This window comes from Methylorubrum sp. GM97 (assembly GCF_024347855.1).
Lineage (GTDB): Bacteria > Pseudomonadota > Alphaproteobacteria > Rhizobiales > Beijerinckiaceae > Methylobacterium > Methylobacterium extorquens.
Map to the genome: position 1 here is coordinate 4,994,551 of NZ_AP025942.1, position 56,392 is coordinate 5,050,942.

A 56,392-nucleotide genomic window follows, 5' to 3' on the forward strand; every position below is an offset into this window, starting at 1 on the left:
GGCGGATAAGGGGACGCGCGCCGCCAGCGCTTCGTCGGTGGGGCTCGTGGCCGTCATCGTCGCGGCGACGGACGGCGAGCCGCGCGCGCTTACCGTGCAGGTCGAGGGACAAGCCGAGGGTCGCGAGAGTGCCCTGCCCGCCGGGCCGTTGGTGCCGGAGCACGCCACCCTGGAGCGGGGCCTTCGCGCCTGGGTCGAGCAGCAGACGCATCAGCGCCTCGGCTATGTCGAGCAGCTCTACACCTTCGGCGACCGTGACCGGGAGGGCGGCCAGCACGACGTGCACCTGCTCTCGGTGGCCTATCTCGCCCTGGTGCGCGAGCTGCGCCCGGCGGGCCTTGCGGAAGCCGCATGGCGCAACTGGTACCGCTACCTGCCGTGGGAGGATTTCCGCGAGGGACGACCCCCGGCGCTCGCCGAGATCGAGCCGCGCCTGATGGCCTGGGTCGCCGCTGCCTCCGACCCGAAGCTCCGGCGCATGCGCGAGGACCGGGTCGGGCTGAGTTTCGGGATCGGCGGCGCCTGGAACGAGGAGCGGGTTCTGGAGCGCTACGAATTGCTGTTTGAGGCCGGGTTGATCCCGGAGGCCAATGGCCAGAACGGCGCCGCCGTGCCCGACGACCTCGCGATCACCGGCCAGCCGATGGCCCATGACCATCGACGGGTGCTCGCCACGGCGATTGGCCGCCTGCGCGGCAAGATCAAGTATCGCCCGGTGGTGTTCGAGTTGATGCCGCCGGCCTTCACCCTGCTTCAGCTTCAACGCACGGTCGAGGCGCTCTCGGGCATCCGGCTGCACAAGCAGAACTTCCGCCGCCTCGTGGCGCAACAGGGCCTCGTCGAGGAGACCGAGACGCTCACCAGCGGCAATGCCGGGCGCCCGGCCCGGCTGGTGCGCTTCCGCCGGGAAGTTCTCCTGGAGCGCCCCGCCCCCGGCGTTCGGCTCACCCCGACGCGGCGAACGGTGTGACGCTCACGACAGCGGACTCCCTCCTCCCGGAATGAAGGCCGGAATTCATCGGGGGCGGATGCGCTATCCCTGGAAGATGCGACCGAACTGTTCGGGGCAGCCGGCAACGAGGGTCGGTGCCAGGGGCAGGTCGGCCCGGGTGCACAGGCTGAATCCGTAATAGGACGTCAGCATCTCGATCTCCGGAACGCAGACCCAGAGACGAACAATCGACCCGTCCTCGACCACGCTGATGAGAAGCATCTGCCGCGTATGGTCGAAGGAGACGGCCTGTTCGCGAAACAGGAGTTCGACCGAACGGATCTTATCAGTCGTGATCCGTGTATGTGCCCAAATCATCGGCAAATGCCCTCCAGTGGAGCGTTTGCCGGCTCGGCAGCGGTCGATCAATCGATATGGATGCAGGGCAGTCGCCAGTGCTGCCTGCGGATTAAGCGCTTAGCGAGATCGTTCGACGGCCCTGAGGTCTCTTCAGGCCAGTTCAAGGCCGGCTCTGGACGTGCAGGCGCGGCGCTGACGGAGCCGAACGCCAACGCGCGTCCCCTCTGAGATCGGCAAGCCGTCGAAGCGCTGGGCGCAATCGGACGGCACGCGGGCCCGGCACCGCCGAGCCCGCGTTGACCAAGTGGATCTGCGCTCAAGCGAAGCTGCGCTTGGGCTCAAGCGTCCTTCTTGCGGCGCGGAGCGCGGCGCTTCTTCTCCGCAGCGGGTTCCGGCTCGGCGGCCGCCGGCTCGGGCGCCGCCTCGACTTCCGCTTCCGGCTCGGCGATCCGGCGGCGCTGCTGACCCAGGCCCAGCGCACGCGCCAGTTCGGAGCGCTGCTCCGAGTAGCTCGCCGAGGTCATGGGGTAATCGTTGGGGAGGCCCCATTTCGCCCGATACTGTTCCGGCGAGAGGCCGCGCAGGGTGAGATGGCGGCGCAGCGTCTTGTAGGGCTTGCCGTCCTCGAAGCTGACCAGAAAGTCGTGGCTGATCGACTTGCGGATTTCCTGCGGCGTCGCCTTGGGCGGCCCGGTTTCGGCGGTGGGACGGCCGCTCAAGCTGACCGAGCGAATCGCCTCATGCACTTCCCCGAGAAGCTTCGGCAACTCGGCGCTCTGTACGTGATTGTTGCTGACATAAGCAGACACGACATCGGCCGTGAGGGTAACGAGGCGGGCTGTCTCCGCGTCCTGTTCACTGGTGTCCATGGCGCAATCTTCTATGAGGGGGCTTTAGCTGGAATACGGTAAGCTCAGGACCGTGCTAGAGCAAGACATCGCGTATAAATTCGAGCGCAGTCAGGTCGAAGAGAACTGAGCGTAGCGTGTGTTTCTATCCAAATCGAATGGAAAAAACGCCGATCGCGGCCTTCGGAAAAAAAGGATTAGGCCCACCTTAAGGGTGACGCTGACGATCTCAAAGAAATATTTCAAATGATAGAAAGCTCTTGAACACACGTCGGAAAATGTCGACGTTTCAAAGAGTTGAGATCCCAGATGGTTGCCGGATTTCCCCGTCGGCATGCCAGAGTTGCCGGCCTGATGTCATCGCGCCGGTCGTGGAGCGGAAGACACGCCTTGGTTGCGACGTCCTGCCGCAGAATTACGTATTTTCTGTGGATTGCCGGGTGTTGGATCGGTCCGCCCCGAAATATCCGGCGCGCGAGAGCGTCTTGCGCCAGTTCTCGACCGACGCAGCACTGCCTTCACTGTCCAGTCCCGGAGAGCCGATTGTCAAAAGACGGATGACAGCCGAAGGCCCGCCATGTCGATTGGCGGATGATGTGCGCTCGATTCGGCGGGCGCGTGGCTCTACGTCCACCGGACAATATTTGCGAGGTGAAGCGTCTGGCTCATCGCGGATGACGGGCGCGAGACCCTGCCGATCCATTTGGAGAACGGCTGTCTCCTCATGTGCGGCACGGACGCGTTGCTCGTTCCGGCCAAGCTCTTACGCGATGAACCACGCGGGTGATGGATGTCGTCCCGGCTCCGAGGGGCGGCAGCCGGCTTTCGCGGGGCGTTCGTCGGCCATTCGGTCGGGGATCGCTTCGCAGGCACCGTCCCGGCACGCGCGGACCGCGCGTGCCGGGTTTTCATTGAGCAAATGTCGAGAGCGTATCCGGGCCGAAGCGGCTCTGTAATCAGTCGAGCCCGAGCATGAGCCCGAGATTCTGCGCCGCCGCGCCCGATGCGCCCTTGCCGAGATTATCGAGACGACCGACCAGTACGGCTTGGCCGTGGCTGTCGGAGCCGAACACCCGCAATTCGAGCCGGTCGGTGTCGTTGAGAGCCTCCGGTTCGAGGCGTTCGCGGTGGGCGCCCTCCTCCGCGCCGCGCACGACGGTCACCAGCGGGGTGCCCGCGTACCAATCGGCCAGCGCATCCTCCAGGTCGCCCGGCTTCGGGCTGCCGGGCAGGGCGCCGAGATGCAGCGGGATACTGACCAGCATGCCTTGCCGGAAGTTGCCAACGGAGGGGATGAAGATCGGCCGCCGGGTGAGCCGGCTATAGGCTTCGATTTCCGGCAAGTGCTTGTGTCCGAAGCCGAGCCCGTAGAGCTGGAACGGGGCGCCCTCCCCGCGCTCGTAGCTCTCGATCATGCTGCGGCCGCCGCCGCTATAGCCGCTCACCGCATTGATGCTGACGGGATGATCCGACGGGATCAGGCCGCGTTCCACCAGCGGGCGCAGCAGCGCGATCGCCCCGGTCGGGTAGCAGCCGGGATTGGCGACCCGGCGCGCGGCGCGGATCACCTCGGCCTGATCCGGCGTCATCTCGGCAAATCCGTATGCCCAGCCCGGCGCGATACGGTGGGCGGTGCTGGCATCGAGCAGCTTCGGGCCGCCTCCGGGCAAGCTGTCGGCGAGCGCCGCGGTCTCGCGGGAGGCGTCGTCGGGCAGGCACAGCACGGCGAGGTCGACCTCTTCGAGGATCGCCCGCTTCACCGCCGCATCCTTGCGGCTCTCCAGCGGAATACTGACGAGGCGCACCCGGCCCTCGCGCTCCAGGCGCTCGCGGATGCCGAGGCCGGTGGTGCCGACTTCTCCGTCGATGAACACCTTCGGGGCGCTGAGGCCGTCGGACATCGCAGATTCCTTAAGCTCGGCCCCGATCCGGGCCGGTCTGACACAGGGTGTACCGAGCCGTCCCGGTCGCGTCGGGCACGCTCGATAAGATGCGTCTTCGGTGGCGCGGAGGTGGAAGCTTCGTCTTCCCCTGTCAACGCCCCTCGGTCGCCGCGCGCGGCCGCGCCCATCCTCCCGTGGATGGGAACGGTGCGGCCGGAACTCACGATGACGCCTCCTGTTGACAGCCGAATGTCGCTCAGGAGGCGAAACCGATGTCAGGCACGGCGAAGAAGACCGATCCGAAGCTTTGGGAGAAGGTGAAAGAGGAGATCACCGAATCCTCCAAGGGCGGCAAGCCCGGCCAGTGGTCCGCCCGCAAGGCGCAGATGGCCACCAGCGAATACAAGAAGGAGGGCGGTGGCTACGCCGGCAAGAAGTCCGACGACAACCACCTGAAGCAATGGACCGACGAGGAGTGGGACACCAAGTCGGGCAAGGAAAGCGGCAAGACCGGCGAGCGCTACCTGCCCAAGAAGGCGCGGGAAAAACTGTCCGATAAGGAATACAGCCGCTCGACCGCGAAGAAGCGGGCCGATTCCGCCAAGGGCAAGCAGCACTCGAAGCAGCCCACGGACGTGGCTGAGAAGGCGGCCACCGCCCGCAAGACCGGCGGCAAGGCCGGCAAGACCTCGGACAAGGGCGGCACCGCCGGCGCGACGAAGTCCGAACTGATGCAGCGGGCGCGCAAGCAGGACATTCCCGGCCGCTCGAAGATGACCAAGGGCGAACTGGAGCGCGCCCTGACCCCTTGATCGTCTTCGAACGGTGATGGGCGCGGGAGGGGCGTGATCCTCCCCGCCCTGTTCAGGAGCGCTTCTCGGCGCCGACCACGACGAAGCCCTGGCGCTCGAAGTGCGGGCGGGCCGCGGGGCTTCGCAGAAAGCTGAGCAAAGAAGCGGTGCGATCCGCGCGGACCGAATCCTTGGTCAGTGCGGCCGGGTAGACGATCGGCGGGTGGCTGTCGGCGGGGAAGGTTGCCACGACCTCGACGCCCGGATCGCTCGCCGCATCCGTCGCGTAGACGATGCCGAGGGGAGCCTCGCCGCGGGAGACGAGCAGCAAGGCCGCGCGCACGTTCTCGGTCTGCGCGAGCTGGCCCTTCACCCGGTCCCAGGCGCCGAGCTTTTCGAGGGCGGCCCTGCCGTACTTGCCCGCGGGCACCGCCTCGACATTGCCTAGGGCGAGCCGTCCACCGGCCAGCGGGGCGGAGAGATCGGTGCCGGGCTCGAGCGTGACCCGCAGGCCCGACCCCTTGGCCGCCACGAGGACGATGGCGTTGCGCAGGAGGTTGACGCGGCTGTCCGCGCGGATCGTGCCGTTCGTCTCGGCATAGTCCATCCAGGCGAGGTCGGCGGAGATGAAGAGGTCGGCCGGCGCGCCCGCCTCGATCTGCTTGGCCAGCGCGTTGGAGCCGGCATAGGAGATCCGCGTCGTGCCGCCGGTCTCCTTCGTCCAGGCTGCGGCGGCTTCGTCCAGCGCGTTCTTGAGGCTGGCGGCGGCAAACACCACGACAGGTTCGTCCGCAGCGCGTGCGGCGAGGGGTGCGGCGGTGAATGCGAGCAGCAGGCCGGCCATCACGGCGCGGCGGGTCCGGACGAGACGGGACGATATCATGACGGCTCCAAAGGTCGTGCCGGGCCGCCATCGATGCGGCGGGCCCGGCGCCGGCTCGGTCGAGCCGTCACGGTGCCGGACGAGCGCCCGGCACACACACCATCCGCGTTTAGCGCGTCGGGAATACCCCTGTCATTGGCCGGGGATCGCGGAGGTCCCCCTCTCCGGATTCAGTCGTCGGACGGGCCGGCCGCCGAGGATTCGGGCTCGTCGGCGGTGAAGCCTTCGAGCCAATCCAGGCTCTCCTGCGAGCCCGCCTCGTAGGGGTTGGCCGAATCGGGCCTGCCCATCGCCTTGGCGGCTTTGCCCTCTTCGAAGATCTTGCTCGATACCACGGCCATCGACCGATCCTTTCTCGATGTGGGCCCGGACGGGTCCGAGCCGGGAGATGCGGGACAGGAAATGGTCGGGCCCGGCCGGAGTTCCCCTCGCCTCACGCGGTGGGCTCGGTCCCCTGCGCCGGCTTGGTCTCGGCGCGATGGAGCCGGCTCAGCAGCACGAGCAGCGAGCCCGGCAGCGGGGAGTCGAGCGTGTCCGATGCGAGGATGTCGGCGTTCGTGGCGCGGCGGCGGTCGGGGCGCGGCTCGCGCCTGACGACGACGGGGGAGCGAAAGCGGACGGATCTAGGTGTCATGACGCGATGAGAACTCGACAAGCGCCTGATGAACGAGACGGAAAGACGCCTCGCGCAACGCCCGGCCACCGGGCATGGCCCCGCCGGCCATCGGGGCCGACAAGGCGCATGCGCGAGACGCTTCGGACGGTGAGAACGCCGCCTCGCCGATCCGGTTCCGGCGCTTTCGGCTAAGAATTAAACATCATGCCTGTGGATTAAGCATCTTTTGTCTTGCTTGTGCTGTTGTGGGTACGTGCTCCCGCTCGATTGCTCATGAACAGCGCGTCGAAGGGGTCGTGAAGCCCGTGGCCCTTGGCGCGCGCGGATGGTAGAGGGCGCCCCATGCTCGAAGGTCTGCCGCCGCACCGACCCACGCACGTCCTGCGCCTGATCACGGACGAGCCCTCCGCTCGCGCCATGACCGAACTGCTGGGCGAGATGTTCGACCCCATGGAGACGGCGGTGGCCGCCTTCGAGGTCGAAGAGACCGGCGCGTGGCGGTTGGAAGCCTATTTCTCCGAGGAGCCCGACGCGGAGATGATCCGCGACCTGATCCGCCCGATGGTCGGCGAGCAGGCCGACGCGGCGGTTTTCGAGACCATCGACCAGCAGGATTGGGTGCGCGCCTCGCTCGAGGGGCTGAAGCCGGTGCGGGCGGGCCGCTTCCTCGTCCATGGCGGTCATGACCGTCATCAGGTGCGGGGGAACGACCTCGCCATCGAGATCGAGGCGGCGCTTGCCTTCGGCACCGGCCATCACGGCACCACGCTCGGTTGCCTGCGGGCGCTGGTGGACGAACTGAAGCGGCGGCGCCCGGCCCATGTCCTCGATGTCGGCACCGGCACCGGCATCCTGGGGTTTGCCGCCGCCAAGGTGCTGCGCACGCCCGTCGTGGCCGGCGACCTCGACCCGGAGGCGGTGTCGACCGCTCGCGGGAATGCCCGCCTCAACGGCCTCGGGCCATTCATGCGCTTCTACCATGCGCCGGGCGTGCGCCACGCCCTGGCGAACCGTCCGCGCGGCTTCGACGTGGTGTTCGCCAACATCCTCGCCCGCCCGCTCAAGCGGCTCGCGCCCTCGCTCACCGCCGTGGTGGCCGATGACGGCGTGCTGATCCTCTCCGGCCTGATCGAGCGCGACGTGCCGGGCGTGCTCTCGACCTACCGCCACCGCGGCTTCCATCTCGCCCGCTCCGGCGTGATCGAGGGCTGGGCGACCCTGGTGCTGCGCCGCGGCGGGGCGGCGGCGCGTCCGCGCTGAGGAGGTGCGGCGATTGCTCGAAGCCGCGTGAGCGGCTTGCCGGCGCGAAGAGCGCCGCGCTGAGCGAGAGCCCAAGGAACCGAGACTGCCCGCGGAGGCGGGCGTCGGCGACTGAGGCCGGCAAAGAACCAGGGCGATCGCTTTCGAGCGATGGCCCTGGAGGGTGTCGCGCGGGCATCCGACGCGGTAGGTTTCCGCCATGACGACGCCCCTGCCCCGCTTCCAGACCTTCGACGATCCCAGCCACGCCAAGGGGCCTGAACGGATCGAAGCCCTGCGCGCGGCGCTCCGCGAGATCCGCGCCGACGGCTTCGTCGTGCCACGGGCCGACGAGCATCAGTCGGAATACGTGCCGGCCAACGCCGAGCGGCTCGCTTGGCTCACCGGCTTCACCGGGTCGGCCGGCCTCGCGGTGGTCCTGGCCGACGAGGCGGCCCTGTTCGTCGATGGCCGCTACACCCTCCAGGCCCCGGAACAGGTCGATACCGGGATCATCACCGTCGTGCCCCTTGTCGAGACGACGCCGGAGGCTTGGCTCGGCGCCCACCTGAAGCCCGGCCAAACCCTCGCCTACGATCCCTGGCTTCATACGCCTGACGGCGTGGCCCGCCTGGAGCGTGCCGCCATCAAGGCCGGGGCATCCCTGCGCGCCGTGCCGGACAATCTCGTGGACGCGGTCTGGGCCGGGCGGCCCCGGCCGCCGGCGGGCCGTGTCGCCGCCCATCCCGATGATCTTGCGGGCGAGACCCGTAGCGACAAGCTCGACCGCATCCGCGCCGCGCTGGCGGAAGGCGGGATCGACACCCTGGTGATCTCCGATCCCCACAACCTCGCCTGGACCTTCAACCTGCGTGGGTCCGACATCGCGCACACGCCCCTGGCGCTCGGCTACGCGCTGGTGCCCCGCGAGGGGCGGGCCGCGCTCTACCTCACCTCGCCGCAGATCGACGCCGATCTACGCGCCGCCCTCGAACCGCTGGCCGACCTTCGCCCGCGCAGCGCCTTCGACGCGGATCTCGCCGGCCTGTGCACCGGCGCCGCCCGCGTCCGGATCGATGCGGCGACGGCGGCGGCGGCCCTCAAGGATCGCATCGAGGCCGCCGACGGCGTCGCCGATGTCGGCGCCGATCCCGTCACCGCGATGAAGGCGGTCAAGAACCCGGCCGAGATCGCCGGCACCCGCGCCGCCCACCACCGCGACGGCCTTGCCGTGACGCGCTTCCTCGCCTGGCTCGACCGGGCCGCGCCCGAGGGGGTGAGCGAGATCGCCGCCGTCGAGGCACTGGAGGATTTCCGGAAGGAGGGCGGCCTGCTGCGCGATGTCTCCTTCCCGACCATTTCCGGCTCGGGCCCGAACGGTGCCATCGTCCATTACCGCGTCACCCGCGCCACCGACCGCACGGCGCAGCCCGGCGAACTCTTCCTGATCGATTCCGGCGCGCAATACGCCGACGGCACCACCGACATCACCCGCACCGTCGCCATCGGTACGCCGACGGACGCGATGCGCGACCGCTTCACCCGCGTGCTGAAGGGCCACATCGCCATCGCCCGCGCCGTTTTTCCCGAGGGGACGACGGGCGCGCAGATCGATGCCTTCGCCCGGATGAGCCTGTGGGAGGCCGGGCTCGATTACGACCACGGCACTGGCCACGGCGTCGGTGCCTTCCTCTCGGTCCACGAGGGTCCGCAGCGCATCGCCAAGACCGGTACGGTGGCGTTGAAGCCCGGCATGATCCTCTCGAACGAGCCGGGCTATTACCGGAGCCATGCCTACGGCATCCGCATCGAGAACCTGATCCTCGTCGAGGCGCGGACGATCCCCGGCGGCGACCGGACGATGCTCGGCTTCGAGACTCTGACGCTGGCCCCGATCGACCGGCGGCTGATCGATCCGGCCGTGCTCGGTGCGCGCGACGCGGCCTGGCTCGACGCCTACCACGCGCGGGTGCGTGAGGCTCTGTCGCCGGATCTCGACGGGCCGACGCGGGACTGGCTGGAGGCGGCGACGCGGCCCCTCGGGGCCGTTTAGCCCGGCGTTTTCCGGGTTCGATCGATGAAGGTCGTCTACGGTGCGCACGCCCTCGACACGCTCGCGGAGCGTGCGATCGAACGGGCATGGGTGGAGCGCACCCTGTTGTCGCCGGAGAGCGTCGAGCCTGATCCCATCCATCCGGACCGGATGCGGGCCTTTCGGGCGTTGCCCGAACGCGACGGGCGCGTGCTGCGTGTGGTATACGTCCCGATCCCCGGTGGCGCACGCGTCGTGACGATGTTCCTCGATCGCGGCAGGAGGAGGAAAGCGTGAAGAGCCGCTACGATGCCGAGACCGATGCGCTCTACGTCCGCTTCACCGAGACCCCCATCGTCGAGAGCGAGGAGGTGCGGCCTGGTATCGTCCTCGACTTCGATGCCGAGGGCCGGATCGTCGCGCTCGAAATCCTGGATGCCACCGCCCATCTGGCGCGCGGTGCCGACCTCGCAGCCCTGACGGCCGCTTAAGAGACAACTCCCGACGATGGCCCGGCATCCCGCAATTCTGTTCGTGTGCCTGGGCAACATCTGCCGTTCGCCGCTGGCCGAGGCCGCCTTCCGGCAGGAGGCCGAGCGGATCGGGCTCGACGTCACGGTCGATTCCGCCGGCACCGGCGACTGGCACGTCGGCGAACCGCCGGACCCGCGCGCGATCGCGGTGGCGCGGGCGAACGGCGTCGATATCGCGGGCTATCGCGGACGTCAGGTCGCGCCGGCCGATTTCGAGCGCTTCGATCACGTCGTTGCCCTGGATCTCGCCAACCTCGCGCGGCTGCGGGCCCTGCGGCCGGAGGGGTCGCGGGCCGCGCTGAGCCTGCTCCTCGATCACGTGCCGGGCCGGGCGGGCGAGCCCGTGGCCGACCCCTATTACGGCGCGCAGGAGGGCTTCGACACGACCTGGGCCGATGTGACCGCAGGCGCCCGAGCCCTCGCCCGCCGGGTCGCGGAAGCCGAATGAGAGACCTCGCCCGGCACGCGGCGGACCTGCTCGGCGTCCCCCTTGCCGAAGCCCGGCCGATGGCGGGCGGCGACCTGTCCCAATGCGTTCGCCTGAGGCTGGGGGATGGGCGCGAAGCCGTGGCGAAGACCGGGCCGGCGCCGCAGGAAGAGGCCCGGATGCTCGCGGCCATCGCCGCGACCGGCGCCCCGGCCCCCGCCGTGCTGGCCGTGGACGAGATGGTGCTCGTCCTCGAATGCCTACCCGATACCGGTTCGGGGCCGGGCACCGACGCCGATCTCGGCCGGGTCGTCGCCCGCCTGCACGCCGCCGAGGGCGAGCGCTACGGCTGGCATGCCGATTACGCGTTCGGCCCCGTCGCCATCGAGAATGCCTGGGGCGACGATTGGCCGGCCTTCTGGGGCAGTCGGCGCCTGCTCTGCCATGCCGGGCACCTTCCTATCCCGCTCGTCCGGCGGATCGAGCGGCTGGCGGACGACCTTGGCAATCGCCTTCCGAAGCGGCCCCGCCCGGCCCTGCTCCACGGCGACCTTTGGAGCGGCAACGTGCTCTATGGAGGCGACCGGGTGTCGGGGCTGATCGATCCGGCCTGCTATCACGGCCATGCTGAGGTCGATCTGGCGATGCTGAGCCTGTTCGGCCGCCCCGGTCCCGGCTTCCGTGCGGCCTACGGAGCCCCCGAGCCCGGCGCGGCGGAGCGCGCGCCGATCTACAAGCTCTGGCCGGCCCTGGTGCATTGGCGCCTGTTCGGCGACGGCTACCGGGGCATGGTCGAGGGTTTTTTGGAGACGGCCGGGGTCTGACGCATCTTTCGCCCGGCGGCTGCTGACGGCGCATGGCCAAGCCTCCGCTGTCGGAAGATCGCTCCTGCCCTCAACGCATCATCGCGCGCGGCACGGCCGTAATCAGGCGCCATGCCGTTCCGTCGTCCTCTCGCTGCCAGACGCTGCGGACCTGCGGGTTGCGGTCATCAGGCGACATCAGCGGCCCCTCGATCACCATGCGCTCAAGGGCGCCCTGTGTCGCCGGCACCAGGGTTCCCGGATTCAGGATGAAGTGGCCGAGCAGCGCATCGGCCATGATGCCGGGGCGATCGGGATCGAACCCGAAACTGAGGAAGAAGCGTGCCTTGGGGCCGCCTTTCGGGTGATCCACGTTCAGAAGGTATTTGACGATCTTGTCGCTCGGCACCCGCAGCGGGCCGTACCCGCCGAAGGCGCTCAAGGAACGGGTCGTCCAGCAAAGGCCACGTTGCTCGCCCCGACCGTCGCGAGGGCCCCCATGGGCTCGGGAAACTCGACCTCGTAGGCCTCGCCGCCGCGCCAGACCGCGACCACGGTGCCTTCGGTCCCGGTCGGGATGGTATCTCCGTCCATCGTCACCACGTCGGTCAAGACGCGGACATCATCGAGCTCCCGGAGCGCAGCCCCGGGGCAATCTTCAGACCACTGATAAACAACCTCGACGGACATGAGCGGAAGATTGGGACGCCTGCGAGCATCCGTCAACGGAGACGGGTCGTATGCGTCCCGGTCGAGCCCGACGAAGCCCGCCCCTACTCCGCCGGAGCCGGCATCGCCGATAGACGCGGCTCGAAGCGGCCGCCCTCCGTCGGCTTCATCTCGACGCGGCGGTCGTGGTGCTTGTGCAGGGTCGAACGGTGGCCGATCGAGACGATGGTCGTGCCGGGCATCGTCGCGCGCAGCGTCCGGTAGATCTCGGCCTCGGTTTCCTCGTCGAGGGCGGCGGTCGATTCGTCGAGGAACAGCCAGTCGGGCTTGGCCAGGATCGCCCGCGCGATGGCGAGGCGCTGCTGCTCGCCGCCCGACAGGCGCCGGTCCCAGGTATCGACCTCGTCGAGCTTGTCCGCGAGTTGGGGAAGCTGAGCGGCCTTGAGCGCGTCGCGCATCTCTTCGTCGGAGAACCGGTCGATCGGGTTCGGATAGGCCACCGCGCCGCGTAAGGAGCCGAGCGGGAGATAGGGCCGCTGCGGCAGAACCAGCGCCGACTGTCCGGCCGGCACGTCGACCCGGCCCTTGCCGAACGGCCAGATCCCGGCGATCGCCCGGAACAGGGTCGACTTGCCCGAGCCCGAGGGGCCGGTGACTAGGGTCGCTCCGCCCTTCGGCAATTCGAGCGCGCCCGCATGCACGATCTCGCGGCCATCGGGCAGCGCCAGCGTCAGGTCGCGGGCAGTCACGCCGCCGGCGGTCTCGTTGCCGTTGGCGAGGCCGTAGCCGGCGCCGGCCAGAGCCTCGGCCTGGGTCATCGCCCGCTTGAACGAGCCGAGACGGATGGTGTTCGCCTTGTAGGCAGCGAGGATGGTGTAGGAATTGATGAAGAAGTTCAGCGAGTTCTGGACGTTGCTGAACGCGTTCGAGGTCTGCTGCAGGGCGCCGAGGGTGATCTTCTTGGCAAAGAAGGACGGCGCGGCGATGACGAGCGGGAAGATTGCGCTCATCTGGCGGTAGCTGAAGGTGAAGGCGATCAGCTTGATGCGCCGGAAGATGATGCCGACGTAGTTGTCGACGATAGCGTGGAACAGGGTGGCGAGGCGGGACGCCTCGGCCCGCTCGCCGCGCAGCAGGGCGATCTGCTCGGAATAGATCCGATTGCGCGCCAGGGCGAAGCGGAAATCCGCCTCGACCTGTTCCTGCCGGTAGTCGAGGCCGATGAGCGGCTTACCGATGAGGTGCGTGAGCCAGGTGCCGACCACGGCGTAGGCGATCACCAGCCACACGAGGAAGCCCGGGATCACGGCGTCGGTGAACGGCAGCACGAAGTCGCGCGAGAGCGTCCACAGGATGACGATGAAGGAGACGAGCTGCGCCGCCTGCGAGAGCAGCCGGGTCGAGAGCGTCGTGGTCTGGGCGATGAAGTTGTTGACGTCCGACTGGATGCGCTGGTCCGGGTTATCGGCGTGCTCGTCCACGAAGGGGATGCGGTAATGCGTGCCCTCCCTGAGCCAGCGCTCGTAGAGATTGTGGGTGAGCCAGGTGCGCCAGCGGAGCTGCAATCCGGCATCGACGTAGATGTCGAACATGCCGATCACGACGTTGAGGATCGCCAGCGGCACGAAGATCCAGCCGAGCTGATACCAGAAGCTCGGTGCGTCGAACTCCTGCAGCGCGTTGTACATGTCGCGGTAGAAGAAGTTGAACCGCAGCGTCAGCGCCACGTCGGCGAAGCTGACGAAGATCGACAGCGCCACGAGGTTGCGGCCGATCTGGCCCTCGGTGCGGCCGAACCGGCGGAACATGCCGATCTCCCGGCTCGGGGCGTCGTGGCTGGCGAAATAGGGGTCGGCGATCAGGGTGATGTCGCGGATCGGCTTCCAGTGCGAGACGGCGAGCACGATGGCGGCGAACACCACGGAGCCGGTCGCGGCGAAATCCGGCGGCAGCAGCGCCGCGACGACGCCCGGCAGGGCGCCCATCGCCGCCAGGGTCTTGGCGCCCGCCAGCAGCAGGTAGCCGACGCCGTAGACCGAGATGAAAATCTTCAGGTAGGCCGAGAGGCTGTTCGAGGCGATGAGGATGCCCGCCATCGCGAAGCCCGCGAGCGAGACGTAGAGCGGTGGGCTCGGAATCCCCGGCATGGCCAGCAGCAGGAGGGCGGCGAGCGCCGTCAGCACGGCCTGGATGCCGAGCCTGCTCTTCAATGCGGCCACGCGGGTCGTTCCTTCTCGCTGCACCGGCCCTGTCCATCCTTGGATCGGATGGCGCGCCGACGGACGGGTTCAATCGCCGAATGCGGCGGCCCTGGCTATCCGTCGTGGCGAGAACGTGGCGCGCAGCCGCGCCTGTCACGTGAAATTTCGGTCATGTCGCGGGATGGGGCTGCCGCCCGCCAGCGCCGAACGCCGCCGGGTGCGACACCGTAGACAAGTTTTCCGACGACTTTTGAGATGCTTGCCGGGACTGCGCCCTGCACCTCTCGGCCCTCAGTTCGCGTCCCAGTTCCAATCACCGTAATCCGGCTCGCGGCACCGGTAGCCGATCGGGCATTGCGGGTTGTCGCGGGTCGGGACGAAACGCAGCTCGGCAATTTCCGTGAGTTCGCAGAAGCTGCGGTCGCGCACGAAGCGCTCGGGCGGGCGCCCGCCGAAGCTGAGCGTCGCCGCGCCTTCCGCCTTCACCAGGGCCATCGCTTCCACGCAGGTCGGGCGCGCCGTCTGCGTGCGCGGCTGGGCCATGGCGGGAGCGAGGGCAAAGGGCGACGTGAGCAGAGGCGCCAGTGCCGAGCCGAGAACGGCGAGGGTGACAGGTTTCATTACACGGGTACGGTCGACGGCCGTCGCGGCCGCCAAGCTTGACCATGGCAGGTTCCGCTTGCTGCGGGAAGGGGTTGCCGTGCCTCTGCCGCATTCCCGGCGTCTATCGCGGAATGTGGGCCACGATGGCCTTGAGTCGTTTTAGGAAAAGCGCCCTGTGTTGCGGGCGGCCCGGGTCGAAGACGCGGCCGGCCGCATGGCGCCGTTTTCTGAAACATCGTCTCGGACGCGAGAATGCTGATATCGGGAGCACAGGCCGAAGAGGCGGTGAGAGGGGCGGCGGAAGAGCCGATGACGGCTGACGGCGCGCAGGAGGCCGGCGGGACCGGTGAGGGGCACGGGAGGTAACGTCCGCGGTTCTGTCGCGGCGTCTCGCGATCCCGGTGATCCTGGCCGCGGGCTGGGGCGCCCTGTTCGCTTACACCCTGATCGTGCTCACCGATGACGGTCCCGTGGCGGCGCCGGCCGGTCAGACTCGATTCGCGCCGACCGACAGCATCGACGTCCCGGAGGTGCGGTTGCCCGAGCCGGAGCGGCCGGCGACGCCCGCCGCCAACCCGCGGCGGGTGCTTACGGTCGCCGCGCCCGCACCGCCGCTGGAGACGGTGGTCCCCCTCGCCGAGCCGCGGCCCGCCGCTCCGCTGGTGGAGCGTGCCGCCTTCGTCGGCATCTGGGGGCCGACCCCGGTGGCCTGCGGCCAGCGCCAGCGCCGCCGCGGTTTCCTGCCCGCCACGATCACCGAGGACGGCGCCAAGGCCGGGCGCACCACCTGCCGCTTCCGCAACAACCGCCGCGAGGGCAGCGCCTGGACCATGGCCGCCGATTGCAGCGAGCGCGGCCGCCGCTGGACCTCACAGGTCCGCCTCCTCGTCGAGCATGACCGGCTCACCTGGACGAGCGGCAAGGGCCAGGCGAACTACATCCGCTGCAGTCGGAAATCCGACTGATACGGTTTCCGCTTTATGAAAGCGGGGATCGTATCAGCAAGCCCGCGCGGCGCCTGAGAAGGGTACCCATCGTGCAGGCACGATGGGATCACACCGAAGAGCAAATCCGTCATCCCGAAGGGATCAACCGGATTTGGTATGAGGCGTAACTACGCCGCCCTGTGCTCGACGAAGCGCAGCCCTAGCGCGCGAGGCCGGACCACGACCCGCTCCGGCACGAACCGCCACAGGCGCTCGGCGCCGTCGATCCGTTCGTCCTCGTTCGGATCGAGCATGATCTCGGTGCGTCCGCTCATCTGCAGCAGAGCGCCTGTCGCAAAATCCGGAAAGACCAGTCCAGCGCGCGGATTCGCCAGCAGGTTGCCCAGCGTGTTGAAGAAACGGTTGCCGGAATAGTCGGGCACCGTGAGGCCACCCTCCGCACCGACCCGAACGAAGCCGGACCGCCCTCCCCGGTGCGAGACATCGACCTGCCGCCGGCCCCCCGCATCCTCGACGAAGCTCGCCACGAAGAAGGTGTCGGCCGCCGCGACGAGAGCCCGCGCCGCCGGATCGAGCCCGTCCGACAGGACGGGGCGGGGCCGGGTCGCCCCGTCTCCGATGCGGGGTCCTTCATGCCGGCTGCGGATGTATTGCGGGCAATTCCCGAAACTCTGCTCGACGCGGATCGCGAAACCCTCCGGCCCAGCGCGCTCGACGGTTCCGTTCAGGCGGTTGCGGCGGCGCGTGGCCAGTTCGATGCCGAGCAGCGCCACCCCGTCGCCGTCCTCCAGTCCCGCCTCGGCGGGATCGTCCGGATCGCGGCGCCCGTCCACCTGGAGCCGAAACGGGTCCGTCGCGTGCAGGAATCCCGGTTCGCCCTCCCGCAACGTCGCCCAGGGGCGGCCCTCCCCATCCACGCTCCCGAGGACGGCGAAGGGCAGGAGCGGAAAGAACGCCCGGTGCTGCTCGGTCAGGTGATCGCGGATCACCCGCGGGCCGAGTTCGGCCATCCGGCCAGCCATGCCGACACTCTCTTGGATCGCCACCTCGCCCCGGTGCCAGGGGGAGGCTGCGGCTTGCCCGTTCATGCGGAGGCTCCTGTCGCGTTCAGGCCGACCGGCGAGGCCGGGAGTGACACGAAGCCGGGCAGCGCCTCGATGCGGGCGAGCCAGGCGCGGACGTTTTCGTAAGCCGCGAGATCGACGTTCCCCTCGGGCGCGGCGGCGATGTAGCTGTAGAGCGCCACGTCGGCGATGGTCGGACGGTGGGCGGCGAGCCAGTCGCGGGACGACAGTTCCGCATCGATCAGCGCCAGAATCTTATGGGCGCGCGCGATCACCTCCCCCGCATCGAAGCCGGCGCCGAACAGCGTGACGAGGCGGGCGGCGCAGGGGCCGAAGGCGATCGGGCCGGCCGCGACGGAGAGCCAACGCTGCACCCGCGCGGCCCCTTCCGCATCCTCGGGCAGCCAATCGCTGCGCCCGAGCTTCTTCGCGAGGTAGACGAGGATGGCGTTGGAATCCGGCACGATCGTTCCGTCATCGTCGAGGACGGGAACCTGCCCGAACGGGTTGATCGCGAGAAAATCCGGCGAGCGGTTCTGCCCTCCGGCGAAATCGACCTCGACGGTCTCATAGGGCTGGCCGAGCAGCGACAGGAACAGGCGTGCCCGGTGGGCATGGCCCGAGAGCGTCAGGCTGTAGAGCTTCACGGCGTCGTCTCCTCCCGGCCGCGGGATCGGCCGTGGGGTGGATCACACTCCTTCTCCGCCGCGAGGTGAACCGGCATTGTCGGCAAGCGACTGTTGCGTGCAGCGGAATAATCGCCACTCTGCCCCAGACAGGGAGGGGCCGCGATGGACCGGCTGCAAGGGATGCGGGTGTTCGTGCGGGTTGCCGAGAGCGGCGGCTTTGCCGGGGCGGCCCGTGCGCTGTCCATGAGTCCGGCCGCGGTCACGCGCGCCGTGGCGGCCCTCGAAGCGGTAATTGGGGCGCGGCTGTTCATCCGCACCACGCGCTCGGTGAAGCTCACCGAGGCCGGCGGTCGCTATCTGGAGGATTGCCGCCGGATCCTCGCCGAGATCGCGGAAGCGGAGGCCGCTGCCGCGGGCTCGACCGCGACGCCGACCGGTGTCCTGACGCTGACGGCCCCGGTGCAGTTCGGGCGGCTCTACGTGTTGCCGGTGGTGACCGATTATCTCACGCGCCACCCAGCGGTGACGGTCCGCGCGCTGTTCCTCGACCGGATCGTCAACCTGATCGAGGAGGGCATCGATGTCGGCGTGCGGATTGGACATCTGGCCGATTCCGGGCTCACGGCGACCCGCGTCGGCAGCGTGCGCCGGGTCGTCTGCGCCGCACCGAGCTATCTGGAGCGGCACGGCGTGCCCGAAACACCCCGCGACCTGCGCGATCACGCGGTGATCGGCGCGTCAAACCCCGGTACCCTGCCGGAATGGCGGTTCGGACCCGAGGGGCGCACCACGGTGGGCGTTCATGCCCGGCTCGTCTGCAACACGGTCGATGCGGCGCTGGCGGCGGCCCTCGACGGTTGGGGGATCGCGCGTCTGCTGTCCTATCAGGTCGCGTCGGCGGTGGCGGAAGGGCGCCTGCGCATCCTACTCACGGATGACGAGGAGGCGCCGGTTCCGATCCACGTCGTCAGTCCCGGGGGACGGCGGGCGCCGGCCAAGACCCGCGCCTTCGTCGATCTCGCCGCGGCACGGCTGCGCGCCGATCCGCGGGTCAACCCGGCGGCCTGAGGCGGTGGGAGGGGAAAACCCCCTCCCCCTCAGTACACGTCGGCCTGATAGCGCCCGCTCTTCTTCAGGGCGGCGAGGTAGGCCACGGCCTCATCGGGGTTCTTGCCGCCGAACTGGGCGGCGACGTCGATGATCGCCCGCTCCACGTCCTTGGCCATGCGCTTGGCATCGCCGCAGACGTAGAAATGGGCGCCGCCCTCCAGCCATTTCCACAGCTCGGCGCCGTTCTCGCGCATGCGGTCCTGCACGTAGGTCTTTTCCGTGCCGTCGCGCGACCAAGCGAGCGAGAGGCGGGTCAGCACCTTGTCTTCCTTGAGGCCGTTCAGCTCGTCCTTGTAGAAGAAGTCGGTCGCCTGCCGCTGGTGGCCGTAGAACAGCCAGTTGCGGCCGGGGGCCTTCGTGGCCGCGCGCTCACGCAGGAAGGAGCGGAACGGGGCGACGCCGGTGCCGGGGCCGCACATGATCACGTCCTTGCCCGCATCCGCCGGCAGGCCGAAGCCGTGTGCCTTCTGCAGGTAGATCCTGACCTTCGTCTGCTCCGGCAGACGCTCGCCCAGATGCGTGGAGGCAACGCCGAGGCGCAGGCGCGAGCGGTGGTTGTAGCGCACCGCATCGACGGTGAGCGAAACCCGGCCCTCATCCATCTTCGGCGAGGAGGAGATCGAGTAGAGCCGCGGCTGCAACTCGTCGAGCGCCTCGAGGAAGACCTCGGCATCGGGGCGCGCACCGGGGAATTTGTGGAGCGCACCGAGCACGTCGAGATGCTGCGCATCGCCGTCCGGATCCTCGCCGGCCGCCAGCGCCTGCGCCTTCTTCCGGGCGGCACCCGAGGTCAGCAGCGAGAGGAGCTGGTAGAGGTTGTCCGGCGCAGCACCCAGGGAATACTCGGTCAGCAGCCGGTCGCGCAGAGTCTTGCCCGCGATCATCCGCTCGGGCCGCGTGCCGAGTTCGGCGATCACCGCATCGACCAGGGCTGGGGCGTTGGCGGGGAACAGGCCGAGGGAATCGCCCGCCTCGTAGGTGATCGGCGTGTCCCGCAGGTCGATCTCGATGTGCCAGGTCTCCTTCTCGCCGCCCGGCGCGTTGAGGCGCGTGCGGGAGAGGAAGGTCGCCTCCACCGGGTTCTCCCGGCAATAGCCCAGCGGCCCGAGTTCCGGCTCCTTCTTCGGAGCGTCGCCCGCCTCCGCCTTCGGTGCGGCCGTGCCCCCCGCGGCGCCGAACTCCTCGTCCAGCTTCTTGAGCATCCGGAGCGTTTCTTTGCCGCCGGGCTGGCAAAGGTTCAGCCGCTCCTCGCTCTTGAGGAAGATCGCGTTGGCATAGTCGGCGCAGTTGTAGCCGCACTGTCCGCAATCCTGCTGGGCCATGGCGGCCATCAGCTTCTGCGGCTCGGAGCGGTCCTTGGCGATCGCCATGCGGTCGTTGATCGGCATCGACGGGTCGTGCCAGGGCGCGTCGTCGTTGTCGGCCAGCTTCGGGCCCGTGGACGGCGCCTCGCCGGGGGCGAGCGCGGTGGCGCCTTCCACGGCGGGGCCCAGCAGCGCGGCGAAGTAGCCGGACAGCCAGGAGCGCTGATCGGCGTTGAAGGGGGCGCTCTCGGGGATGAGAACGAGCGGGGGCGCGACGTGCTGGGTCATGCGGCGGCCTTGAGGGCAGGTTGTTCTTCGGCGGCGTCGCGCAGGGCTTCGGGGCCGGTGCGCGCGGTGAAGGCCTGGAAGCTCTCCTCCGGGCCCTGGCGGCGGGCGAGATAGGCGTTGAGCAGGGCCTCGACGCGCGAGGGCGCGTCCTCGGCCTTCACCGCCTTCCAGATCTCGGTGCCGATCTTCGGGTTCTCGGCGAATCCGCCGCCGACCACGACGTCGTAGCCCTCGACGGTGTCGCCCTCCTCCGAGACGACGACCTTGGCGCCGATCAAGCCGATATCGCCGATGTAGTGCTGGGCGCAGGAATGGTGGCAGCCGGTGAGATGCACGTTCACCGGCACGTCGAGGTTCGGCACGGTCCGCTCGACATGGTCGGCGATGATCATCGCGTGGCCCTTGGTGTCGGAGGCGGCGAACTTGCAGCCGCGCGAGCCGGTGCAGGCGACGAGGCCCGAGCGGATGCCGGCGGCCTTCACGGTGAGCCCGAGCGCGAGCACCCGTTCCTCGACCTCGGCCACCTTCGCGTCCGGCACGCCGGAGAAGATGAAGTTCTGCCAGACCGTCATGCGGATCTGGCCGTCGCCGCATTCCGCGGCGATCTTCGCCAGCCCGCGCATCTGGTCGGTGGTCATCTTGCCGACGGGGAGGACCACACCGACCCAGTTCAGGCCGGGTTGGACTTGGGCATGGACGCCGACATGGCTGAAGCGGTCGGTCGGCCGGCGCGGCGCGACATGGGCGGCGTCGACCCGGTCGAGCTTGCGCCCGAGCTTCTCCTCGACCGCGGCGATGTACTTGTCGAAGCCCCAGGCGTCGAGGACGTACTTCATCCGGGCCTTGTTGCGGTTGGTCCGATCGCCGTTCTCGATGAAGACCCGGATGATCGCGTCGGCCACAAGGTTGCAGTCCTCGGGCCGTAGGACGATCCCGGTGTCGCGGGCCAGATCCTTGTGGCCCGAGATGCCGCCGAGCACGAGGCGCATCCAGACGCCGGGCGCGACCGGGGCGCCCTCCAGCACCTGGATCGCCTGGAAGCCGATGTCGTTCGTCTCTTCGAGCGCCGGCATCACGCCGCCGCCGTCGAAGGAGACGTTGAACTTGCGCGGCAGGCCGTAGAGCGAGCGGTCGTTCAGGATCCAGTTGTGCCAGGACTTGGTGAGCGGACGGGTGTCCAGCAGTTCCTGCGCGTCGATGCCGGCGGCCGGCGAGCCGGTGACGTTGCGGATGTTGTCGGCGCCCGCGCCCTGCGCGGTCAGGCCGAGATCGATCAGCCCGTCGAGGAAGGGCTGGGCGTGCTCGGGCGCGATCTCGCGCACCTGCAGGCCCGCGCGGGTGGTGACGTGGCTGTAGGCGCCGCCATGGGCGTCGGCGAGGTCGGCGAGGCCGGCGAACTGCCAGTGGTGCAGGATGCCGTTCGGAACCCGGATCCGGCACATGTAGGAGGTCTGGGTCGGCGCGACCCAGAACATGCCGTGGTAGCGCCAGCGGAAATTGTCCTCGGGCTTCGGAGCCTTGCCCGTGGCGGCCTCCGCCTTCAGCCGGTTATGGCCGTCGAACGGGTTCTCGGCGCGCTTCCACTTCTCCTGGTCGCAGAGCTTGCCGCCCTCCTTCACGGTGCGGATCTGCGCCTTGATGTGGATCGCGTCCGGGCCCGTGGGCTCGGCCGGCGCGCTCGCCGGGGCTTGGCCTGCGGCGAGGCCGCCGGTCATGCGGGCCGCGGCGATGCCGGAGGCGAAGCCTTCCAGGTAGCGCTTCTGCTCGGCGTTGAATTCGTCTGCCATCGCTGCCTCACTCACGCTGCGAGGGTTTTCGGGGCCGGGCCGAACATCAAGTCGTCCCGGTCGTCAGGGGAGAGCGGCGCGCCGGAGCGGATCAGCTCCTTGCAGCGCGCCTGCTCCGCGATATCGCCGACGAAGACCGCCCCCGCGAGGCGGCCGTCGGCGATGATCAGCTTGCGGTAGAGGCCGGCGGCGGCATCGTGCATCACGACCGCCTCGGCACCCTCGGGCGTATCGACCAATCCGGCCGAGAAGACTGGCAGGCCCGACACCTTGAGGCTGGTGGCAAGGGACGTGCCGGGATAGGTCGCCGCCTCGCCGAGAAGCGCCCGCGACAGCACCTCGGCCTGCTCGTAGGCGGGCTCGACGAGGCCGTAAACGACGCCCCTGTGCTCGGCGCATTCGCCGAGCGCATGGATCGCCGGATCGGAGGTGGTCATCCGGTCGTCCACCGTGATGCCACGCCCGCAGGCGAGCCCGCAGGACTGCGCCAGGGCGGTCGAGGCGCGGATGCCGACCGACATCACCACGAGATCGGCCGGGATCACGCTGCCGTCCTTCATCCGCAGGCGCTCGACGCGTCCGTCGCCCTCGATCGCGGCGGTGTCGGCGGACAACATCACCTTGACGCCGCGCGCTTCCATCGCCGTGCGCACGAGGCGGGCGGCCGCGTGGTCGAGCTGGCGCTCCATCACCCGGTCCATGACGTGGATCAGCGTTGTGTCGACCCCGAGCCGGGCGAGCCCGACCGCGGCCTCCAGGCCCAGAAGCCCGCCGCCGATCACCACCGCCTTGGCATGCTCGACGGCCGCTTTGCGGATCGCCGCGACGTCGGCGAAATCGCGGAAGGTGAGGACGCCGGGCAGGTCGATGCCGGGCAGCGGCAGCCGGATCGGCAGCGAGCCCACCGCCAGCACCAGCTTGTCGTAGGGCAGCACATGGGCCGAGCCGACCAGCGCGATGCGGTTCGCCCGGTCGATCTCGGTCACCGGTGCGCCGGTGACGAGACGGATGCCGTGCTCCTCGTACCAGGAGAGCGGACGGAAGCCGCAGGCCGCCTCGTCCACCTCGCCGCCGAGAAGCGAGGAGAGCAGCACCCGGTTATAGGCCGCCACCGGCTCGGCGCCGACCACCGTCACGTCGTAGCGGCCCGGCGCGCGCTCCGTCAGCCGCTCGAGGAAGCGGAGTGAGGCCATGCCGTTGCCGACAACAACGAGTCTGTCCTTCACGCTCATGAACTCGTGATCCCCCTTCACGAACTCAGGCAGCGAGAGCAGGCTTGGCGTGGCGGGCGTAGAGGAATTCCAGCACCGCGGCGCGGGCGTGGACGTAGGTCGCGTCCTCCACGAGGTCGAGCCGGCGGCGGGGCCGCGCCAGCGGCACGGGCAGGATCTCGCCGATGGTGGCCGACGGCCCGTTCGTCATCATCACGATGCGGTCGGAAAGCAGCACCGCCTCGTCCACGTCGTGGGTGATCATGATGACGGTGTTCTTCAGCCGCTGCTGGATCTCCATGGTCTGGTCCTGGAGGTGGGCGCGGGTCAGCGCGTCGAGCGCACCGAACGGCTCGTCCATGAGCAGCACGGTCGGCTCCATCGCGAGCGCGCGGGCGATGCCGACGCGCTGCTTCATGCCACCCGAGATCTCGTTCGGGCGCTTGTCGGCGGCGTGCACCATGTTCACGAGCGCGAGGTTGTGCTCGATCCACTGGGTGCGCTCGGCGCGGGTCTTCTTGCCCTTCGAGACCTTGTCGACGGCGAGCGCCACGTTCTCGCGCACGGTGAGCCAGGGCAGCAGCGAGTGGTTCTGAAACACCACCGCGCGGTCAGGGCCGGGGGCGTTCACCTCGCGCCCGTCCAGCAGCACGCCGCCGGTCGAGGCCTTGAGCAGGCCGGCGACGATGTTGAGCACCGTCGACTTGCCGCAGCCGGAATGCCCGATGATCGAGACGAACTCGCCCTTGGCGATGTCGAGGTTCACGTCGCGCAGCACTTCCGATGCCTTGCCGCCGCGATGAAACGTGATGCCGACCTGGGAGAGGGAGAGATGTGCCATGTTCTTAATCCCTCACGCTGCGCTGGTGCCGCGGGTCACGAGCACGCCGAGCCCGGCGACCATCCGGTCCAGGACGAAGCCGATGAGCCCGACATAGACGAGGGCGACGATGATCTCGGAGATGTGCGACGAGTTCCACGCGTCCCAGATGAAGAAGCCGATCCCGACGCCGCCGATCAGCATCTCGGCCGCGACGATGGCGAGCCAGGACAGGCCGACGCCGATGCGAAGACCGGTGAAGATGTAGGGGGCCGCCGAGGGCAGCATGATCTTCACGAAGAACTCGATCGGGTTCAGCCGGATGACCGCGGCGACGTTGCGGTAGTCCTGCGGAATGTTGCGGATGCCGACCGCGGTGTTGATGATGATCGGCCAGATCGAGGTGATGAAGATCACGAAGATCGCGCTCGGTTGGCCGTCGCGGAAGGCGGCGAGCGAGAGCGGGAGCCAGGCCAGCGGCGGGATCGTGCGCAGGATCTGGAAGATCGGGTCGAGCCCGCGCATCGCCCAGTCGGACTGGCCGACCAGCGTGCCGAGCATCACGCCCGCCACCACCGCCAGCGAGAAGCCCAGCGCCACGCGCTTCAGGCTCGCGGCGATATGCCAGAACAGGCCCTTGTCGGTGCCGCCGTTGTCGTAGAACGGATCGATGATGATGTCCCAGGCTTCCGTCACCACCCGCGAGGGCGGCGGCAGGCCGGCGGTGGGGGAGGAGCACAGCACCTCCCACAGGAGCAGGAAGCCCGCCAGGACGACGAGCGGCGGCAGGACGCGGGCGGCGACGCCGCGCAGCCCGGCCAGGGTGATGAAGGGCGTGCGGGCCTTGGCGGCGCGCTCGCGGGTTGCGGTGAGCGTTGCTCCGGTAGCCATCACGCGACCTTCTTGATGCCGAGGCTGTTGAGGTAGGCGGCCGGGTTTTCCGGATCGAAGACCTTGCCGTCGAACAGCGTCTCGACGCCGCGCGAAGTGGAGGTTGGAATCGCCGCAACGCCGAGCGCCTTGGCGGCCTCGCGCCAGAGATCCTCACGGTTGACCTTGGCGATCAGCGCCTTGGTGTCGGTCTGGGCGTCGAACTTGCCCCAGCGGATGTCCTCGGTGAGGAACCAGAGGTCGTGCGACTGGTACGGGTAGGAGGCGTTGTCGCCCCAGAACTTCATGATGTGCGGGCTGTTCTCGACGACGCGGCCGGTGCCGTAGTCGAACTTGCCCTTCATGCGATCGACGACGTCGGCGACCGGCACGTTGATCCACTGGCGCTTGGCCACGATCGCCGCCATCTCGTCGCGGTTCTCGGGCTTGTCGCACCATTGCTGGGCCTCCATCACCGCCATCAGCAGCGCCTTGGCGGCGTTGGGGTATTTGTCGACCCAGGCCGCGCGCATGGCGAAGGCCTTCTCCGGGTGGTCCTTCCAGAGTTCGCCCGTGGTGATGGCGGTGTAGCCGATGCCCTGGTGGATGAGCTGCTCGTTCCACGGCTCGCAGACGCAGAAGCAGTCCATCGTGCCGACCTTCATGTTCGCCACCATCTGGGGCGGCGGCACGACGATGGTCTCGATGTCCTTGTCGGGGTCGATGCCGCCGGCGGCGAGCCAGTAGCGGATCCAGAGGTCGTGGGTGCCGCCGGGGAAGGTCATGGCGGCCTTCACCGCCTTGCCCGACGCCTTCTTGGCTTCCAGCGCGGCTTTGAACGGCTTGGTGTCGAGCCCGATCTTGTGGTCGATATGCTCCTTGGCGATCGAGATGCACTGACCGTTCAGGTTGAGCCGGGCCATGATGTACATCGGCACCGGCACGTTGTTCTGCGTCACTCGGCCGGCGGAGATCAGGTAGGGCATCGGGGTGAGGATGTGGGCGCCGTCGATGCCGTTGCCCTCGGAGCCGAGCACGAGGTTGTCGCGGGTGGTGCCCCAGCTTGCCTGCTTCAGCACCTCGGTCTCGGGCAGGCCGTACTTGGCGAAGATGCCCTTCTCTTTGGCGACAAAGAGCGGCGCGGCATCGGTGAGCGCGATGAAGCCGAGCTTGGCGCCCTTCACCTCCGGCCCCGCGCCCTGCGCGAAGGCACCGGCCGGCAAGGCGGCACGAGCCGCACCCGCGAGGGCGAGGGCAGCCGCCGCCCCCTTGAGGACGCCGCGGCGGGTCGTGTTGCCGTGATCGATGCTCATCCGCTCTTCGCTCCGGTGCGCTGTCTGCACATGGAAAAGGCCGCCGTCCGGGATCGCCTGCGCGATCGACCTTCGTCGCGTGCGGGCAGTCCGGATCAGCGGCCTTGCTGACGTTTGGGGCGCGTCGTCGTTGACGAGCCCGTGCGAACATCTCTGCAGGAGCCGTGCCAATTGCGCGGAAGAGCGTGCCGCCCCTCTCGGAGCGCCGGCATCACGGGTTTGCTGCGCTGCCCGCGCTCAGCGGCCCAACAATTTCATGCGGTGCACAAAAAATGGGCCGATGCTGCTGCGCGATGCAGCCCAAGCCGGTCCCATGCGGCTGAAAAAGTGATCAGCCGCCGATGGCTGCGGCGAAGAGGTCGGGCCGGTAGAGCGCCGCCGCCCGGTCCGCCGCGTCGCCGCCGGACGCCACCTGCCCGCAGGCGGCCATCTGCGCCACCAGCCACCGGGCATGCTCTCGGTCCGGCCGGTGGGTCGCCGCGTCGAGGCGCAGATAGTCCGGGTTCGCCCGCTCGGTTCCGTCCCGATCCACGATCAGCGCGCCACTGAGCGTGCGCGCGAGAAGCGCGGCATCCGCGTCGAGTTCTGCCCGTTCGGCGAGCAGACGGCTCAGGGCCTCGCGATTCTCGGGGGCGGCGCACCAAAGTCCGGCGCGGTGGACGGCCCTGACCAAAGGTGCCGTGAAGTCGGCCCCCTCCGCGGGCAGCGCCAGCACCTTCTCCGGGCAGTCGGGCGCGATCTCGCAGCCGAGTGCCGCGATCCGGCCGAGGCCGGCGGCGACCGCGACGCTGTTCCAGGGAGCGCCAACGCAGAAGCCGTCGATCCGCCCGCGCCGGAGCGCATCCACCGTCTCCGGCGGCGGCACCACGACCAGCCGCACCGTTGCGTCGAGGTCGAGCCCGCTCAGGCCGGCGAACAGGCGGAGCTGGTAGGAATGGCTGGAGAAGGGATGCACGGTGCCGATGACGAGCGGACGCCCCTCCCCGGCCCGCGCGCGGGCGACCGCCGAGAAAGCCGCAGCTACGTCACCGAGCCCGTCGCTCTCCGGGGCCATCGCCGCCCAGAGCGCGTTCGAGACGGTCACGGCGTTGCCGTTGAGGCCGAGCGCCATCGGCACGCTCAGACGGGCCTCCGGCCCCGAGAGCCCGAGCGCGCTGGCGATGGCGAGCGGCCCGAGCATGTGCGCGGCGTCGAGATGGCCGAGCGCCAGCCGGTCGCGCAGGGTTGCCCAGGAGGGCTCGCGCGCGAGTTCGATCTCGAGCCCCTCGGCGCGTGCGAAGCCCAGTTCCGCCGCCGCGATCACGGGGGCGGCGTCGGTGAGGGGGACGTATCCGAGTCTGATCCTCATCCGAGTAGATCCGCCGCGGTGACGATGGCGCGGGCGATGTCGACGATCTTGCGCTTCTCGTTCATCGCCTGCCGCCGCAGGAGCTTGTAGGCCTCGTCCTCGCTCATGCCCTTGCGCGTCATCAGGATGCCCTTGGCGCGCTCGATCAGTTTGCGGTCGGCGAGTTCCGAGCGGGCCTCGTCGAGTTCGCGCTGGAGCCGGGCGAAGGCATTGAAGCGCAGGATCGCGATGTCGAGGATCGGCCGGATCCGTTCCGAGCGCAGCCCGTCCACCACATAGGCCGAGATGCCCGCATCGACCGCCGCCTGCATCATGGTCTGGTCCGAGCGGTCCACGAACATCGCCACCGGCCGCTCGGCCTGCCGGGACAGGCCCGACATCTGCTCCAGCACGTCCCGGCTCGGGCTCTCCAGATGGACCACGATCACGTCGGGCTTCAGGCTCGCCACCCGCGCCTGGAGGTCCGGCCCGTCCGCAAGCACGACGACGTTGCCGACGCCGGAGGCGCGAAGGCCCTCCTCCAGGATCGCGGCGCGGGCGCGGCTCGGATCGATCACGGCGACGGTGAGGCTGGTCTCGGTCATCGAGGGCCGGAGTGGTTCGATCCGTTCGAGGAAGGCATAGGCGAGGAAGGCACGGGGTAAAGAAGGCGGTCCGTCTACATGGAGGCACGTGCGGACGCACCTGCCTCGTGAGGGGCGGACGCATCGCAGGCAAGCCGTATGCCCGCCCGGTCCATAACGACAGTTACAAACCGACATCGGCCGGCCCCGCTTCTGCCGCAAACCGGGGCGCACACTCAAGCCGCTCGCGAATCTATCAGGAGGGGCCGGTTCATGCGCGTCGTCGATCCGCTGCGAAAGCCGGACGTGTCCGCGACCCCTCGCGCCGTGCTTCCCCCCCTGCTGCCGACCCTCGGCCTCGCCGTGGCCGCCGCCCTGCTGTCGCTCGTCTGCCGCGAGCCGGCCAAGGGGCCGACCATGCCGCCGGTCGAATCGGCGCGGCCCGTGCCGGCCATGGCTGCGGCGCCCGGCTTCACGGTGTTCGATCCGGGCAAGGCCCTGCTCGCCGATGTCGAGGCGGGTCCGGCCAGCGAGGCCTTCGCCCGCCTCGTGCCCCTCGTCGCCGCAAACGAGGCCGCCCCACCGCAGGCCCGCCCCCCGCGCCTTGCCACCCGAACCGAGCGCCGGCGCGCCACCGCGAGCCGGATGGCGACGACGCAGCCCGCGAGCCCGGCGAAAGCCGCGTCCGAGCCGGTCGTCTCGGCCCCAGCCGCCATGGCGCGTGTGGAGGACGAGAGTGATCGCGTCCTGCCCGCAGGCGCCCTCCCCTTCGCCGCCGTCGACGCGGTCTGGGATGCGGCCCGTACGGCCGGCTCCGGCGCGGCGACCAAGGTCACGACCAGCGTCACAAGCCTGAGCGGCTCGGTCGTCAGCCTCGTCTCGGATCTGCGCTGAGACGGAGCGCGGTGCGCCGCCAAGCGCGCGGTCTTCACAATCGTTAGCCCCGAAACCTTGCGAAGCGCGGCCGCTGCGCCACTTCGCGCGGAGCAGAACCGCGATCACGTCCACCGCGTCGCCGACGCGGCGGCTTTTTCGTGCGTGATGCTCTGCGAGTGAGGCCGAAGCCCGCGTATCCCCCGCGTCGTTCGGCTCAGGGTACGGCGACGGAGACCGGGATGGCGGGACGGATCGAGGATTACGCCCTGATCGGCGACGGGCGCACCGCGGCCCTGGTCGGGCGCGACGGCAGCATCGACTGGCTGTGCATGCCGCGCTTCGATGCCTCGGCCCTGTTCGCGAGCCTCCTCGGAACGGAGGAGCACGGCTTCTGGAAGCTCGCTCCGGCGGCGGAGGGGGCGCAGCATTCCTGGCGCTACCGCGGCGGCTCGCTGGTGCTGGAGACCACGCACAAGACCCATGAGGGCGAGGTCCGCGTCACCGACTTCATGCCCGTCGGCGACGGCAGCCACGTGATCCGCCTCGTCGAGGGGGTGCGCGGCCGGATGGCGATGCGGATGGAGCTGGCCGTGCGCTTCGATTACGGCTCGGCGGTGCCCTGGGTGTCGCGCAGCGAACTCGGGGATCTGCGCGCCATCTCCGGGCCGCACAAGGTGGTCCTGCGCACCAACGCGCCGATGCGCGGCTCCGCCCACCAGACCACGATCTCGGAATTCACGGTCTACAAGGGCGACGCGGTCCGCTTCGTGCTGAGCTACGGCGCCTCGCACGAGGACGATCCTGCACCGATCGAGCCGCGCCGCTGGCTCGACGACACCAACCGCTTCTGGCGCGAATGGTCGAGCCGCTGCACGCTCCAGACGCCTTGGGACGCCATCCTGCGCCGCTCGCTCCTGACGCTGAAGGCGCTGATCTACCAACCGACCGGCGGGATCGTCGCCGCGCCCACAACGTCCCTGCCGGAAGAACTCGGCGGCGTGCGCAACTGGGACTACCGCTTCTGCTGGCTGCGCGACTCGACCTTCACGCTGCTGGCGCTGATGGATTCAGGCTACATTGAGGAGGCCCGCGCGTGGCGCGACTGGCTGACCCGGGCGGTGGCCGGCAACCCGGAGCAGGCGCACATCCTCTACGGCATCGCCGGCGAGCGGCTGCTGCCGGAGATCGAACTCGATTGGCTGCCCGGCTACGAGGGTTCGCGGCCCGTGCGCGTCGGCAACGCGGCGATCGCGCAGTTCCAGCTCGACGTCTACGGGGAGTTGTTCGACGCCCTGTTCCAGGCCCGTGCCCGCGGCATGGGGCAGAACAAGGACGGCCTGCGCGTCGGCCAAGCGATCATCAAGCACCTCGAGACGGCGTGGCGCCAGCCCGATGAGGGCATCTGGGAGGTGCGCGGCGGGCGGCGCCACTTCGTCCATTCCAAGGTGATGGCCTGGGTGGCCTTCGACCGGGCGATTCGCAGCGTCGAGCTGATGGGTGACGACGATCCGCACACCGTCGAAGCGCCACTCGCGCACTGGCGGGCGATCCGCGACGAGATCCACGCCGAGGTCTGTGCCAAGGGGTTCGACCCGGAGCTGAACAGCTTCGTCCAATCCTACGGAAGCAAGGCGCTCGATGCGAGCCTCTTGCTGATCGCGCATATGGGCTTCCTGCCCCAGGACGATCCCCGCGTGGTCGGCACGGTGGCGGCGGTCGAATCGCATCTGATGCGCGAGGGCTTCATCCTGCGCTACGAGACCGAAGGCCAGACCACCGACGGCCTGCCCGGCAACGAGGGTGCCTTCCTGCCCTGCAGCTTCTGGTACGCCGACAATCTGATCGGCCTCGGCCGCTGCGACGAGGCTCGCGACCTGATCGAGCGCCTGATCGGTGTCTGCACCGACCTCGGATTGGTCTCCGAAGAGTACGACGTGCACGCGAAACGGCTGGTGGGGAACTTCCCTCAGGCGTTCACGCATGTTGCGCTCGTCAACACGATCCTCAATTACAGCCGCGCGACCGGTCCTGCGAAGGAACGGGGCAGCGGCGCGGACGTATCCGAGTCGAGGGTAGGCGAATCCATCGCAGCGCAGTAGTCGCACTCCGTCAGACGGCGGGCGATGGAAGCGAGAAAGACGGTAACTCCATGAGCGGTGCAGACACGAGCCCGAAGGCGGCCCTGAGCCAGGGCGACAAGCTCGCGATCGACACGATCCGGACGCTCGCGATCGACGCGGTGCAGAAGGCCAATTCCGGACATGCCGGCGCGCCGATGGCGCTGGCGCCCGTCGCCTACACCCTGTGGAACCGGTATCTGCGCTACGATCCGGCCCATCCGCATTGGCCGAACCGCGACCGCTTCGTGCTCTCGGCGGGTCACGCCTCGATGCTGCTCTACGGGCTGCTGCACTTGGCCCGCGTGGCCGAGAAGGACGGCGGTAATTCCCCCGCCATCTCGCTGGACGACATCAAGAAATTCCGGCAGCTCGACAGCCGCACGCCGGGCCACCCGGAATATCACTTCACCACCGGCGTCGAGACCACCACCGGGCCGCTGGGCCAGGGCGTGGCGAACTCCGTCGGCATGGCGATGGGCGGCCGCTTCAAGGGCGAGCGCCTGAATCGGCCCGACCTGCCGCTGTTCGACTACAACGTCTACGCCATCTGCTCGGACGGCGACCTGATGGAGGGCGTCAGCCAGGAGGCCGCCTCGATCGCCGGGCACCTGCGCCTGTCGAACCTCTGCTGGATCTACGACAACAACACCATCACCATCGAGGGCCACACCGAACTCGCCTTCTCGGAAGAGGTCGCCGCGCGCTTCCTCGCCTATGGCTGGCAGGTGCTGCGGGTGGCCGATGCCAACGACACCCACGCCATCGCCTCGGCGCTCGAGACCTTCCTGCAATCGAGCGACCGCCCGACCCTGATCATCGTCAACTCGATCATCGGCTACGGTGCACCGACCAAGCAGAACACGTCGAAGGCCCATTCCGACGCGCTCGGCCCCGACGAGGTGAAGGGCGCCAAGCGCGCCTATGGCTGGCCGGAGGACTCCGAGTTCCTGGTGCCGGACGGCGTCTACGACACCTTTGCCGACGGCATCGGCAAGCGCGGCGCCGCGCTCTACAGTCAGTGGCAGGGCTTCTTCGAGGCCGCAAAGGCGGCGGATGCGGAGCATGCCGAGGAACTGTCGGCCTTCCTCGAAGGCCGCCTGCCCGAGGGCTGGGACCGCGACATCCCGGTCTTCGAGGCCGACGCCAAGGGGCTCGCGACGCGCGAATCCTCGGGCAAGGTGCTCAACGCCATCGCCCAGCACGTGCCGTTCCTGCTCGGCGGCTCGGCCGATCTGGCGCCGTCCAACAAGTCGAACCTCACTTTCGAGGGCGCGGGCTCGCTGACGCCGTTCGAGCCGGGCGGGCGCAACATCCATTTCGGCGTGCGCGAGCACGCCATGGGCTCGATCGTGAACGGGCTCGGGCTCGTGGGCTTGCGCGCCTACGGCGCGACCTTCCTCGTCTTCGCCGACTACATGCGCCCGCCGATCCGGCTCGCCTCGCTGATGGAGCTGCCGGTCTTCCATATCTTCACCCACGACTCGATCGGCGTGGGCGAGGACGGGCCGACCCATCAGCCGGTGGAGCAGATCCTCTCGCTGCGCTGCATCCCCGGTCTCCTGACCCTGCGCCCGGCCGACGCCAACGAGGTGGCCGAGGCCTACCGCGTAATCTTCTCGCTGAAAAATCAGCCAGCGGTGCTGGCCCTGTCGCGCCAGCCGCTGCCGACCTTCGACCGCTCGAAATACGCCCCCGCCTCCGGCACCGCGAAGGGTGCCTACGTGCTCGCCGATAGCGAGGGAACGCCGGACGTGATCCTGATCGGCACGGGCTCCGAGGTGCAGCTCTGCGTCGGCGCCTACGAGACCCTGAAGGGCGAGGGCGTGAAGGCGCGCGTCGTCTCGATGCCGTCCTGGGAGCTGTTCGAGCGCCAGGATGAGGCCTACCGCAACAGCGTCCTGCCGCCGGAGGTTCTGGCGCGCGTGGCGGTGGAGCAGGGCAGCGTGATCGGCTGGGACCGCTACGCCGGCTCCTCGGGCTCGATCGTCGGCATGCACACCTTCGGCGCCTCGGCTCCGATCAAGGATCTGCTCGGCAAGTTCGGCTTCACCGCCGAGAAGGTGATCGAAGCGGCCCGCGCGCAGGCGGCCAAGTACAAGAAGTAGGGCGCGCAGACGTTGAACCCTCTCCCCTGAAGCGGGAGCGGGTGGCCCGCGAAGCGGGTCGGGTGAGGGGAGCGCCGGCTCTAGAAAGATTGGAGCCGGCCCCTCTCCCGCCCTGCATCCGCAGGGCACCCTCCCCCGCAGAGGGGGGAGGGTTAAGGCGCCCGCGACCGCCCTATCTACTGGGCACGGGGACGCACAAGAATTACGCGAGGACGCTAGAGATGAACGCGCTGAACGCCCTCTTCGCCGAGCACGAGCAGGCGGTCTGGCTCGATTTCGTGGCCCGCGGCTTCATCGCCAAGGGTGAACTCCAGGCGTTGGTGGAGAAGGACGACCTGCGCGGCGTCACCTCCAACCCGGCCATTTTCGAGAAGGCGATCGGCCACTCGGCCGAGTACGACGACAGCCTCAAGGCCGTGCTGAGCCAGGGCGATGCCCGCGTCATCGATCTCTACGAGGGGCTCGCCATCGCCGACATCCAGGCGGCGGCCGACGTCCTGCGCCGGGTCTACGACACCAGCGACGGCGCCGACGGCTATGTCAGCCTCGAAGTCTCCCCCTACCTCGCCCTCGACACCGAGGAGACCTTGAACGAGGCCCGCCGCCTGCACGCGGCGGTCGGGCGCGACAACCTCATGGTCAAGGTGCCGGCCACCCCCGCCGGCCTGCCGGCGATCCGCCAGCTCACGGCGGAGGGCATCTCGGTCAACATCACGCTGCTGTTCTCGCAGAGCGTTTACGAGGAGGTCGCCAACGCCTTCATCGACGGGCTGACCGAGTTCGGCGCCAAGGGCGGCGACGTCTCGAAGGTCGCGAGCGTGGCGAGCTTCTTCATCAGCCGCATCGACAGCCTCGTCGATAAGAAGCTGGACGAGGTCGGCGGCTACGAGGATCTCAAGGGCAAGGTGGCGATCGCCAACGCCAAGCTCGCCTACCAGCGCTACAAGCGCATCTTCTCCGGGCCGAAATGGGAGGCGCTGGAGGCCAAGGGGGCGAAGGCGCAGCGCCTGCTCTGGGCCTCCACGGGCACCAAGAACAAGGCCTATTCCGATGTGCTCTACGTCGAGGAGCTGATCGGCAAGAACACCGTCAACACCATGCCGCCGGCCACCATGGACGCGTTCCGCGACCACGGCCGGGTGCGCGCGACGCTGGAGGAGAATATCGGCGAGGCCGAGACCGTGATGGCACGGTTGGCCGAGGCCGGCATCGACATCGAGGCGGTGGCGCGCCAGCTCGTCGAGGAGGGCGTGCAGCTCTTCGTCGATGCCGCCGACGCTCTGCTCGGCGCGGTCGCGGGCAAGCGGGCGGCGTTGCTCGACCATCGGCTCGACGCGCAGACCTTCAAGTTCGACGAGCCGCTTCAGGCGGCGACCGACAAGGCGGTCGAGTCCTGGCGCGCGAGCGGCGCGATCCGCCGGCTCTGGGCGCACGACGCCACCGTCTGGACAGGCCGTGACGAGGGCAAGTGGCTCGGTTGGCTGCGCATCGTCGAGGACGAGCTGGAGCGGGTCGATCTCTACGAGAGCTTTGCCGAGGAGGTCCGTGCCGAGGGCTTCACCGATGCGGTGGTGCTCGGCATGGGCGGCTCCAGCCTCGGCCCGGAGGTGATCTCCGCCACCTATGGCCACCGCGAGGGCTTCCCGAAGCTGCGCATCCTCGACTCGACCGACCCGGACGAGGTCCGCGCCGTCGAGGCCGCGGTTAACCTGGAGACGACCCTCTTCATCGTCGCCTCGAAGTCCGGCTCGACCCTCGAGCCCAACGTGTTCCGCGACTACTTCCTCGGCCGGATGAAGGAGGTCGTCGGCGCCGACAAGGCGGGCCGGCATTTCGTCGCCGTGACCGATCCCGGCTCGGCGATGGAAAAGGCCGCCAAGGACGACAACTTCCGCAAGATCTTTCTGGGCGTGCCGCAGATCGGCGGGCGCTACTCCGTGCTCTCGGCCTTCGGTCTCGTTCCCGCGGCGGCGGCCGGCGTCGAGATCCGCGAATTCCTCGACAGCGCCCGGATGATGGTCCGCTCCTGCGGGCCGGCGGTGCCGCCCGCCGTGAATCCCGGCGTGCGCCTCGGCGCGGCGATGGGTGTCGCGGCCAAGGATTTCGGGCGCGACAAGATCACGATCATCGCCTCCCCCGGCATCGGCACCTTCGGCACCTGGGCCGAGCAGCTCATCGCTGAATCGACCGGTAAGGAAGGCGTCGGCATCATCCCCGTCGAGGGCGAGCCGGTCGGCGTGCCGGCCGTCTACGGCGAGGACCGGCTGTTCGTGTATCTCCGCCTGACCAGCCAGGCCGATGCGCGCCAGGACGAGGCGGTGAAGATCCTGGAGAGCGAGGCGCAGCCGGTGGTGCGCATCGATCTCGACAAGGTGGAACAGCTCCCGCAGGAATTCTTCCGCTTCGAGATCGCGACCGCCGTGGCCGGGGCGGTGCTCGGCATCAACCCGTTCGACCAGCCCGATGTCGAGGCGAGCAAGATCGAGACGAAGAAGCTGTTCGCCAGCGCCGAGGAGACCGGCGCCCTGCCGGCCGAGACGCCGATCTTCGAGGACGAGACGGTCGCGCTCTATGCCGATGCGGCCAACGCGGAGGCCCTGCGCTCCGGCGAGGGCTTCGAGGCGATCGTGGCCGCGCATCTGGCGCGGGTGAAGCCGTGCGACTACGTCGCCGTGCTCGCCTATGTGGAGCGCAACGAGGCGCATCAAGCGGCGTTGCAGGAGGCCCGGCTGACGGTGCGCGACGCGCGTCAGGTCGCGACCTGCCTCGAGTTCGGCCCGCGCTTCCTCCACTCGACCGGGCAGGCCTACAAGGGTGGTCCCGCTTCCGGCGTGTTCCTCCAGATCACCGCGGACCCCTCGGCCGACCTGCCGATCCCCGGGCGCAAGCTCGGGTTCAAGACGGTGATCGCGGCGCAGGCGCGGGGCGATTTCGCCGTGCTGTCCGAGCGCAAGCGCCGGGCGCTGAGAATCCACCTCAAGGGCGGTGATGTCTCCGGCGGCGTGAAGCGCGTCGCCGCGGCGATCAAGGCAGCAGTCGCCGGATAAGGCTTCCCTCCCTCTCCCCGCTGTGCGGGGCGAGGCCCGCAGGCACCCTGTCGCGCCTGCGGGAAGCGGAGGCTTAGCCGAAGCGATGGTGAGGGGGCGGCTCCAGAAGGGACTCTGTCTGAGCCGCCCCCTCACCATCGGCTGCCGCCTCGCTTCGGCGACGACAAGGTCGCCGAAGCCCTCTCCCCGCGTGCGGGGCGAGGGGCTCGCATCGATTGCCGTCGCGGTCTGTCTTCGAAAAAGATCAGTGCGTCAGCGGGCCGGGGATCGCGGCTTCCGCCTTCAGGAGCAGCCGCTCCTCGTGGCGCTTCATGAACAGCCAGAGCGCCAGTCCACCGAAGACCACGAAGGCCAGCAGCGCGAGGCCGACGGGGCCGACGATGTGCTCGATTGAGCGGCCGCAGGCATAGGCGCCGAAGCCCATGATGCCGGCCCAGGCGACGCCGCCGAGGCCGTTGAACAGCATGAAGCGGCGCGCATCGAGCCGGTTCACGCCGGCCAGCACCGCCGCATAGGCGCGCAGCATCGCGGTGAAGCGTCCGAAGAACACGATCTTTCCGCCATGCTCCCGGAACAGGTATTGCCCGAGCTTCAGCCGGCCATGGTCGAGGGCGATGAGGTGGCCGTAGCGCAGCAGCAGCGGCATGCCCCAGCGGCGCCCGACCCAGTAGCCGACGTTGTCGCCGAGGATCGCGGCCGCGGCCGCGGCCGCGACGATGAGGACCACGTTGAGGCTGCCGGTGCTGCCGGCATAGACGGCCGACGAGATCAGGATGGTCTCGCCCGGCATCGGCACGCCCGCGCTCTCCAGCGCGACGACGACGAAGACGGCAAGGTAGCCGTAATGGGCGATGAGGTCGGCGATCGGAAGTCCCTGAAGGAAGGACATGAAAGAGGGCGTCTCCGCGGATCGTTGCGCGGCGCAGTCTGGCCAGGAACGTGGCCGCAGGAGGGCGGCCCTTCTCCCTCCCCTTCAGCCCGCCGGGTCCGCCTCCGCCGGGGGCTCGACCGAGGCGAGCGTGAGGACGGCGCTCTCCCCGCCCGTACCGGACTGGCAAAGGGCGGCGAAGTCGTCGTCCGGCAACGGCAGCAGCCGTGCGAGACCCTCCGACACACCGAACAGGACGGGATCCGTCGAAAGGCCGAAGCCGGGCGGGAGGAGGCGTGTGCTGTCGATCATGACGGGCTCGGACCGCCGAAGGGCGGAAGTGGTGATAAGCCCTTCGGCGGCGCCCGGTTGCATGGCACGACCGATTGTCGTGACATGCGGCACATCGGCTCTGCGCGGCTCTTCCCGTCCGCTGCCTAGCCTCAGCTTGCCTTGAGGAACTTCTCGACGCTCGCGCCCAAGCCGGCGGAATGCGTCGCGAGATCCTCGGCGATGGTGCGGACCGAGTCGACATGGCTGCCGGTGGCGTCCGCCGCCGAGGACACGCCGACGATGTTGCCGGACATCTCGTGCGTCGAGGCCGCCTGCTCCTCGACCGCGCTCGCCATGGCGAGGGTGAGCCCCGAGAGGTCCGTCACCGCCGCGGTGATCGTGCCGATGGCCTCGACCGCCTCGCCGGTGGCGCTCTGGATCGCGGCGATCTGTCCGGAGATCTCGCCGGTCGCCTTCGCCGTCTGCTCGGCCAGGGCCTTCACCTCGGCGGCGACCACGGCGAAGCCGCGGCCGGCCGCGCCCGCGCGGGCCGCTTCGATGGTGGCGTTGAGGGCGAGCAGGTTGGTCTGATCGGCGATCGAGCGGATCATCGCCACCACCGCATCGACCTTGCGCGCGTTCTCGGCGAGCTGGCGCACCGTCAGATCGGTTGTCTCGGCCTGGGCCGCGATCCGCTGGGCGCGCTCGGACACGCTGCCGACCTGCCCCGAAATCTCCTGGATCGACGCCGTCATCTGCGCCGAGCCCGCCGCCACCGAGGCCGCGCGCTGCCGGGCGTCCTCGGCCGAGCGCGACAGTTCCTCCGCCGAGGACCCCATCCGCTCCACTGCCGACCGCACCGCCTCGACCACCCGCGAGACGTCCGCCGACATCTGAACCTGCGCCGTGATCACCGACCACGTCACCATCGGGCCGACATACTCACCCTCGGGCCCGTGGATCGCCGAGACGCGCAGATCGAGGGTCTCGGGGCCGACCCGGATCTTGGCCCGGTGCGGCAGGCGGCTGCTGTCGGCCAGCATCGTCCGCTGATGCTGCGGGTGCTTGTGGAAGACGTCGAAGGAGCGGCCCATCATCTCCGAGACCTTGATCGGCAGATGCTCCTCGATGGTGGAGAGCGTCGTCACCGAGGTCTTGTTCAGATAGTTGATCTTGAACTCGTCCTTCGGGTCCACCGTCATGACGGCGACGGGCATACCGTCGATCATCGTCAGCAGCCGGCTCGTCTCGTTCTTCTTGGCGGTGATGTCGGTCGCGAACTTCATCACCCGCTCCGGCTTGCCGTCCGCCCCGAGCACCGGGTTGTAGGTCGCTTCCAGCCAGATCTTGCGTCCGGACTTGCCGAGACGGGGGAACTCGCCCGAGGCGTACTTGCCGCCGCGCAGCGTCTCCCAGAAGGCGCGATAATCGGCGCTCTCGGCATAGGCGGCCTCGACGAAGATGCGGTGATGCTGGCCCTTGATCTCGTCGAGCTCGTAGCCGATCGCGTCGAGAAAGTTCCGGTTCGCGTCGAGAACCGTCCCATCCATCGCGAACTCAATGGTCGCGAGCGATCGATCGAGTGCATCGAGCTTCGCTTGGGCGTCACTTTGCTTGGGCTTACGGAACATCACAGAACCCCCGTGACGCAATCTTTCTCTGGCAGCCACGTCGCCAGAGCGATGTCGTCATTGATCGAGGGCGGATCTCGGCGATTTCGCTCGATGTCTTTCATCCGCCCCTTATGACGAATGTTCATTTTCTGGGTAAATTATGGATTAAAATCTCTGGTGTAGAGCGTTGCAATCGTCTGTAGGCTGCAATCTTGTTTCGACATGCGTCGCACAGACCGCAACTACGCTAGTAACATATGATATAAATTCGCCATTGCGCTGGCGGTGTCTCCTCCCCGTCCGCGTGGGGTTCGAAGATCAGCCCACTTCGCAGCCTCTTCGAGGATAGTCGGAAGGGAGCGGCCTTCAGACCGCTCGCCCTCCCCTGCGAACCGGATGGGACGCGTGTCTTCCGTCCGGCCCGGCCTGCGAGCGGTGTCGTCAGTGGCGCTCAGGTGCTGCGGCGCAGATGGTCCAGCGGCACCGGTGCGGCGTGGGGCCGGCTGCCGAGCATGGCATCGATCAGCGCCACGACCTCGGCCCGGCCGACATTGGCGGCAGGCTCGAACGGGGTCCAGGTCTGGGTGAAATCGAGGCGTTCGAACACGTCGCGATAGCGGCGCAGCTCGTTCACGGTGAGCGGCACGCCGCGCACGAAGGCCTTGTGGGCCGAGATCGTCAGCGCCTTGCGAAAGTCGTTCGGGTCGAGCTCGAACTTGAGCGCGTCGCCGCAGAAACAGATCTTGCGCTTGCGGTCGAACAGCACGGCGTGGCCGTCGAAATGGCCGGCGGTGCGGTGCAGTTCCAAGCCGGGAAGGGGTTCGAGGAAGTCGTCGTAGGGCCAGGAGACCTGAAGCGCCGCGCTCCAGATGAAGTCGGCCGCCGGCAGACACAGTTCCGGGTCGAAGCGGTCCTGAAGCTGCACCAGCGCGCCGTAGGAATGCGGGTGCGAGGCCGAGAGCACCTGCATCCCGCCGAGCCGCTCGATCTGGTCGAGCGCCGCCTCGCTGAAGACGGGGCAGGCCTCGAAGCCCATATTCCCGTTCTCGGTCCGGATCAGGTAGGCGCTCGGGCCGATGCCGGAAACCGGATCGTTCCAGAAACGCCAGATTCCGGGCTCCAGCTCTTCCCAGTGGCAGGGAAAGGCGTCTTGCGCCTCGCGCGTGGTGCGGAAGCGCCAGCCATCCTGCGGCACGACGTGTCGGGCGTCGAGGCACATCGGGCAATGCGGCGGCGCCTCGAAGTGGCGCTGCCAGAACCCGCAATTGTCGCAGGTATAGGCGGGCAGCTTCAGGGCGCCGGCGAAGGGCAGGTAACCGGGCACGGGCAAGTCCTCATGGGTGCCCGCGGGCGGGCCGGAGATCGGACGGTCCTATCCGTCCGCTGCGGGTGAAGAAAGGGCTCGAGCCGTATCCGACCTGACTGCATCAGGCCGGCGCTCTAGCTCTTTGTTTTGACGTGCATTCTCTCGACGAACCGGTGACCACTTCGTCGGAATGCGCTTTCGCTCAGAGCCGCCCGAGCAGACGCAGCGGCCGGCGCAGAGCGCGCGCCGCCAGGGCGGTTCCGAGCAGGGCGGCGCCGACGGCACCGAGCACGAGGGCATCGCGCTCCCGGCTGGTCCAGAACTCGGAGCGGGTCGTCTTGGCCCGCTCGCTCATGGCACCGTCGATGCGCGCCGCGCCCGGCGCCGGTGCGTCGAGGTTGCCGCGCCGATCCGGGACCGCCTTGTCCTCCACCATGTCGTCCCAACTCTGCGCCGCCTTGCGGTCGGCGTAGGACGGCAGGAGGGCCTGGGCCGCTGCCATCAGCACCGAGGTCCGTCCGACCCAGACCTCGCGGGTCGGCCGCTCGGCCGCGTGGTGGATCGCCTCGGCGCACAGGCGTGGATCGAAGACGGGATCGGGGGCGCGCTGTCCGTGGCCGGTCCGGGTGCGGGTCCAGCCGAATTGCGGTGTGTTGACCGCCGGCAGGTAGACCACGCTGAGCGCGATCTTGCTGTTCTCGTGGATCAGTTCGGCGCGCAGCGAGTCGGTGAAGCCGCTGATCGCGAACTTCGCTGCGCAATAGGGCGCCTGGAGCGGAGCCGCACGGATCGCCAGCCCCGAGGAGACCTGCACGATCACGCCGCGGTCGCGCGGCTTCATGCGGTGCAGGGCCGACAGCGTGCCGTGGACGGTGCCGAGATAGGTCGCCCCGGTGACGGTGCGGTACTCCTCCGGCGTGACCTGGTCAGCCGGGCTGACGATCGTCGTCATGGCGTTGTTGATCCAGGCCCGGATCGGCCCGAGCTCCTGCTCGATCCGGTCGGCCGCCGCCTCGACCGCCGCGGCGTCGGCCACATCGGCCGGGATCGCCAGCACGCGCCCACCCTCGCGGGCGAGCAGCGCCTCGGCCTCGGCGAGACGCTCGGCACCGCGTGCCAGGATCGCCACCGACCAGCCGCGTTGCGCGAAAAGCTGGGCCGTGGCGAGGCCGATCCCGGCGCTTCCGCCCGTCACCACGGCGACCCGCGCAGCACCTGTTCGTCCCTGCCCTGCCAAACCGTATCCTCCTGCGCTCAACCTGCCCGTCAATGCGCGCTGTGCGGGCGGAGTTGCGGCGGGGGCGACGCTGCGACGATGCGAGCCTGGACCGTTGGATACGAGAAGGCCCGCCGATCCGAAGATGGGCGGGCCTTCTCGATGTTCAGCGCTTGCGCGGGGAGGCTCAGCCGTGGGCTGGGGCTCCGTGCGGCGCGCCATGCCCGTCGCCGCCATGCGTGTCCTTGCCGCGCTTCCTTCCGATCCAGATCACCGCCTTGCGGATCACCACGTAGAAGACCGGCGTCAGGAACAGACCGAAGAAGGTCGCACCGATCATCCCGAAGAACACCGCCGTGCCGAGCGCCTGGCGCATCTCGGCGCCGGGGCCCGTGGCGATCACCAGCGGAAGCACGCCGAGGATGAAGGCGAAGGCCGTCATCAGGATCGGGCGCAGGCGCAGGCGGCAGGCCTGGACCGCGGCATCCACCGGGCCCTTGTTCTCGCTGTTCTCGATGTCGTGGGCGAATTCCACGATCAGGATCGCGTTCTTGGCGGCCAGACCGATGAGCACGATCAGTCCGATCTGGGTCAGGATGTTGTTGTCCTGCCCTCGCAACTGCACCCCGAACAGGGCGGCGAGCACGCCTGTCGGCACCACCAGCAGGATCGCCAGCGGCAGCGCCCAGGATTCGTACTGCGCCGCGAGCACGAGGAAGACGAGGAGCACGCCCAGCGCGAAGACGTAGATCGCCGTGTCGCCCGCCGCCTTCTGCTGGAAGGCGATCTCGGTCCAGTCGTAGGAATAGCCCTCGGGCAGGGCCCGCTTGGCGATCTCCTCCATGGTGTCGAGCGCCTGACCGGTCGAGACGCCGGGCTGCGCCACGCCCTGCAGCGGCACCGAGTAGTACAGGTTGAACCGCTGCACGATCTGCGGGCCGGCGATGTCGCGGATCGAGGCGAGCGTGCCCATCGGCACCAGGGCGCCGGTCGAGGAGCGCACCTTGAGCTGTTCGATGTCCCGGCGCGACATGCGGTAGACCGCGTCACCCTGCACGCGCACCTGATAGATGCGGCCCAAGGTGTTGAAGTCGTTGACGTAGGCGCCGCCCAACGCCGTCTGCACGGTCGAGAAGACGTTGGCGAGCGGCACGTTGAGCATGCGCGCGATGGTGCGGTCGATGTCGAGGTAGAGCTGCGGCGTGTCGTTGCCGAAGGTCGTGAAGACCCGCGTCACATCCTTGCTCTGGTTGGCCTGCCCGATCACCTCGCCGGCGGCCGCGAGCAGCGGACCGATCTCGGAGGATTGGCGGCTCTCGATCTGCATCTTGAAGCCGCCGCCCTGGCCGAGGCCGCGCACCGGCGGCGGCGGGATGACGATGATGCGCGCTTCCTGGATGCCAGCCGTCGCCTTCAGCACGTCGCCGGTGATGACGGCCGCGCTCCGGCCCTGCGCGGCCCGTTCCTTGGCGCCCTTGAGGGTGAGGAACATCACCGCCGCGTTGGTGGTGTTGGTGAAGGTCGCGCCGTCGAAGCCCGCGATGATGACGGTGTTGGTGATGCCGTCGACGCCGCGGGCGATTTTGGCGGCACGGTTCACGGCATCGGTGGTGCGGTCGAGCGAGGAGCCCGCGGGCAACTGCACGACGCCGATGAGGTAGCCCTGATCCTGGTCCGGGATGAAGCCCGTGGGCGTCGTCCGGGCGAGGTGCAGCGTGCCCGCGATCACGCCGGCATATAGGATCAGCATGGCGATCACGCCGATGGCCGTCCCCGTCAGGAAGCGGATCGAGTGGGCGTAGCCGTTCGACAGCGCGTCGAAGCCGCGGTTGAACAGGTGCGCCAGCCAGTTGAGGAAGCGGGTGAGGAAGAATTTCGGCGGCTTGTGCTCGTGGTGCGGCTTCAGCAGCAGCTTGCAGAGCGCCGGCGACAGGGTGAGCGAGTTGAAGGCCGAGATGATGGTCGAGGCCGCGATGGTGAGCGCGAACTGCTTGTAGAACTGGCCCGAGATGCCGGGGATGAAGGCGGTCGGGATGAACACCGCCGCCAGCACGAGGGCGATGGCGATGACCGCCCCGCCCACCTCGTCCATGGTCTTGTGGGCCGCCTCGCCGGCCGAGAGCCCCTCGGCCATGTTGCGCTCGACGTTCTCCACCACGACGATCGCGTCGTCGACCACGATGCCGATGGCGAGCACGAGACCGAACAGGGTGAGGTTGTTGAGCGAGAAGCCCAGCGCCGACATCACCGCGAAGGTGCCGACCAGCGACACGGGAATCGCGATCACCGGGATCAGCGCCGTGCGCCAGCTCTGGAGGAAGACGAGCACGACGATGACGACGAGGAGGACCGCCTCGAACAGGGTCTTGTAGACCTCGTGGATCGACTCCTCGATGAACTCCGTCGGGTTGTAGGCGATGCGGTACTCGACGTCCGGCGGGAAGTTCTTCTTCAACTGCTCCATCGTCGCCTTGACCGATTCCGCGGCCTCGAGCGCGTTGGTGCCCGGCCGCTGGAAGGCGCCGATGCCGACCGCGGGCGTGTCGTTGAGGAAGGAGTTCGTCGTGTAGTCCTTCTGGCCCATCTCGACGCGGGCGATGTCGCGCACGCGCACGAGGCGCCCGTCATTCGCCTTGACGATGACGTCGGCGAACTGCTCCGGCGACTGAAAGCGCCCTTGCGACTGAACCACGAGCTGGAAGGCGGCGCCCGGCGCGGCGGGCGGGCCGTTGAGCTGGCCGGCCGCGACCTGCACGTTCTGCTCCTGCAGCGCGCTCGTCACGTCGGTGGTGGTCAGGCCGTAGGCGGCCATCTTCTGCGGATCGATCCAGACCCGCTCGGCATACTCGTTGCCGCCGAAGATCGAGATGTCGCCGACGCCGTCGAGGCGCAGCAGCTCGTCGCGGATGTTGAGGTAGATGTAGTTGGCCAGATAGTTCTGGTCGTAGGTGCGCTTGGGCGAGAGCAGGTGCACGACCAGCATCAGGTCGGGCGAGGCCTTGCGCACGGTGACGCCGAGGTTGCGCACGTCCGGCGGCAGGCGCGGCTGCGCCACCGAGAGACGGTTCTGGACGAGCACGTTGGCGATATCGAGGTTGGTGCCGACCTTGAAGGTCACGGTCAGCAGCATCGCGCCGTCGTTGGTCGACAACGACGTCATGTAGAGCATGTTGTCGACGCCGTTGATCTCCTGCTCCAGCGGCGTCGCGATCGTGGCGGCCACCGTTTCGGCGTTGGCGCCGGGGAAGCTCGCGCGCACGGTCACGGTCGGCGGCACGATCTCGGGATATTGCGAGACCGGCAGCTTCTCGTAGGCGACGAAGCCGACGATCAGGAAGATGATCGACGTGACCGAGGCGAAGATCGGCCGGTCGACGAAGAAATGGGCGAAACGCATCGTTCAAACCTCTCGCCGGCCGGTGCGCGCTGGCGCGACCCGTGCGGCTTGCCGTCTGCGTCCAGGCCGGCATCCCCGGTCGGTCCGGGAGCGTCGGCGCTCGAAAATCTTTACTGTCCGCGTCCCGCCTCGCCCCCGCGACGGTGCCGCATCACCGCGACGTCACTTCTTCGACGGCGGCAGCTCGACCGTCTCGGGCTTCACCTGCGCGCCCGGGCGGACCTTGGCGACGCCGTTGACCACCACGAGTTCGTCGCCCTTCAGGCCGTCGCGGACCACGCGGTAGCCGTCGACGATCGGCCCGAGCTTCACGGTCCTGGCCGAGACCTTGTCGCCATCGCCGAGCACGTAGACGATGCGCTTGTCCTGGTTGGCCGAGACCGCCTCGTCGGGGATCAGGATGCCCTGGAACGGCTTGGTCGCGGGCATCGCGACGATGCCGAACAGGCCCGGCTTGATGAAGTTGTCCGGGTTCTCGACGGTGGCGCGCAGGAGCATCGTGCCGGTCTGGTTGTCGACCCGGTTGTCGACGAAGTCGAGCGTGCCCTTGCGGGTCGGCTTCTCCTCGCCGGACAGGGCGATCTGCACCGGAGCGCCCTTGCCGCGCTGCATCTGGCCCATGCCGATGCCGAGTGAGCCCTGGTATTTCAGGAACGAGCGCTCATCGACGGTGAAGCCGAAATAGACCGGATCGAGCGAGACGATCCGGGCCAGGATCGTCTGGTCGGTGCTGACGATGTTGCCCTCGGTGACGAGACGCTGGCTGATCCGCCCGTTGATCGGCGATTTCACTTCCGTGAAGTCGTAGTTGAGCTGCGCGTTGCGAAGCGCCGCTTCCGCGCTGTCCACGTCGGCCTGGGCGGTCTGCGAGGCCTGACGGCGCTGGTCGGTGACCTGCTCGGAGATGTTGCCGCCGCGCGACAGCACCTGGGCACGCTCCAGATCCGTCTGGGTGAAGGAGAGCCGCGCCTTGGCCGAGGTGAGCGCGGCCTGGGCTTGCTCCAGAGCCGCCTTGTAGGGGCGGCGGTCGATGATGAAGAGCACTTCGCCCTTCTTCACGTTCGCGCCGTCCTGGAACATGATCTTGTCGAGGTAGCCGGTTACGCGGGCGCGGACCTCGACGAATTCGATCGGGTCGAACCGGCCGGTATACTGGTCCTGCTCGACGATCTCCCGCACCACCGGCTTGGCGACGGTCACGCCGGGCGGCGGCGCGCCCGGCATCTGCGCGCCAGCCGGCCCGGCACCCAGCAGCGCGGAGGCGATCAGCGGTGTGGCGAGTAGAAGAGGCCTGAGGCTACGCATCATTCGGTTCCCTGCATGGCGCGGCCTAGTCCCCGCAACCTCGAGTGGGGCGTGCGCTCCCGCACATGGCGGTCCATCGCGGAAGGAACGGTTCGGCGCTCTGCAACGCAGGCGTGCCGTATCTAGGATTCAACCGGTTCTCCGGCGGCGTACCAATCCTTGAAGGCCCCCGCGTAATGCTCGCTCACATCGAGGCCGGATTGCTGCGCGGCGGCGATCGCATGGACGGAGCGCACGCCCGAGGCGCAGGAGAAGACCGGGCGGCGCCCGTCCGCTGCGATCAGCGCCTTCAAGGCTTCAGGGTCAAAGCTCGAGAGCGGGTGCGAGACGGAGCCGGGAATGCGCCCACGGGCGAATTCATGATCCTCACGCACATCGATGAGCAGCAGCGAGCCGTCCGCCAAGCCCTGCTTGACCGTCTCGCGGTCGAGGTCGACCACCTTCATCGCAACCGATCTTTCCAAAGGGAGGGAGCCGCCGCGGAAGGGGGCGGGTCACATCGAGCGGGGATTTCTTAAGTCTTCTCGCCCGTGCGGCGCAACAGCGGCGGGCAGGCTGGCGAGTGCGGCATCGACCCGCTCGAAATGCGCGGTCCAGCTTGGCGGTTCGTAGGCAGCGAGCCGCCCCGCCAGCTCCGTCCGCAACCGGGAGCCCGGTTCGCTCAAGGCCCGCACCGCCGCCGTCCAGCCCGGTCCGTCGAGCGGATCGAGGAAATGGGCGAAACCGCTGCCGATCTCCCGGTGCACGGGGATGTCGGAGGCGACGACCGGAAGGCCGCTGGCGGCGGCTTCGACCACCGGCAGGCCGTAGCCTTCGATGAAGGAGGGCATCAGCAGGGCGGTGGCGCCCCGCATCAACCGCGCGAGGCCGTGGGTGGACAGGCCGACCACCTCGCTCACATGCGGGCGGATGGCCTCGCAGCGGTCGAGCATGTCGGCGACGTTCTCGATCTCCCAGCCGCGCCGGCCGATCAGGACGAGCCGCGGGATCGCCGCACCGGTCTCGGCGCCGTTGCGCTCGGCGAGATCGCGCCAGAGGTTGAGCAGCAGCAGGTGGTTCTTGCGCGGCTCGATCGTGCCGCAAACGAGGAAGGTCGGCCGCGCGAGCGCCGGCAGCCCCGCCTCGCCCGCGCCGCTCGAGAAGACGGGCTCGACGCCGAGGGGGACCACGGTCACCGGCGTCGGGCCCAGGCCCCGCTGCCGCGCGTAATCCGTGAAGCGGGCGCCGACATCGCCCGAATTGACGAGCACCTGCGCGGCGTGGCGCGCCACGGTCTCCATCCGGATCGCGTGGCGCTCGGCCTCGCCCGGCCGGCCGTATTCGGGGTGGGAGATCGGAATCAGGTCGTGGACGAAGAAGACCGGCCGCACGTCGCGCCGCGAATAGAGCCAATCGAAGCGTTCGGGCCGGTCGAGCCGCAGGTGCGAGGTGTGAAGATAGATCGTTCCCTCGGGCAGGCGCTCGATCCCGCCCGAGCGCAGCACCCGCAATCCGGTTTCGGCCTGAAGGCGACGTCGGTCGAGCCCGCCCTCCGCCCGGCGCCGTGCTGCCTTCGGGAACGGGTGGGAGTCGCCCGCAAGCGAGGCCGCGAGCGCCTGAAACACCGGATCGGCCTCGGCGACCACGTCCTCGACCCAGCCCGCGGCGACCGCCTCGACGATGCCGCGCGCGGTCGCGCGGTCGAGGACGCGCGGGCCGTACGCCGTCGAGACGAGCCCGAAGCACGTGCCCTCCGCGCCCTGGGACAGGATGTGCCGGGCATAGGCAAGATCGACCCGGTCGATGCCGGTCGGGCTGGCATGACGGAGCCGAGTGATGAGACGGGTCAGGTCGATGGCGAGACAGGCTTGCATGGCCGGCTGCATAGACCGGATTCCGTGATCCTGGCGACCGTCACCGGGTCATCGCTGCAGGTCTTTGGCCGCGGGTCTTTGGTCAGGCCTTGCGCCGCGGATCTAGTGCTGTTGCCGATCCAGCTCGGTGCTGCGGCTCGCGATCTCCCGGGCGATCTCGAGCAGGAGGACATCGACGAGCTGGCGCAGCCGGGGCTTGCCGCTGGCATCGATCGCACGGCGCGCCGCGATGATGAGTCCGGCAGCCTCGTCGATGGCATCGGCCGCGGCCGCGTGTTCCAGCTCCCGCAGGGTCCGTGCCTGCACACCGGGATCGGCGGTGTCGATCAGCGTCCCCTCCCCGCGCACGGGTTGCTGCCGCGCGTCCCGGTGAATCCGGCCGCGGCACAAAAGCCGGCGCTTGGGTCCGGAGAGTGAGGGAACCCAGAGATCGACCGCGACGTCGTCCTCCTGCTCGGCGGCGTGGCGGACGTCGCCGAGGAAGCGGGCGGCCACCGACGCATCGAGGCCCGCGGTCGCCCGCTCGCTGCGCAGGGGGTGTCCGGCAAGGCCGGCATCCCCCGCCATCAACTCGGCGGCTCCCTCGTCGAGGATGAAGCATCCGGTCGCCGGATCCCACTCCCAGGTTCCGACGATTCCAGGCGTCGTCATGGTTCCGGCGAGCCCCGGAACCGTTGCGTACCGGGCGTCACTGCGTCTGCGTTTCAAGGTACTACTCCCCGCGCACAAAGCGTCAGGCTTGTGATGGCTGCGTCCTGCCAGGGCGGCCGGATCGCGGTGCCGATGTCCGGCGACGGATGCGGCGCACCCGTCGCCGCGTCCGTCAGGAGGCGAGCCGGGCGAAGCTGACCCGCGGCGGGGCCAGCACCGAGCGGATGTCGCCGCGCTTGTTCTGGAGCTGGCGCAGCGAGCGGCCGTCGAAGGCCGCCTCGACCGCGACGATCTCCTCGCCCTCGATTTCGTGGGGCAGGCCGAGGGGCATCGCGCGCAGGTGCAGTTGCAGCAGGCGCAGGATCCAGCTCGTCGGCATTTCGGAGATGAAGCTGGTGATCCCCCGCGGCAGCCCCCACTCGACGATGGCCGTCATCAGGGCCAGGGCCGTCGGGTTGAGCCGCCGGCCCGAGGTCCGGGCGCATTCCGCGACGCAGATGCGGCCCCATTCGACGATATGCGCGCCCGACGGCGCCGCCCCTTCGCAAAGCTGCGGCAACACCATCGGCAGCAGGTAGGGCCGGGTCGTCGGCAACAGGCGCGAATAGCCGATGACGGACTCGGTTTCGTCGAGGGCGAGGAGGTGGATGGCGTGCTCGTCGTCGAACTCGTCGATTTCGCGCCGGTCCGGGCGAGCGAGGTTGGACCAGCCCAGTTCTTCGACGAAGACACGGTGTCTCAGGCGGAAGGCCTGATCGAGCGCACCGGCATAGTCCTGCATGTTTTCAGCGGTGACGACATGGATCATCGGAACACCTCTTCAGAAACCTGAAGTGTTCGTCCCAAATCCAGTCGTGTCGCGGCACTACGAGAACCCGTAGGGTTTCGTTCGGGCGGTCTTTTGCCGTTCGGGAATTAAGCCAGTCCGCGAGCGCTTATTCCGCCACTCTCGCAAATCGCGCGGCCCACGTCTCTATCTTGGATTGAATGTGTAAAACAATACAGAACTTGCCGACAGCCGGCGGAGGAGCGGCTCACATTACCGTGGTCATGAGCGCTGCGGCGCGATCCTGCACCGCGTCCGCGCGGCTCCAAGCGCCGGCGGATGGCGTCGCCCCGTGCAGCGATCCGGATATCGCGCCGGGCGCGATGCGCCGGACATGCAATCTTGCATTGCCTGTTTTCGAAAGCTCGCCACGCGCGGTGCTTCGGTCGCGCCGCGGCTCACCCTTCCGGCGGCTCTTCGACCTGAGTCGGGCGGTCGATGGCGGCACGGTCTGGTCCGCTCAGATGATCAGGCCGCGCCTGAACCCCTCGGCCACCGCTTGTGTACGGGACACGCAGCCGAGTTTCACCCGGGCGGAGCGCAGATGGAAATCGACGCCGTGCCGCGAGATGCCCATCAACTCGCCGATTTCCCAATCGGTCTTGCCCTCGGCGACCCATTGCAGGCTCTCGCGTTCGCGCGGGGTCAGTCCCATCCGGCGTTCGCTGGGGCCGTTGTCGATGAGCAGCGTCTGCCCGACCACGTAGGAGGCGAGCAGGGTGAGCATCCCGCGCTGTCCTGGGCTAATATCGAGCTGCCGACCCGCGAAGGTGAGGCCGCCGCGCTCCTCCTCCAGCGTGGCGAGCGGCACCGTAAAGCCGTCGCCGAGGCCGAACTCGCCGGCCTCGTTCATCACCTGCCGCGAGCGGGGGTCGAGCACGCCCGCCGGTTCGATCTCCGACCAGCGGAAGCCGGTCGTGCTGGACAGGGTCGCCTGCACGACCGGGTCCGTATACATATAGCCCTTCGAAAAGTAGAGCCGGTTCCACTCGTCGGGAGTATTCTCTAAAATAAGGTAGTTCTTTTGTGTCCGCGCCGGCAGGCGTTTCAGTGGAATCATCGCCGAGATGACGTATTCGATGCCCAGCGCGTTGAGCCGCGGCATGATGGCCCGCAGGATATCCTCACGCGAATGCGCTCGATCGAGCGACTTCAGAATTTCCAACGTCAGGTCAAGCGATTTTCTAGACATGGCCCGGCAAAATCATCGCACTCTCATCACGATAAGTCGTTGCTACGCCTTTGAGAAGGGCGCTCGCAAATTTCGTTGAAGTTGCTTCGCTGTTGCCTGCGCGGAGTCAACGACACAGGGAGCCGGCGCGCCCCCTGTCTGCCGTCCTGCGCGACGCCGTACGGCCGAGCAATGCGCTGAATCAAATTTCGAGGGTCGGCACGCGCTCGTGCACAGGTCTCGTCCGCAGGGTGAAGGACCGCACCCTGCGGTTCGGCGTTCGCGGAAGGGCTTGCGCTGTCCGAAGCGGACCGCTATGAGCCGCGGGCCGTAAGGGCGTCGGAGTGTAGCGCAGCCCGGTAGCGCACCTGTCTGGGGGACAGGGGGTCGTCGGTTCAAGTCCGGCCACTCCGACCATTTCTTTTCGATGACCTGGGGCAGGCTCAGCTTCCCGCGCTGCCGCCGTTTTGCAGGTTGTTTGCAGCTTCCTGTTCAGGCGCTGTTCGCTGAGCTTCGCTATCGCCGACTCGACCAACGTCTGAGGCTAGGCTAGATACCGGTCTAGAATCTTTTGTGCGAGCGCCTGTCAGTGACCCATAGTGGTCGCGATCCGCACCAGATGGTAGCAGGTGTTGCGGGTCTCGCCCTTCGGATCCGTGCCGCGCATCGCGACGTAGCCCTTCGCCGGCGTGCCGCCGCGCAGCCGTCTGCGCTTGCTTGGCGTCAGTCGAAGTCGCTCGAACCTAGGTGACCGGCGACGTCATTACCCGGATGGAGCGCCGCGTTGACAATCTCGTGTCCTCGGTACGTGACGAAATGAAGGAGACGCGCGAGACGATGCTCAAAGCCATCATGGGACGCTCGTCCGGCTGATCCCGCCAAGCATCCTCGACCACGCTACCGCCCCGAGGCTTCAGCCTCGGGGTTTTTTCTTATGCCCAAGATGCCGCCTGAGTTGGTGCTTGGCTCGACAGGTCAGTTAAGCTCATCGGGATTTCTGGTCCGCGGGAAGTGCTGCTAAGCCTCCGGCCTCTAGGTGCCACCTGTGAGGTTGAAGCGATGCGCCTTCGCGCCTTGGCCGTTCTTGCGATACTACCCTTTGCGGCACTGGCTCAGCCATTACCAAACGCCAAGCGAACCCCAGCTCCAGCAAACGACAATCCACCTCTAAAAGCCTTACGGGTAGATCAGGAACCGTCTGGCGCAGCCTTGGTCAAGGAAGTCCAAGGGCTAGATAGGTCGCTCGCTGGCACGAAAAACCCAAATGCCATTATGTTGGGAGCCGGAAACAGAATTTCGTTCTGCCCCGCCTTATCGTGCATCCATGGCCCCGCTAGCGGCTCTATACAGTCGGATTTCTTCGACCATCAAAGGGCTTCTCTGCTTTTATCTGCATCGACTAACGGCGACGGGCAGACGCAAGAGCAAACCCTCGCAGTTACCACAACAATTGGCACCGGATACACCTTGCCGTATAAGCCGAATTCCCCTTATAAGGCTGGAGATAATGTCGCCGTTGGGAATGCTGTCTACCGGGCGACACAGGCAGGAACGACCGCAGCCTCAACAAAACTGCTGGGCTCCCGCCCCGATCGCCTGCCGTTCACCGTCACCGATGGCACGGTGAAGTGGGACTGGATCAACGATGCCGCTATCAACGCCAAAGTTGGCTCATATTTTGAAACGAATGTCGTAGATGGGGCTGGCTCCGCTTGGGGCGCGGCCTTTAATTACCACATAAATACGAAGCCGAAGATCGGTAATTTTTTTCCGGGTGTTGAGTTTGATTATGCTAACAACAGCGGCCACGATTGTGCACTGGGAGTGACGGACTGTACCGCTGTTCGGGTGGGGCTTGCGGGAAATGCGCAGGTTACTCACGGCGTTCAGATCACCGGCGAGGGTTCTTCAACCACTGGATATTCTTCGATTTGGGCCCTGAGGATCAACGGTGACAAGGTCGCCTCTCAGTCAGCCATCGAAATTGACACCGCCACACCGATTGGTCTCGGTTTCGGTTCCTCAGGGATTGGTGGCGGACCGCACTCAATCGCAACGATCCAAGATGTGACAGCCGGCCCTACGACCCTGCAGACTGCGGGCAGTAAGACGATTGCCGATCTAGTGCTCGGCGCGGGTGGTCCGCGTGCCATTCAGATCAACGGTGGGCGCTCCTCTGCTGCAATCGAGGACAATTCAAACAGCCCAACCTCTGTCAATATCGGCGGCAAAAAAAGCTTAGCTTCGATACGAGATGGATCGGTGGCGCCGATTGGTATCCTACTCCAGGGGAACTACTCAACCTCCCAAATCGCGGGCCTCGGCTGGAGCGTAGGTCCGGACGGCAGCCTGACCACTTCCAGGATCACGGAGACTGGATCAACCGCACCAGCGACCTCGAATTCGCCATGTCGGGTTGGACAACGAGCGTGGGATCAGAACTTCGAATATAGGTGTGTTGCGGTGAATAAATGGAAGCGAGCTTCCTTGTCCGACTGGTAGATGGCGGGTTCACCTGACTTGCCCACGGCGGCGGCGGCGGCTAGAACGTTGGCGATCAAATAACCCGAGGGGTTTGAGTATGTCGAATTATAGAATACATGAGCATAGCGGTAAGGCGGATCATTATAGCTTTTCATTCGCAGGCCGGGAAATCAAATTAACAGAGCATCCTGGTACAATTTTGTCTGTCGAAAGCCTCGCGGCCGGCGCCTATGAAACCCCACTTCCCATAATGCTGATGGCGGCGCTGTCTAGAACAGAGGGGTCACTCTGTGACGTTGGCGGAAACATCGGTATATACTCGGTTTTGGCGGCGAAAACTAAAAATACCGCGCATGTATACGCCTTTGAGCCTCTTCCTGAGGCGCGGGACGTGCTTATTAAAAATCTTCATTTGAACGGGGTTGCCCATCAGGTCGAGATCAATGAATGCGCTCTTAGCGATGCCGAGGGCACGGCCGCGTTACACCTTCCCGATCCGGGGCATGGCCTGCTCGAAACGAGCGCTTCGTTGGAGGCTGATTTCAAGGAGGCAGCAAATACGATCGAGGTGCCAATTCGAACGCTTGATAGCCTGAAGCTTTCCCGGAAGCTGGCCGTGGTAAAGGCGGACATCGAAGGCCACGAAGCGGCGTTCTTGCGCGGGGCGACTAGGACCCTTGCCGAGGATCGACCGATTGTGTTTGCAGAGATCCTAAGCGGAGCCTACAAATCTTTATTCGATTTATCCAAGATGTTGGAAGGGCTCGAGTATATTCCGTTCCGGATGCGGCCCGATGTGGTAATTCACACGAAGGTTATAGTGCCGGACAAGGGGTGGAATTACGCTTTCATTCCGACTGAGAAGATTGATTTGTTCCGCGACTGCTGCCGCGCGCACGATATCGAGATGCTGCGCTCGTACTAGCAAGCGGCCATAGTTCAGCCCCCGCCGCGCTCTACGCGGCGGGCTTTTTGTACCTTGCTAGCCTCGTGCCTCAACCATCCTGATCACGAAATTAGTCTTCTTGCTTGGGGCCATAGATTTCGACCTCGTCGAGATGGAAGTAGTCTGTCGCGGCGAGCCAGAGCTTGACGTATCGGGCCTTGCCCTGTGCTCGCACAATCAGCGGGTGGCCATCGGCACCTCCGTAGGGAGAGTTGCCGTTATTGAAGAACAGGCGTTCCCACGTTTGACCATCGCAGGACGTGTCGATGACAAGCGGGTAAGCGCGTGCGGCCATGCCTGGGTCTTTAAGCGAGTTAAAGACTCGTATTTCGTCAAGCGACAGCACTGATCCAAGGTCGGCGATCCACCAGGGATTGGGCTCGTGCTGAGTGTGGAAGCCGTCGGCACCGGTGACTGTGCCGTTGATCGCCCCGCGCGCGTCTTCCTCGACGGTCTGACCTCTTGACCACTGACATATGGAGCTCTGCGTCGCACGGGCCGCGCGCGCCAAGTTCGTTCCGCCGTGCGGCTTGACGATGGAGGTGGCTCTCGCCCGGCTACGGACGGCCTCGACTTGGTCGCGCCAGTAGTCGTGAAGATACAGGTCCTCACGCTCCGCAAGTCCGCCCAGAAAAGCGGCGAATTCCTCATGCCGGGTTGGAAGCGTTCCCCACATCGGCTGGAAGTAATAGGCTCCCAGCGTGCCCCTTTCGACTCGACGTTGAAAGTCCTTCCTCGATCGAAACAAAAAATGATAAAGCACAGCTTTCGCGACTATACGCTCGCGCCGCCCAATGTCGGACATGAATTGCTCGGCCGATGCTGGGAAGTTCGACATGAAATCGGTCATCGACTCGCCGAGGACATTGGCCTCACGCAAGCTCGCGGAAATAGTCGGTGGCCAACGATGGTTGAGCATGTCGATCGGCGGTCGCCCGATCTTCCGAGGATCGATGGCGGCGCTGCGATTGATCGTTTTCGTAAAGTAATTCATCTGCCGTCGCTCGTCTTCACGGTGGGTGAATTGCAGGAGCGTGCTGCCCTTTGGGCGTTCCTCGAAGTCTTCGGGCCCGAACCAAATCCAATTGAAATGAATGCAGTCAAACTCTCGTTCGAACTCCGACATAAAATTTTTGATGTTATTGTGCGGTTTGAGGGCCAGAAACTCATCTGCGTCGATGAACAAAAACCATTCGGTCTCGTGCTTGTAATTCTCGAGGAAATGGATCCAGCAAGCTGGCTGCTGGCCCTGGTAAGGGACATGATGGAACGTGACGTAGGGGGTTTGGCGCTCGATGTAGGGCCTTAATTTATCGTACATTTCTACCGGATCGTCGTCATTGCAATATATGTAGGCGTGGTCGAATCCCAATGAAATGTAATATTCAAGCCACTCAACGATTGTTTCGCTTTCCCAGCGAGAGGTGTTCAGAATGGCGTGCTGGTACTTCGGCATGTTAGGACCTTGAAACCGTTTATATGCTCACGCTGCCGCAAATCTCACTGCCAGCAACACTGCAACCTGGAGATGGGTCTAGGTCGGATCTGTCGTGATTGGATTCGCCTTAGCTATGGCAGAGCCGAGCTTGATGCCCGGCTTTATGATTTCCGCGCTGAGCGGATTTCAGCTGCATAGCGAAGCCTCCTAATTGCTGGGCTGAGCTAGCACATCGGATCAATAGGCGTCACCTGTGCCGCCCAGCCAATCCCGCCGCATATCAGCGTCCCACATCGGCGCTGACGAGATGCACGGAGCCGAGCAACATTCTCGCCAGCACATCTCCACTCAGACGTTGCAGCGGTCCCAATCGCACTGAGCGGCCAGCGCGTCTGCAAGCACGGTAGTGAGGCGGACTCGCTCGACCTCTACGGCAGCACCATCCACCGCCACTGGGCGGCAGCGACTGCTTCAACCCGGCACGACGAAGTTCGGATTGTAAAGGGCGTGATTGGCTCTCGGGATTGGCCACGACCAAACTCGCCCAGCCGTGCCCGGCGACGGCCGCGGCGAGCTCCAGGCTGTATCCTTCGGCGATCAGGTGGGTGGTGGTGCCGAGATCGGCTTGGTCAGCATCGACCGCCCCGTTTACTTGCTTGGCGGTTACGGCCTTGGCCTTGAAGATTTAGCCGACTGTGGGGAGGGATCGCCATCCGACGAGCCGAACTCGCGGGCCATTCGGCGACCAGCACACCGCGCGCAAGGCAGTCGAGGCGGATGATATCCGCTTTGCGAAATCCGCCTAAGTCATTGCTACTTCTAAC

At 67.6% G+C, this 56,392-nt stretch carries 50 protein-coding genes and 1 tRNA gene (1 of these 51 cut by a window edge); 18 read left to right on the top strand and 33 right to left on the bottom strand.

Annotation, left to right across the window (positions count from 1 at the left end):
- A protein-coding gene (locus tag MSPGM_RS23170) for an NUDIX hydrolase (protein ID WP_003601845.1) crosses the window boundary here: on the top strand, nt 1-970 show its 3' portion. Its footprint begins 137 nt before the window's first position; the window shows 970 of its 1,107 coding nt (coding positions 138-1,107); its start codon lies off the left edge, out of view; the stop codon is at nt 968-970.
- Nucleotides 971-1,033: 63 nt separating this feature from the next.
- Here MSPGM_RS23170 and MSPGM_RS23175 read toward each other — a convergent pair whose 3' ends face one another.
- The 3 genes from MSPGM_RS23175 to argC form a co-directional block, all read right to left on the bottom strand.
- Entirely contained in the window at nt 1,034-1,309 is a 276-nt protein-coding gene (locus MSPGM_RS23175) for a hypothetical protein (RefSeq protein WP_003601842.1), read from the bottom strand.
- 320 nt (nt 1,310-1,629) lie between these two features.
- Nucleotides 1,630-2,160 (bottom strand): MucR family transcriptional regulator, encoded by a 531-nt coding sequence (locus tag MSPGM_RS23180; RefSeq protein ID WP_003601840.1) that lies wholly within the window; start codon nt 2,158-2,160, stop codon nt 1,630-1,632.
- 935 nt (nt 2,161-3,095) lie between these two features.
- A complete protein-coding gene (gene argC, locus MSPGM_RS23185) occupies nt 3,096-4,040 on the bottom strand; it encodes an N-acetyl-gamma-glutamyl-phosphate reductase (RefSeq protein ID WP_003601837.1) in 945 nt (314 codons plus the stop codon).
- Nucleotides 4,041-4,294: 254 nt separating this feature from the next.
- Between argC and MSPGM_RS23190 the strand changes: the two genes are divergently transcribed.
- Nucleotides 4,295-4,834, top strand: coding sequence for a hypothetical protein (locus MSPGM_RS23190; protein ID WP_003601835.1), 540 nt, complete (start codon nt 4,295-4,297; stop codon nt 4,832-4,834).
- A gap of 52 nt (nt 4,835-4,886) precedes the next feature.
- On the opposite strand, the gene modA is transcribed toward MSPGM_RS23190, so the two are convergent.
- The 3 genes from modA to MSPGM_RS23205 form a co-directional block, all read right to left on the bottom strand.
- Entirely contained in the window at nt 4,887-5,696 is an 810-nt protein-coding gene (gene modA, locus MSPGM_RS23195; RefSeq protein ID WP_003601833.1) for a molybdate ABC transporter substrate-binding protein, read from the bottom strand.
- 170 nt (nt 5,697-5,866) lie between these two features.
- Nucleotides 5,867-6,037, bottom strand: coding sequence for a hypothetical protein (locus MSPGM_RS23200; protein WP_003601831.1), 171 nt, complete (start codon nt 6,035-6,037; stop codon nt 5,867-5,869).
- Between the two features lie 92 nt (nt 6,038-6,129).
- A complete protein-coding gene (locus MSPGM_RS23205; RefSeq protein ID WP_003601830.1) occupies nt 6,130-6,330 on the bottom strand; it encodes a hypothetical protein in 201 nt (66 codons plus the stop codon).
- Between the two features lie 324 nt (nt 6,331-6,654).
- Here MSPGM_RS23205 and MSPGM_RS23210 point away from each other — a divergent pair, with 324 nt between their 5' ends.
- The 6 genes from MSPGM_RS23210 (at nt 6,655) to MSPGM_RS23235 (ending at nt 11,367) form a co-directional block, all read left to right on the top strand.
- Complete coding sequence (locus tag MSPGM_RS23210; protein WP_003601829.1) at nt 6,655-7,572, top strand: 50S ribosomal protein L11 methyltransferase; 918 nt, start codon at nt 6,655-6,657, stop codon at nt 7,570-7,572.
- Between the two features lie 199 nt (nt 7,573-7,771).
- Complete coding sequence (locus MSPGM_RS23215; protein WP_003601828.1) at nt 7,772-9,604, top strand: aminopeptidase P family protein; 1,833 nt, start codon at nt 7,772-7,774, stop codon at nt 9,602-9,604.
- Nucleotides 9,605-9,628: 24 nt separating this feature from the next.
- Nucleotides 9,629-9,880 carry a DUF4258 domain-containing protein gene (locus MSPGM_RS23220; RefSeq protein WP_003601827.1) on the top strand — a complete coding sequence of 84 codons (252 nt, stop codon included), beginning with the start codon at nt 9,629-9,631 and terminating at the stop codon, nt 9,878-9,880.
- Nucleotides 9,877-10,074, top strand: coding sequence for a DUF2283 domain-containing protein (locus MSPGM_RS23225; protein ID WP_003601826.1), 198 nt, complete (start codon nt 9,877-9,879; stop codon nt 10,072-10,074). Before MSPGM_RS23220 ends, MSPGM_RS23225 begins: the two co-directional genes overlap by 4 nt.
- A gap of 16 nt (nt 10,075-10,090) precedes the next feature.
- Complete coding sequence (locus MSPGM_RS23230; RefSeq protein WP_003601825.1) at nt 10,091-10,564, top strand: low molecular weight protein-tyrosine-phosphatase; 474 nt, start codon at nt 10,091-10,093, stop codon at nt 10,562-10,564.
- A complete protein-coding gene (locus MSPGM_RS23235) occupies nt 10,561-11,367 on the top strand; it encodes a fructosamine kinase family protein (protein WP_003601824.1) in 807 nt (268 codons plus the stop codon). Before MSPGM_RS23230 ends, MSPGM_RS23235 begins: the two co-directional genes overlap by 4 nt.
- Before the next feature lie 70 nt (nt 11,368-11,437).
- On the opposite strand, the gene MSPGM_RS23240 is transcribed toward MSPGM_RS23235, so the two are convergent.
- From MSPGM_RS23240 to MSPGM_RS23255, 4 genes are all read right to left on the bottom strand, one after another.
- Entirely contained in the window at nt 11,438-11,788 is a 351-nt protein-coding gene (locus MSPGM_RS23240; protein ID WP_003601823.1) for a DUF6883 domain-containing protein, read from the bottom strand.
- Nucleotides 11,785-12,036, bottom strand: coding sequence for a hypothetical protein (locus MSPGM_RS23245; protein WP_003601822.1), 252 nt, complete (start codon nt 12,034-12,036; stop codon nt 11,785-11,787). Before MSPGM_RS23245 ends, MSPGM_RS23240 begins: the two co-directional genes overlap by 4 nt.
- A gap of 83 nt (nt 12,037-12,119) precedes the next feature.
- Nucleotides 12,120-14,234, bottom strand: a complete 2,115-nt coding sequence (locus MSPGM_RS23250; RefSeq protein WP_261926021.1) for an ABC transporter ATP-binding protein/permease — start codon at nt 14,232-14,234, stop codon at nt 12,120-12,122.
- A gap of 273 nt (nt 14,235-14,507) precedes the next feature.
- Nucleotides 14,508-14,837: a hypothetical protein gene (locus MSPGM_RS23255; protein WP_003601819.1), complete on the bottom strand. Its 330-nt coding sequence runs from the start codon at nt 14,835-14,837 to the stop codon at nt 14,508-14,510.
- A 383-nt stretch (nt 14,838-15,220) separates the two neighbouring features.
- Here MSPGM_RS23255 and MSPGM_RS23260 point away from each other — a divergent pair, with 383 nt between their 5' ends.
- Nucleotides 15,221-15,784 carry a hypothetical protein gene (locus MSPGM_RS23260; protein WP_261926022.1) on the top strand — a complete coding sequence of 188 codons (564 nt, stop codon included), beginning with the start codon at nt 15,221-15,223 and terminating at the stop codon, nt 15,782-15,784.
- A gap of 149 nt (nt 15,785-15,933) precedes the next feature.
- On the opposite strand, the gene MSPGM_RS23265 is transcribed toward MSPGM_RS23260, so the two are convergent.
- Complete coding sequence (locus tag MSPGM_RS23265; protein WP_003603341.1) at nt 15,934-16,854, bottom strand: pyridoxamine 5'-phosphate oxidase family protein; 921 nt, start codon at nt 16,852-16,854, stop codon at nt 15,934-15,936.
- On the bottom strand, nt 16,851-17,477 hold the full coding sequence (locus MSPGM_RS23270) for a glutathione S-transferase family protein (RefSeq protein ID WP_003603343.1): 627 nt from the start codon (nt 17,475-17,477) through the stop codon (nt 16,851-16,853). Before MSPGM_RS23270 ends, MSPGM_RS23265 begins: the two co-directional genes overlap by 4 nt.
- Nucleotides 17,478-17,621: 144 nt before the next feature.
- Here MSPGM_RS23270 and MSPGM_RS23275 point away from each other — a divergent pair, with 144 nt between their 5' ends.
- Nucleotides 17,622-18,527 carry a LysR family transcriptional regulator gene (locus MSPGM_RS23275; protein ID WP_003603345.1) on the top strand — a complete coding sequence of 302 codons (906 nt, stop codon included), beginning with the start codon at nt 17,622-17,624 and terminating at the stop codon, nt 18,525-18,527.
- Nucleotides 18,528-18,556: 29 nt separating this feature from the next.
- Here MSPGM_RS23275 and MSPGM_RS23280 read toward each other — a convergent pair whose 3' ends face one another.
- The 8 genes from MSPGM_RS23280 to MSPGM_RS23315 form a co-directional block, all read right to left on the bottom strand.
- Nucleotides 18,557-20,161: a sulfite reductase subunit alpha gene (locus MSPGM_RS23280; RefSeq protein ID WP_003603347.1), complete on the bottom strand. Its 1,605-nt coding sequence runs from the start codon at nt 20,159-20,161 to the stop codon at nt 18,557-18,559.
- Nucleotides 20,158-21,948 (bottom strand): NirA family protein, encoded by a 1,791-nt coding sequence (locus tag MSPGM_RS23285; protein ID WP_003603348.1) that lies wholly within the window; start codon nt 21,946-21,948, stop codon nt 20,158-20,160. Before MSPGM_RS23285 ends, MSPGM_RS23280 begins: the two co-directional genes overlap by 4 nt.
- An 11-nt stretch (nt 21,949-21,959) precedes the next feature.
- Nucleotides 21,960-23,180, bottom strand: coding sequence for an NAD(P)/FAD-dependent oxidoreductase (locus MSPGM_RS23290; RefSeq protein ID WP_003603350.1), 1,221 nt, complete (start codon nt 23,178-23,180; stop codon nt 21,960-21,962).
- 25 nt (nt 23,181-23,205) lie between these two features.
- The gene (locus MSPGM_RS23295; RefSeq protein WP_003603352.1) at nt 23,206-24,000 is read right to left on the bottom strand and encodes an ABC transporter ATP-binding protein; all 795 of its coding nucleotides are present in this window, start codon (nt 23,998-24,000) and stop codon (nt 23,206-23,208) included.
- A 12-nt stretch (nt 24,001-24,012) separates the two neighbouring features.
- On the bottom strand, nt 24,013-24,870 hold the full coding sequence (gene ntrB / locus MSPGM_RS23300) for a nitrate ABC transporter permease (RefSeq protein WP_003603353.1): 858 nt from the start codon (nt 24,868-24,870) through the stop codon (nt 24,013-24,015).
- On the bottom strand, nt 24,870-26,162 hold the full coding sequence (locus MSPGM_RS23305) for a CmpA/NrtA family ABC transporter substrate-binding protein (protein WP_003603354.1): 1,293 nt from the start codon (nt 26,160-26,162) through the stop codon (nt 24,870-24,872). Before MSPGM_RS23305 ends, ntrB begins: the two co-directional genes overlap by 1 nt.
- 331 nt (nt 26,163-26,493) lie before the next feature.
- Nucleotides 26,494-27,510 carry a CmpA/NrtA family ABC transporter substrate-binding protein gene (locus tag MSPGM_RS23310; protein WP_003603355.1) on the bottom strand — a complete coding sequence of 339 codons (1,017 nt, stop codon included), beginning with the start codon at nt 27,508-27,510 and terminating at the stop codon, nt 26,494-26,496.
- Nucleotides 27,507-28,094, bottom strand: coding sequence for an ANTAR domain-containing response regulator (locus tag MSPGM_RS23315; RefSeq protein ID WP_003603356.1), 588 nt, complete (start codon nt 28,092-28,094; stop codon nt 27,507-27,509). The genes MSPGM_RS23310 and MSPGM_RS23315 overlap by 4 nt, the downstream gene beginning before the upstream one ends.
- A 252-nt stretch (nt 28,095-28,346) precedes the next feature.
- Here MSPGM_RS23315 and MSPGM_RS23320 point away from each other — a divergent pair, with 252 nt between their 5' ends.
- The 4 genes from MSPGM_RS23320 (at nt 28,347) to MSPGM_RS23335 (ending at nt 36,221) form a co-directional block, all read left to right on the top strand.
- Entirely contained in the window at nt 28,347-28,967 is a 621-nt protein-coding gene (locus MSPGM_RS23320) for a hypothetical protein (protein WP_015857558.1), read from the top strand.
- A gap of 221 nt (nt 28,968-29,188) precedes the next feature.
- Nucleotides 29,189-31,048 carry a glycoside hydrolase family 15 protein gene (locus tag MSPGM_RS23325; protein WP_003600147.1) on the top strand — a complete coding sequence of 620 codons (1,860 nt, stop codon included), beginning with the start codon at nt 29,189-29,191 and terminating at the stop codon, nt 31,046-31,048.
- Between the two features lie 50 nt (nt 31,049-31,098).
- A complete protein-coding gene (gene tkt / locus MSPGM_RS23330) occupies nt 31,099-33,174 on the top strand; it encodes a transketolase (protein WP_003600149.1) in 2,076 nt (691 codons plus the stop codon).
- A 221-nt stretch (nt 33,175-33,395) separates the two neighbouring features.
- Complete coding sequence (locus MSPGM_RS23335) at nt 33,396-36,221, top strand: bifunctional transaldolase/phosoglucose isomerase (protein WP_003600150.1); 2,826 nt, start codon at nt 33,396-33,398, stop codon at nt 36,219-36,221.
- A 244-nt stretch (nt 36,222-36,465) separates the two neighbouring features.
- Here the strand turns inward: MSPGM_RS23335 and MSPGM_RS23340 are convergent, their stop codons facing one another.
- From MSPGM_RS23340 to MSPGM_RS23395, 12 genes are all read right to left on the bottom strand, one after another.
- A complete protein-coding gene (locus tag MSPGM_RS23340; protein ID WP_003600157.1) occupies nt 36,466-37,110 on the bottom strand; it encodes a DedA family protein in 645 nt (214 codons plus the stop codon).
- Nucleotides 37,111-37,194: 84 nt separating this feature from the next.
- Complete coding sequence (locus MSPGM_RS23345; RefSeq protein WP_003600158.1) at nt 37,195-37,401, bottom strand: hypothetical protein; 207 nt, start codon at nt 37,399-37,401, stop codon at nt 37,195-37,197.
- 131 nt (nt 37,402-37,532) lie between these two features.
- A complete protein-coding gene (locus MSPGM_RS23350; RefSeq protein ID WP_003600160.1) occupies nt 37,533-38,993 on the bottom strand; it encodes a methyl-accepting chemotaxis protein in 1,461 nt (486 codons plus the stop codon).
- 433 nt (nt 38,994-39,426) lie between these two features.
- On the bottom strand, nt 39,427-40,299 hold the full coding sequence (locus MSPGM_RS23355; protein ID WP_003600161.1) for an MBL fold metallo-hydrolase: 873 nt from the start codon (nt 40,297-40,299) through the stop codon (nt 39,427-39,429).
- Between the two features lie 184 nt (nt 40,300-40,483).
- A complete protein-coding gene (locus MSPGM_RS23360) occupies nt 40,484-41,518 on the bottom strand; it encodes an SDR family oxidoreductase (RefSeq protein WP_003600163.1) in 1,035 nt (344 codons plus the stop codon).
- A gap of 166 nt (nt 41,519-41,684) precedes the next feature.
- Nucleotides 41,685-44,894, bottom strand: a complete 3,210-nt coding sequence (locus MSPGM_RS23365; RefSeq protein ID WP_003600165.1) for an efflux RND transporter permease subunit — start codon at nt 44,892-44,894, stop codon at nt 41,685-41,687.
- A gap of 162 nt (nt 44,895-45,056) precedes the next feature.
- Entirely contained in the window at nt 45,057-46,202 is a 1,146-nt protein-coding gene (locus tag MSPGM_RS23370; protein ID WP_012255586.1) for an efflux RND transporter periplasmic adaptor subunit, read from the bottom strand.
- 119 nt (nt 46,203-46,321) lie between these two features.
- Complete coding sequence (locus MSPGM_RS23375; protein ID WP_003600168.1) at nt 46,322-46,645, bottom strand: rhodanese-like domain-containing protein; 324 nt, start codon at nt 46,643-46,645, stop codon at nt 46,322-46,324.
- A 48-nt stretch (nt 46,646-46,693) separates the two neighbouring features.
- Entirely contained in the window at nt 46,694-48,064 is a 1,371-nt protein-coding gene (locus MSPGM_RS23380; RefSeq protein WP_003600170.1) for a glycosyltransferase family 4 protein, read from the bottom strand.
- 90 nt (nt 48,065-48,154) lie between these two features.
- A complete protein-coding gene (locus MSPGM_RS23385) occupies nt 48,155-48,619 on the bottom strand; it encodes a hypothetical protein (RefSeq protein ID WP_245265582.1) in 465 nt (154 codons plus the stop codon).
- A gap of 256 nt (nt 48,620-48,875) precedes the next feature.
- Nucleotides 48,876-49,511 carry an acyl-homoserine-lactone synthase gene (locus MSPGM_RS23390; RefSeq protein ID WP_012255589.1) on the bottom strand — a complete coding sequence of 212 codons (636 nt, stop codon included), beginning with the start codon at nt 49,509-49,511 and terminating at the stop codon, nt 48,876-48,878.
- A 478-nt stretch (nt 49,512-49,989) separates the two neighbouring features.
- Nucleotides 49,990-50,721 carry a helix-turn-helix transcriptional regulator gene (locus MSPGM_RS23395; protein WP_003600176.1) on the bottom strand — a complete coding sequence of 244 codons (732 nt, stop codon included), beginning with the start codon at nt 50,719-50,721 and terminating at the stop codon, nt 49,990-49,992.
- Nucleotides 50,722-51,040: 319 nt separating this feature from the next.
- On the opposite strand from MSPGM_RS23395, the gene MSPGM_RS23400 reads away from it, so the two are divergent.
- The 4 genes from MSPGM_RS23400 to MSPGM_RS23415 all read left to right on the top strand — a co-directional run bounded on the left by MSPGM_RS23400 (nt 51,041) and on the right by MSPGM_RS23415 (nt 54,109).
- Nucleotides 51,041-51,117, top strand: a tRNA-Pro gene (locus MSPGM_RS23400).
- A gap of 330 nt (nt 51,118-51,447) precedes the next feature.
- Nucleotides 51,448-51,573: a hypothetical protein gene (locus MSPGM_RS23405; protein WP_261926023.1), complete on the top strand. Its 126-nt coding sequence runs from the start codon at nt 51,448-51,450 to the stop codon at nt 51,571-51,573.
- 336 nt (nt 51,574-51,909) lie between these two features.
- Entirely contained in the window at nt 51,910-53,202 is a 1,293-nt protein-coding gene (locus tag MSPGM_RS23410; RefSeq protein ID WP_131473071.1) for a hypothetical protein, read from the top strand.
- A gap of 181 nt (nt 53,203-53,383) precedes the next feature.
- Nucleotides 53,384-54,109 (top strand): FkbM family methyltransferase, encoded by a 726-nt coding sequence (locus tag MSPGM_RS23415; protein ID WP_261926024.1) that lies wholly within the window; start codon nt 53,384-53,386, stop codon nt 54,107-54,109.
- 91 nt (nt 54,110-54,200) lie between these two features.
- Here the strand turns inward: MSPGM_RS23415 and MSPGM_RS23420 are convergent, their stop codons facing one another.
- The gene (locus MSPGM_RS23420) at nt 54,201-55,586 is read right to left on the bottom strand and encodes a glycosyltransferase family 2 protein (RefSeq protein WP_003600181.1); all 1,386 of its coding nucleotides are present in this window, start codon (nt 55,584-55,586) and stop codon (nt 54,201-54,203) included.
- Between the last annotated feature and the right edge of the window lie 806 nt (nt 55,587-56,392).

What these genes read in the sequence shown, in the direction of transcription:
- MSPGM_RS23320 (WP_015857558.1), top strand. Translation starts at nt 28,347, where the DNA reads ATGCGCGTCGTCGATCCGCTGCGAAAGCCGGACGTGTCCGCGACCCCT.
- MSPGM_RS23275 (WP_003603345.1), top strand. Translation starts at nt 17,622, where the DNA reads ATGGACCGGCTGCAAGGGATGCGGGTGTTCGTGCGGGTTGCCGAGAGC.
- MSPGM_RS23280 (WP_003603347.1), bottom strand. Translation starts at nt 20,161, where the DNA reads ATGACCCAGCACGTCGCGCCCCCGCTCGTTCTCATCCCCGAGAGCGCC.
- MSPGM_RS23345 (WP_003600158.1), bottom strand. Translation starts at nt 37,401, where the DNA reads ATGATCGACAGCACACGCCTCCTCCCGCCCGGCTTCGGCCTTTCGACG.
- ntrB (WP_003603353.1), bottom strand. Translation starts at nt 24,870, where the DNA reads ATGGCTACCGGAGCAACGCTCACCGCAACCCGCGAGCGCGCCGCCAAG.
- MSPGM_RS23255 (WP_003601819.1), bottom strand. Translation starts at nt 14,837, where the DNA reads ATGAAACCTGTCACCCTCGCCGTTCTCGGCTCGGCACTGGCGCCTCTG.
- MSPGM_RS23310 (WP_003603355.1), bottom strand. Translation starts at nt 27,510, where the DNA reads ATGAGGATCAGACTCGGATACGTCCCCCTCACCGACGCCGCCCCCGTG.
- MSPGM_RS23215 (WP_003601828.1), top strand. Translation starts at nt 7,772, where the DNA reads ATGACGACGCCCCTGCCCCGCTTCCAGACCTTCGACGATCCCAGCCAC.
- MSPGM_RS23295 (WP_003603352.1), bottom strand. Translation starts at nt 24,000, where the DNA reads ATGGCACATCTCTCCCTCTCCCAGGTCGGCATCACGTTTCATCGCGGC.
- MSPGM_RS23315 (WP_003603356.1), bottom strand. Translation starts at nt 28,094, where the DNA reads ATGACCGAGACCAGCCTCACCGTCGCCGTGATCGATCCGAGCCGCGCC.
- MSPGM_RS23200 (WP_003601831.1), bottom strand. Translation starts at nt 6,037, where the DNA reads ATGGCCGTGGTATCGAGCAAGATCTTCGAAGAGGGCAAAGCCGCCAAG.
- MSPGM_RS23350 (WP_003600160.1), bottom strand. Translation starts at nt 38,993, where the DNA reads ATGTTCCGTAAGCCCAAGCAAAGTGACGCCCAAGCGAAGCTCGATGCA.
- MSPGM_RS23420 (WP_003600181.1), bottom strand. Translation starts at nt 55,586, where the DNA reads ATGCCGAAGTACCAGCACGCCATTCTGAACACCTCTCGCTGGGAAAGC.
- MSPGM_RS23380 (WP_003600170.1), bottom strand. Translation starts at nt 48,064, where the DNA reads ATGCAGCCGGCCATGCAAGCCTGTCTCGCCATCGACCTGACCCGTCTC.
- MSPGM_RS23235 (WP_003601824.1), top strand. Translation starts at nt 10,561, where the DNA reads ATGAGAGACCTCGCCCGGCACGCGGCGGACCTGCTCGGCGTCCCCCTT.
- MSPGM_RS23335 (WP_003600150.1), top strand. Translation starts at nt 33,396, where the DNA reads ATGAACGCGCTGAACGCCCTCTTCGCCGAGCACGAGCAGGCGGTCTGG.
- MSPGM_RS23365 (WP_003600165.1), bottom strand. Translation starts at nt 44,894, where the DNA reads ATGCGTTTCGCCCATTTCTTCGTCGACCGGCCGATCTTCGCCTCGGTC.
- MSPGM_RS23245 (WP_003601822.1), bottom strand. Translation starts at nt 12,036, where the DNA reads ATGTCCGTCGAGGTTGTTTATCAGTGGTCTGAAGATTGCCCCGGGGCT.
- MSPGM_RS23375 (WP_003600168.1), bottom strand. Translation starts at nt 46,645, where the DNA reads ATGAAGGTGGTCGACCTCGACCGCGAGACGGTCAAGCAGGGCTTGGCG.
- MSPGM_RS23205 (WP_003601830.1), bottom strand. Translation starts at nt 6,330, where the DNA reads ATGACACCTAGATCCGTCCGCTTTCGCTCCCCCGTCGTCGTCAGGCGC.
- MSPGM_RS23290 (WP_003603350.1), bottom strand. Translation starts at nt 23,180, where the DNA reads ATGAGCGTGAAGGACAGACTCGTTGTTGTCGGCAACGGCATGGCCTCA.
- MSPGM_RS23395 (WP_003600176.1), bottom strand. Translation starts at nt 50,721, where the DNA reads ATGTCTAGAAAATCGCTTGACCTGACGTTGGAAATTCTGAAGTCGCTC.
- MSPGM_RS23325 (WP_003600147.1), top strand. Translation starts at nt 29,189, where the DNA reads ATGGCGGGACGGATCGAGGATTACGCCCTGATCGGCGACGGGCGCACC.
- MSPGM_RS23390 (WP_012255589.1), bottom strand. Translation starts at nt 49,511, where the DNA reads ATGATCCATGTCGTCACCGCTGAAAACATGCAGGACTATGCCGGTGCG.
- MSPGM_RS23370 (WP_012255586.1), bottom strand. Translation starts at nt 46,202, where the DNA reads ATGATGCGTAGCCTCAGGCCTCTTCTACTCGCCACACCGCTGATCGCC.
- MSPGM_RS23190 (WP_003601835.1), top strand. Translation starts at nt 4,295, where the DNA reads ATGTCAGGCACGGCGAAGAAGACCGATCCGAAGCTTTGGGAGAAGGTG.
- MSPGM_RS23285 (WP_003603348.1), bottom strand. Translation starts at nt 21,948, where the DNA reads ATGGCAGACGAATTCAACGCCGAGCAGAAGCGCTACCTGGAAGGCTTC.
- argC (WP_003601837.1), bottom strand. Translation starts at nt 4,040, where the DNA reads ATGTCCGACGGCCTCAGCGCCCCGAAGGTGTTCATCGACGGAGAAGTC.
- MSPGM_RS23180 (WP_003601840.1), bottom strand. Translation starts at nt 2,160, where the DNA reads ATGGACACCAGTGAACAGGACGCGGAGACAGCCCGCCTCGTTACCCTC.
- MSPGM_RS23385 (WP_245265582.1), bottom strand. Translation starts at nt 48,619, where the DNA reads ATGGCGGGGGATGCCGGCCTTGCCGGACACCCCCTGCGCAGCGAGCGG.
- MSPGM_RS23220 (WP_003601827.1), top strand. Translation starts at nt 9,629, where the DNA reads ATGAAGGTCGTCTACGGTGCGCACGCCCTCGACACGCTCGCGGAGCGT.
- MSPGM_RS23210 (WP_003601829.1), top strand. Translation starts at nt 6,655, where the DNA reads ATGCTCGAAGGTCTGCCGCCGCACCGACCCACGCACGTCCTGCGCCTG.
- MSPGM_RS23305 (WP_003603354.1), bottom strand. Translation starts at nt 26,162, where the DNA reads ATGAGCATCGATCACGGCAACACGACCCGCCGCGGCGTCCTCAAGGGG.
- modA (WP_003601833.1), bottom strand. Translation starts at nt 5,696, where the DNA reads ATGATATCGTCCCGTCTCGTCCGGACCCGCCGCGCCGTGATGGCCGGC.
- MSPGM_RS23230 (WP_003601825.1), top strand. Translation starts at nt 10,091, where the DNA reads ATGGCCCGGCATCCCGCAATTCTGTTCGTGTGCCTGGGCAACATCTGC.
- MSPGM_RS23175 (WP_003601842.1), bottom strand. Translation starts at nt 1,309, where the DNA reads ATGATTTGGGCACATACACGGATCACGACTGATAAGATCCGTTCGGTC.
- tkt (WP_003600149.1), top strand. Translation starts at nt 31,099, where the DNA reads ATGAGCGGTGCAGACACGAGCCCGAAGGCGGCCCTGAGCCAGGGCGAC.
- MSPGM_RS23265 (WP_003603341.1), bottom strand. Translation starts at nt 16,854, where the DNA reads ATGAACGGGCAAGCCGCAGCCTCCCCCTGGCACCGGGGCGAGGTGGCG.
- MSPGM_RS23340 (WP_003600157.1), bottom strand. Translation starts at nt 37,110, where the DNA reads ATGTCCTTCCTTCAGGGACTTCCGATCGCCGACCTCATCGCCCATTAC.